General features: G+C 66.2%; 60 protein-coding genes and 2 pseudogenes (2 of these 62 only partly in view). 28 read left to right on the top strand and 34 right to left on the bottom strand.

Translation table 11 applies throughout. From position 1 onward, the window contains the following. The 3 genes in view from ACFWB0_RS04230 to ACFWB0_RS04240 are tightly spaced (at most 57 nt apart) and all read right to left on the bottom strand, a layout consistent with a single transcriptional unit that may run on beyond the window. Positions 1-425 carry the 5' portion of a DUF2771 domain-containing protein gene (locus ACFWB0_RS04230; protein ID WP_378489181.1) on the bottom strand. Its footprint begins 70 nt before the window's first position, so only the first 425 of its 495 coding nucleotides appear in the window; its start codon is at positions 423-425; its stop codon lies off the left edge, out of view. Next, complete coding sequence (locus tag ACFWB0_RS04235) at positions 422-2,158, bottom strand: MFS transporter (RefSeq protein WP_378489182.1); 1,737 nt, start codon at positions 2,156-2,158, stop codon at positions 422-424. Before ACFWB0_RS04235 ends, ACFWB0_RS04230 begins: the two co-directional genes overlap by 4 nt. 57 nt (positions 2,159-2,215) lie before the next feature. Next, complete coding sequence (locus tag ACFWB0_RS04240) at positions 2,216-3,007, bottom strand: glutaminyl-peptide cyclotransferase (RefSeq protein WP_378489183.1); 792 nt, start codon at positions 3,005-3,007, stop codon at positions 2,216-2,218. 95 nt (positions 3,008-3,102) lie between these two features. Between ACFWB0_RS04240 and ACFWB0_RS04245 the strand changes: the two genes are divergently transcribed. The 3 genes from ACFWB0_RS04245 to ACFWB0_RS04255 are packed head-to-tail and all read left to right on the top strand — an operon-like array spanning position 3,103 to position 7,263. Then, positions 3,103-3,954, top strand: a complete 852-nt coding sequence (locus tag ACFWB0_RS04245) for a DUF3027 domain-containing protein (RefSeq protein WP_378489184.1) — start codon at positions 3,103-3,105, stop codon at positions 3,952-3,954. A gap of 1 nt (position 3,955) precedes the next feature. After that, positions 3,956-6,718, top strand: a complete 2,763-nt coding sequence (locus ACFWB0_RS04250; RefSeq protein ID WP_378489185.1) for a sacsin N-terminal ATP-binding-like domain-containing protein — start codon at positions 3,956-3,958, stop codon at positions 6,716-6,718. Beyond that, the gene (locus ACFWB0_RS04255) at positions 6,715-7,263 is read left to right on the top strand and encodes a phosphatase PAP2 family protein (protein ID WP_378489186.1); all 549 of its coding nucleotides are present in this window, start codon (positions 6,715-6,717) and stop codon (positions 7,261-7,263) included. The genes ACFWB0_RS04250 and ACFWB0_RS04255 overlap by 4 nt, the downstream gene beginning before the upstream one ends. 27 nt (positions 7,264-7,290) lie before the next feature. On the opposite strand, the gene ACFWB0_RS04260 is transcribed toward ACFWB0_RS04255, so the two are convergent. Further along, positions 7,291-7,539 (bottom strand): DUF2530 domain-containing protein, encoded by a 249-nt coding sequence (locus tag ACFWB0_RS04260; RefSeq protein WP_378489187.1) that lies wholly within the window; start codon positions 7,537-7,539, stop codon positions 7,291-7,293. Positions 7,540-7,618: 79 nt separating this feature from the next. On the opposite strand from ACFWB0_RS04260, the gene ACFWB0_RS04265 reads away from it, so the two are divergent. The 4 genes from ACFWB0_RS04265 to ACFWB0_RS04280 are packed head-to-tail and all read left to right on the top strand — an operon-like array spanning position 7,619 to position 10,715. Then, the gene (locus tag ACFWB0_RS04265) at positions 7,619-9,088 is read left to right on the top strand and encodes an NCS2 family permease (protein ID WP_378489188.1); all 1,470 of its coding nucleotides are present in this window, start codon (positions 7,619-7,621) and stop codon (positions 9,086-9,088) included. Between the two features lie 46 nt (positions 9,089-9,134). Beyond that, positions 9,135-9,566 (top strand): MarR family winged helix-turn-helix transcriptional regulator, encoded by a 432-nt coding sequence (locus ACFWB0_RS04270; RefSeq protein ID WP_378489189.1) that lies wholly within the window; start codon positions 9,135-9,137, stop codon positions 9,564-9,566. Between the two features lie 46 nt (positions 9,567-9,612). Next, complete coding sequence (locus tag ACFWB0_RS04275) at positions 9,613-10,443, top strand: TrmH family RNA methyltransferase (RefSeq protein WP_378489305.1); 831 nt, start codon at positions 9,613-9,615, stop codon at positions 10,441-10,443. Beyond that, positions 10,440-10,715, top strand: coding sequence for a DUF2537 domain-containing protein (locus ACFWB0_RS04280; protein ID WP_378489190.1), 276 nt, complete (start codon positions 10,440-10,442; stop codon positions 10,713-10,715). The genes ACFWB0_RS04275 and ACFWB0_RS04280 overlap by 4 nt, the downstream gene beginning before the upstream one ends. Positions 10,716-10,727: 12 nt before the next feature. Here ACFWB0_RS04280 and ACFWB0_RS04285 read toward each other — a convergent pair whose 3' ends face one another. The 4 genes from ACFWB0_RS04285 to ACFWB0_RS04300 all read right to left on the bottom strand — a co-directional run bounded on the left by ACFWB0_RS04285 (position 10,728) and on the right by ACFWB0_RS04300 (position 14,915). Continuing rightward, a complete protein-coding gene (locus ACFWB0_RS04285; RefSeq protein WP_378489191.1) occupies positions 10,728-11,435 on the bottom strand; it encodes a DUF6928 family protein in 708 nt (235 codons plus the stop codon). 23 nt (positions 11,436-11,458) lie between these two features. Next, the gene (gene sepH, locus ACFWB0_RS04290; RefSeq protein WP_378489192.1) at positions 11,459-12,349 is read right to left on the bottom strand and encodes a septation protein SepH; all 891 of its coding nucleotides are present in this window, start codon (positions 12,347-12,349) and stop codon (positions 11,459-11,461) included. Between the two features lie 249 nt (positions 12,350-12,598). After that, a complete protein-coding gene (gene serC / locus ACFWB0_RS04295) occupies positions 12,599-13,720 on the bottom strand; it encodes a phosphoserine transaminase (protein WP_378489193.1) in 1,122 nt (373 codons plus the stop codon). A 67-nt stretch (positions 13,721-13,787) separates the two neighbouring features. Further along, positions 13,788-14,915, bottom strand: coding sequence for a citrate synthase 2 (locus ACFWB0_RS04300; RefSeq protein ID WP_378489194.1), 1,128 nt, complete (start codon positions 14,913-14,915; stop codon positions 13,788-13,790). 173 nt (positions 14,916-15,088) lie between these two features. Here ACFWB0_RS04300 and pdxH point away from each other — a divergent pair, with 173 nt between their 5' ends. The 5 genes and pseudogenes from pdxH (at position 15,089) to ACFWB0_RS04325 (ending at position 19,151) form a co-directional block, all read left to right on the top strand. Beyond that, positions 15,089-15,772, top strand: coding sequence for a pyridoxamine 5'-phosphate oxidase (pdxH, locus tag ACFWB0_RS04305; protein ID WP_378489195.1), 684 nt, complete (start codon positions 15,089-15,091; stop codon positions 15,770-15,772). 144 nt (positions 15,773-15,916) lie between these two features. Next, positions 15,917-16,855, top strand: coding sequence for an aldose 1-epimerase family protein (locus tag ACFWB0_RS04310; RefSeq protein ID WP_378489196.1), 939 nt, complete (start codon positions 15,917-15,919; stop codon positions 16,853-16,855). Positions 16,856-17,076: 221 nt separating this feature from the next. Further along, entirely contained in the window at positions 17,077-18,375 is a 1,299-nt protein-coding gene (locus ACFWB0_RS04315; protein ID WP_378489197.1) for a citrate synthase, read from the top strand. A 53-nt stretch (positions 18,376-18,428) separates the two neighbouring features. Next, positions 18,429-18,776, top strand: a pseudogene (locus ACFWB0_RS04320) (FKBP-type peptidyl-prolyl cis-trans isomerase); the annotation flags it as partial. A 9-nt stretch (positions 18,777-18,785) separates the two neighbouring features. Then, complete coding sequence (locus tag ACFWB0_RS04325) at positions 18,786-19,151, top strand: FKBP-type peptidyl-prolyl cis-trans isomerase (protein ID WP_378489306.1); 366 nt, start codon at positions 18,786-18,788, stop codon at positions 19,149-19,151. Between the two features lie 102 nt (positions 19,152-19,253). On the opposite strand, the gene ACFWB0_RS04330 is transcribed toward ACFWB0_RS04325, so the two are convergent. Next, positions 19,254-19,487: a hypothetical protein gene (locus ACFWB0_RS04330; protein ID WP_378489198.1), complete on the bottom strand. Its 234-nt coding sequence runs from the start codon at positions 19,485-19,487 to the stop codon at positions 19,254-19,256. A 114-nt stretch (positions 19,488-19,601) separates the two neighbouring features. On the opposite strand from ACFWB0_RS04330, the gene ACFWB0_RS04335 reads away from it, so the two are divergent. Continuing rightward, positions 19,602-20,225, top strand: coding sequence for a class I SAM-dependent methyltransferase (locus ACFWB0_RS04335; protein WP_378489199.1), 624 nt, complete (start codon positions 19,602-19,604; stop codon positions 20,223-20,225). 3 nt (positions 20,226-20,228) lie between these two features. Here ACFWB0_RS04335 and ACFWB0_RS04340 read toward each other — a convergent pair whose 3' ends face one another. Continuing rightward, complete coding sequence (locus ACFWB0_RS04340) at positions 20,229-20,714, bottom strand: hypothetical protein (RefSeq protein ID WP_378489200.1); 486 nt, start codon at positions 20,712-20,714, stop codon at positions 20,229-20,231. Between the two features lie 137 nt (positions 20,715-20,851). On the opposite strand from ACFWB0_RS04340, the gene ACFWB0_RS04345 reads away from it, so the two are divergent. After that, on the top strand, positions 20,852-22,651 hold the full coding sequence (locus ACFWB0_RS04345; protein WP_378489201.1) for an acyl-CoA dehydrogenase: 1,800 nt from the start codon (positions 20,852-20,854) through the stop codon (positions 22,649-22,651). Between the two features lie 7 nt (positions 22,652-22,658). On the opposite strand, the gene ACFWB0_RS04350 is transcribed toward ACFWB0_RS04345, so the two are convergent. The 6 genes from ACFWB0_RS04350 to ACFWB0_RS04375 all read right to left on the bottom strand — a co-directional run bounded on the left by ACFWB0_RS04350 (position 22,659) and on the right by ACFWB0_RS04375 (position 25,718). After that, positions 22,659-22,880 (bottom strand): hypothetical protein, encoded by a 222-nt coding sequence (locus ACFWB0_RS04350; RefSeq protein ID WP_378489202.1) that lies wholly within the window; start codon positions 22,878-22,880, stop codon positions 22,659-22,661. 60 nt (positions 22,881-22,940) lie between these two features. Further along, complete coding sequence (locus ACFWB0_RS04355) at positions 22,941-23,147, bottom strand: hypothetical protein (RefSeq protein ID WP_378489203.1); 207 nt, start codon at positions 23,145-23,147, stop codon at positions 22,941-22,943. A gap of 61 nt (positions 23,148-23,208) precedes the next feature. Further along, positions 23,209-23,703, bottom strand: coding sequence for a CinA family protein (locus ACFWB0_RS04360; RefSeq protein WP_378489307.1), 495 nt, complete (start codon positions 23,701-23,703; stop codon positions 23,209-23,211). 25 nt (positions 23,704-23,728) lie between these two features. Beyond that, on the bottom strand, positions 23,729-24,301 hold the full coding sequence (locus ACFWB0_RS04365) for a dihydrofolate reductase family protein (protein ID WP_378489204.1): 573 nt from the start codon (positions 24,299-24,301) through the stop codon (positions 23,729-23,731). Between the two features lie 115 nt (positions 24,302-24,416). Beyond that, positions 24,417-25,178, bottom strand: coding sequence for a pyrimidine reductase family protein (locus tag ACFWB0_RS04370; RefSeq protein ID WP_378489205.1), 762 nt, complete (start codon positions 25,176-25,178; stop codon positions 24,417-24,419). A gap of 33 nt (positions 25,179-25,211) precedes the next feature. Then, positions 25,212-25,718, bottom strand: coding sequence for a flavin reductase family protein (locus ACFWB0_RS04375; protein ID WP_378489206.1), 507 nt, complete (start codon positions 25,716-25,718; stop codon positions 25,212-25,214). 75 nt (positions 25,719-25,793) lie between these two features. Between ACFWB0_RS04375 and ACFWB0_RS04380 the strand changes: the two genes are divergently transcribed. From ACFWB0_RS04380 to ACFWB0_RS04390, 3 genes are read left to right on the top strand one after another with little or no spacing between them, the layout of a single operon-like run. Beyond that, on the top strand, positions 25,794-26,891 hold the full coding sequence (locus tag ACFWB0_RS04380; RefSeq protein ID WP_378489207.1) for a YihY/virulence factor BrkB family protein: 1,098 nt from the start codon (positions 25,794-25,796) through the stop codon (positions 26,889-26,891). After that, complete coding sequence (locus tag ACFWB0_RS04385) at positions 26,888-27,313, top strand: phage holin family protein (protein ID WP_378489208.1); 426 nt, start codon at positions 26,888-26,890, stop codon at positions 27,311-27,313. The genes ACFWB0_RS04380 and ACFWB0_RS04385 overlap by 4 nt, the downstream gene beginning before the upstream one ends. Then, complete coding sequence (locus ACFWB0_RS04390) at positions 27,310-27,582, top strand: DUF3618 domain-containing protein (RefSeq protein WP_378489209.1); 273 nt, start codon at positions 27,310-27,312, stop codon at positions 27,580-27,582. Before ACFWB0_RS04385 ends, ACFWB0_RS04390 begins: the two co-directional genes overlap by 4 nt. 28 nt (positions 27,583-27,610) lie before the next feature. On the opposite strand, the gene ACFWB0_RS04395 is transcribed toward ACFWB0_RS04390, so the two are convergent. Beyond that, positions 27,611-29,503 carry a propionyl-CoA synthetase gene (locus tag ACFWB0_RS04395; protein ID WP_378489210.1) on the bottom strand — a complete coding sequence of 631 codons (1,893 nt, stop codon included), beginning with the start codon at positions 29,501-29,503 and terminating at the stop codon, positions 27,611-27,613. 133 nt (positions 29,504-29,636) lie between these two features. On the opposite strand from ACFWB0_RS04395, the gene ACFWB0_RS04400 reads away from it, so the two are divergent. Then, the gene (locus ACFWB0_RS04400) at positions 29,637-30,305 is read left to right on the top strand and encodes a GPP34 family phosphoprotein (protein ID WP_378489211.1); all 669 of its coding nucleotides are present in this window, start codon (positions 29,637-29,639) and stop codon (positions 30,303-30,305) included. Between the two features lie 10 nt (positions 30,306-30,315). Here the strand turns inward: ACFWB0_RS04400 and ACFWB0_RS04405 are convergent, their stop codons facing one another. The 11 genes and pseudogenes from ACFWB0_RS04405 to ACFWB0_RS04455 all read right to left on the bottom strand — a co-directional run bounded on the left by ACFWB0_RS04405 (position 30,316) and on the right by ACFWB0_RS04455 (position 41,569). Then, positions 30,316-31,821, bottom strand: a complete 1,506-nt coding sequence (locus tag ACFWB0_RS04405; RefSeq protein ID WP_378489212.1) for a carboxyl transferase domain-containing protein — start codon at positions 31,819-31,821, stop codon at positions 30,316-30,318. Between the two features lie 35 nt (positions 31,822-31,856). Then, the gene (locus ACFWB0_RS04410) at positions 31,857-33,050 is read right to left on the bottom strand and encodes an ABC transporter permease (protein ID WP_378489213.1); all 1,194 of its coding nucleotides are present in this window, start codon (positions 33,048-33,050) and stop codon (positions 31,857-31,859) included. Further along, a complete protein-coding gene (locus tag ACFWB0_RS04415; RefSeq protein ID WP_378489214.1) occupies positions 33,047-33,937 on the bottom strand; it encodes an ABC transporter ATP-binding protein in 891 nt (296 codons plus the stop codon). Before ACFWB0_RS04415 ends, ACFWB0_RS04410 begins: the two co-directional genes overlap by 4 nt. Continuing rightward, positions 33,934-34,470, bottom strand: coding sequence for a hypothetical protein (locus ACFWB0_RS04420; protein WP_378489215.1), 537 nt, complete (start codon positions 34,468-34,470; stop codon positions 33,934-33,936). Before ACFWB0_RS04420 ends, ACFWB0_RS04415 begins: the two co-directional genes overlap by 4 nt. A gap of 1 nt (position 34,471) precedes the next feature. Then, the gene (locus ACFWB0_RS04425) at positions 34,472-34,744 is read right to left on the bottom strand and encodes a helix-turn-helix transcriptional regulator (RefSeq protein ID WP_054806144.1); all 273 of its coding nucleotides are present in this window, start codon (positions 34,742-34,744) and stop codon (positions 34,472-34,474) included. A gap of 71 nt (positions 34,745-34,815) precedes the next feature. Then, positions 34,816-35,610 carry an ABC transporter ATP-binding protein gene (locus ACFWB0_RS04430; RefSeq protein ID WP_378489308.1) on the bottom strand — a complete coding sequence of 265 codons (795 nt, stop codon included), beginning with the start codon at positions 35,608-35,610 and terminating at the stop codon, positions 34,816-34,818. Between the two features lie 11 nt (positions 35,611-35,621). Further along, a complete protein-coding gene (locus ACFWB0_RS04435) occupies positions 35,622-36,311 on the bottom strand; it encodes a FadR/GntR family transcriptional regulator (RefSeq protein WP_378489216.1) in 690 nt (229 codons plus the stop codon). An 84-nt stretch (positions 36,312-36,395) separates the two neighbouring features. Further along, positions 36,396-37,844: an Hsp70 family protein gene (locus ACFWB0_RS04440; protein ID WP_378489217.1), complete on the bottom strand. Its 1,449-nt coding sequence runs from the start codon at positions 37,842-37,844 to the stop codon at positions 36,396-36,398. 73 nt (positions 37,845-37,917) lie between these two features. Beyond that, positions 37,918-38,823, bottom strand: a complete 906-nt coding sequence (locus ACFWB0_RS04445; protein WP_378489218.1) for a dioxygenase — start codon at positions 38,821-38,823, stop codon at positions 37,918-37,920. A 32-nt stretch (positions 38,824-38,855) separates the two neighbouring features. Next, positions 38,856-39,920, bottom strand: a pseudogene (locus ACFWB0_RS04450) (maleylacetate reductase). A gap of 14 nt (positions 39,921-39,934) precedes the next feature. Next, positions 39,935-41,569, bottom strand: coding sequence for a bifunctional 3-(3-hydroxy-phenyl)propionate/3-hydroxycinnamic acid hydroxylase (locus ACFWB0_RS04455; protein ID WP_378489219.1), 1,635 nt, complete (start codon positions 41,567-41,569; stop codon positions 39,935-39,937). Positions 41,570-41,722: 153 nt separating this feature from the next. Between ACFWB0_RS04455 and ACFWB0_RS04460 the strand changes: the two genes are divergently transcribed. Further along, the gene (locus ACFWB0_RS04460; RefSeq protein ID WP_378489220.1) at positions 41,723-42,388 is read left to right on the top strand and encodes a TetR/AcrR family transcriptional regulator; all 666 of its coding nucleotides are present in this window, start codon (positions 41,723-41,725) and stop codon (positions 42,386-42,388) included. Between the two features lie 120 nt (positions 42,389-42,508). Here the strand turns inward: ACFWB0_RS04460 and ACFWB0_RS04465 are convergent, their stop codons facing one another. Both ACFWB0_RS04465 and ACFWB0_RS04470 read right to left on the bottom strand, forming a co-directional pair. Further along, positions 42,509-42,883 (bottom strand): RNA-binding S4 domain-containing protein, encoded by a 375-nt coding sequence (locus tag ACFWB0_RS04465; protein WP_378489221.1) that lies wholly within the window; start codon positions 42,881-42,883, stop codon positions 42,509-42,511. Then, positions 42,884-44,521 (bottom strand): ABC-F family ATP-binding cassette domain-containing protein, encoded by a 1,638-nt coding sequence (locus tag ACFWB0_RS04470; RefSeq protein ID WP_378489222.1) that lies wholly within the window; start codon positions 44,519-44,521, stop codon positions 42,884-42,886. A gap of 55 nt (positions 44,522-44,576) precedes the next feature. Between ACFWB0_RS04470 and ACFWB0_RS04475 the strand changes: the two genes are divergently transcribed. Then, on the top strand, positions 44,577-45,086 hold the full coding sequence (locus ACFWB0_RS04475; protein WP_378489223.1) for a pyridoxamine 5'-phosphate oxidase family protein: 510 nt from the start codon (positions 44,577-44,579) through the stop codon (positions 45,084-45,086). Positions 45,087-45,145: 59 nt separating this feature from the next. Here the strand turns inward: ACFWB0_RS04475 and ACFWB0_RS04480 are convergent, their stop codons facing one another. From ACFWB0_RS04480 to ACFWB0_RS04495, 4 genes are all read right to left on the bottom strand, one after another. Continuing rightward, a complete protein-coding gene (locus ACFWB0_RS04480; protein WP_378489224.1) occupies positions 45,146-45,790 on the bottom strand; it encodes an RES family NAD+ phosphorylase in 645 nt (214 codons plus the stop codon). Positions 45,791-45,794: 4 nt separating this feature from the next. Continuing rightward, positions 45,795-46,391 (bottom strand): hypothetical protein, encoded by a 597-nt coding sequence (locus tag ACFWB0_RS04485; RefSeq protein WP_378489225.1) that lies wholly within the window; start codon positions 46,389-46,391, stop codon positions 45,795-45,797. A gap of 143 nt (positions 46,392-46,534) precedes the next feature. Then, positions 46,535-47,629, bottom strand: coding sequence for a S1C family serine protease (locus ACFWB0_RS04490; RefSeq protein WP_378489226.1), 1,095 nt, complete (start codon positions 47,627-47,629; stop codon positions 46,535-46,537). After that, positions 47,626-48,735 (bottom strand): NAD(P)-binding domain-containing protein, encoded by a 1,110-nt coding sequence (locus ACFWB0_RS04495; protein ID WP_378489227.1) that lies wholly within the window; start codon positions 48,733-48,735, stop codon positions 47,626-47,628. The genes ACFWB0_RS04490 and ACFWB0_RS04495 overlap by 4 nt, the downstream gene beginning before the upstream one ends. A 173-nt stretch (positions 48,736-48,908) precedes the next feature. Here ACFWB0_RS04495 and ACFWB0_RS04500 point away from each other — a divergent pair, with 173 nt between their 5' ends. The 8 genes from ACFWB0_RS04500 to ACFWB0_RS04535 all read left to right on the top strand — a co-directional run. Further along, positions 48,909-49,796, top strand: a complete 888-nt coding sequence (locus ACFWB0_RS04500; protein ID WP_378489228.1) for an SPFH domain-containing protein — start codon at positions 48,909-48,911, stop codon at positions 49,794-49,796. Between the two features lie 11 nt (positions 49,797-49,807). Continuing rightward, positions 49,808-50,011: a hypothetical protein gene (locus tag ACFWB0_RS04505; RefSeq protein ID WP_378489229.1), complete on the top strand. Its 204-nt coding sequence runs from the start codon at positions 49,808-49,810 to the stop codon at positions 50,009-50,011. A 127-nt stretch (positions 50,012-50,138) separates the two neighbouring features. Beyond that, positions 50,139-50,780, top strand: a complete 642-nt coding sequence (locus ACFWB0_RS04510) for an ABC transporter permease (protein ID WP_378489230.1) — start codon at positions 50,139-50,141, stop codon at positions 50,778-50,780. After that, entirely contained in the window at positions 50,780-52,045 is a 1,266-nt protein-coding gene (locus ACFWB0_RS04515) for an ATP-binding cassette domain-containing protein (protein WP_378489231.1), read from the top strand. Before ACFWB0_RS04510 ends, ACFWB0_RS04515 begins: the two co-directional genes overlap by 1 nt. Further along, on the top strand, positions 52,042-52,779 hold the full coding sequence (locus ACFWB0_RS04520; RefSeq protein ID WP_378489232.1) for an ABC transporter permease: 738 nt from the start codon (positions 52,042-52,044) through the stop codon (positions 52,777-52,779). Before ACFWB0_RS04515 ends, ACFWB0_RS04520 begins: the two co-directional genes overlap by 4 nt. Next, positions 52,776-53,750: a glycine betaine ABC transporter substrate-binding protein gene (locus ACFWB0_RS04525; RefSeq protein WP_378489233.1), complete on the top strand. Its 975-nt coding sequence runs from the start codon at positions 52,776-52,778 to the stop codon at positions 53,748-53,750. Before ACFWB0_RS04520 ends, ACFWB0_RS04525 begins: the two co-directional genes overlap by 4 nt. Before the next feature lie 87 nt (positions 53,751-53,837). Next, a complete protein-coding gene (locus ACFWB0_RS04530) occupies positions 53,838-55,571 on the top strand; it encodes an ABC transporter ATP-binding protein (RefSeq protein ID WP_378489234.1) in 1,734 nt (577 codons plus the stop codon). Further along, positions 55,568-55,574, top strand: partial view of an ABC transporter ATP-binding protein gene (locus ACFWB0_RS04535; protein ID WP_378489235.1) — the beginning only. The gene runs 1,949 nt beyond the window's last position; 7 of the gene's 1,956 nt are visible here — the first part of the coding sequence; its start codon is at positions 55,568-55,570; its stop codon lies beyond the right edge, outside the window. Before ACFWB0_RS04530 ends, ACFWB0_RS04535 begins: the two co-directional genes overlap by 4 nt.

Genomic DNA, 55,574 nt, shown 5'->3' on the forward strand with positions numbered 1-55,574 from the left:
AGCTGAACCTCCACACCGAGCAACTGCAGCGACGGATCGCTCGGCACGGTGATCGCGCGCTGCTGCCCCGGATCGACCATGATGCCGTCGAGGAACGTCTGGCCCGTCTCGAGATCGCCGTACACCGCGATCAGACGCCACGGCGCATCGGAGATCGCCGACGGCAGCGACAACTGCAGGGGATATCCGGCGCGGACGGAGAGCTGGGTGATCGGATTCTCGACGCAGTCCTCGAGGTTGACGTTGCAGTGCTGCGTCGGAGGCACCGTGACCGAGGTGCCGTCGCCGAAGGCGGTGATCTCGGGCAGCCGCGGCTCGGCCGAGTCGACGAGCTTCCAGATCACCGCGCCGATACCCACAGCGACCACCACCAGGACTACCGCGATCAGCGCGATCGCCTTCTTCGTCCGGGCTTGCAGATTCATCGGCTCCCATTTCGTGTCGGCTGCCCGTCCGGGCGCGCTCCGCGCTCGTCGGCAGTTTCGGTGGAGGCATGCTCGGGCCTCCTGCCGCCCAGGCCGGGCAGCAACGTCTTTCCACGGTAAGTGAGCAGGGTCTGGGTGAACCCGAGTACCAGCACCACCGTCACGACCGAGAAACCGATCCACAGCTCGGTCGGAAGCAGAACTCCCATGGCGCCGCCCAGCACCCAACTCAGCTGAAGGACGGTTTCCGACCGGCCGAATCCCGATGCGATGGATTCCTCGGGGAGATCCTGCTGCAGCGATGCGTCGAGCGACACCTTCGCCAGGGCACTCGCGCAGGCAGCGATCAACGCGGCCAAGGCGGCGGCGACCACATTGTCCGTCGCCGCGACGATCGCGGCGACCACAACCACGGCGGCCGCACATCGCACGACGATCAGTGCGGGACGACCCAACGCCATCCGTGCGCCGGTCGCGTTGCCCGCGAAGTTTCCGATCGCCGCGGCAGCACCGACGAAACCGAGCATCGCGGCCTGCATGAGCGGGGACTGTTCGGTGGCGCTCTTCGCCACGAACGCGATGAACAAGGTGAGGAAGCCGGTGAGCACACGGATGGTGCCATTGCCCCACAGTCCGGTGACCACAGTGCGACCGAGTGGCTGCCGGCTCTTGCCGTTGGCGGAGATCACCTCGGTCCTGGTGTCGAGCACGTCGGTGCGCGCCTCGGGCCCGCGGTACGACAGCGTCGCGGGAACCTCACCTTCGGTGACCTCGACCCATGCCGGTATCCGCATGCTCAGGTACGCACCGAACACGGTGATCCCGGCACACAGCCACAGTGCCCCGGCAGAGTTGAACGCCCACGCCGCGGCACCGGCTATCGCGCCGAAGCCGAGTGTGCCTCCGACCAGGCCGAACACGGTGAGTCTGGAGTTGACCCGTACCAGGTCTATCTCGGGTGGCAGCACCCTCGGCGTGACCGCGGACTTGAGGACCGCGAACGATTTACTGAGCACCATCATCGCCAGCGCAGCGGGATACAACGCCCAGCTGTCGAAGTTGAAGATCAAGACGACGGCGAGGACGGTCCGCAACCCGAACGACGTCGCCAGCGCGAGCCGCCGCCCGTGCTGGAGCCGGTCCAGGAGCGGGCCGATCAACGGAGCGATGACGGCGAACGGCGCGATCGTGATGAGCAGATACAACGCGACCTTCGTCTTGTCCTCGCCGGTCGCTGCCGAGAAGAACAGGGTGTTCGCCAATGCCACCGCCATCGCGGCGTCGGCGGCGAAGTTCGCCATGGTCGCGTAGGTCAGCGCCGTCAGACCGGACTTGTCGGCGCCGTCGGCGGTCGCGGCGCGGCGGAAGGTCGCGATGCCCTTGTGGGTGAGCTCGCGGCTGCGGAACGCCGCGACCCGCGTCACGGTGAGTTTGCGGGGCATCCGCGGCGCGTGGGGCCCCCTGTTGTCACTGGACCGGCTGTTGCCACCCGACCGGTCGTCCTTCGCGTCGGAGGAATCCTTCGACGGCCCGGCGCCCTTGTTCGCAGCCGTGCGTTTGTCGGCGCCTTCAGGGCGTGGGTGCTGCGGCTCGTCTATCGGATGCAACGGTGGCAACGGTGTCCGGCGCGCAGAGACGCGGCGCGGCGGCGGATAGTTGCTGTACCCCGGATGCCGAGAGCCCGGGGCACGATCGTCCGCCCTATCGGCAGGTCGCTCTTCCGGTTCGGTCACGCTTCGATTCTTCACCACCGCGCACCCGTTGTGCAGTCGGGTCGCTCGCAGCGCGGGTCACGGTACGAAGCGAACTTCGAACAGCGTCGGCCACAACTTGCCGGTCACGAGGAAACGGTCCGTACCTGGGATGTGGGCGATCCCGTTCATGACGTCGATATTGTTCCGATCCGTCTCGGCGAGTCTGTCGAGCAGTGCCGACGCGTCGATCGTCGCGCCCACCCGGCCGGACTCGGGGTCGATCCGCACGATCTCCTCGGTCTTCCACACATTCGCGTACACGGCACCGTCGTCGGTGCATTCGAGCTCGTTCAGATTCGACACCGCACGACCGTCGCGATGCACCGTGACCCGCCCCAGTTCGGCGAAGGTGTCGCGGTCGCGGAACGTCAGCTCCGCGGAGCCGTCGCTCATCACCAGACGCTCGGGCTGGTCGCACAGGCCCCAGCCCTCACCGTCGAAGTCGACACGCCGCAGCTCTGCGAGACTGTCGCGGTCGCGGACGAACGCCACCCCGTCCTTCCATGTGAGCTGCCACACCACCCCATCGGCGACGGTGATGCCCTCGCCGAACATGTCGTCGGGAAGTGGCACCTGGGTGCGCTCGGTGAGTGTGTCGAGCGGGCGGGCCGACACCCACGACGACCCCTCGCGCCCGGTGCCCTCGAACAGGTCACCGCCGTCGAGTTCGAGACCCTGGGTGAACGCCCCCGGATCATGTGGATGCTCCGCGACGATCTCGACGCGGAGTTCGTCGGCCGGTGGCCCGGGTTCGGTGACGACGGTGTCGCTGCAGCCCGCGGTCAGGAGGGCGAGGGCGAGCGCGAAGGTGGCCGGTCGACGCTTCATGAGTCCATCTTCCCGGTGTCGACTTCTGTTTCTTCACGGTCGTCTCAGGTGTCTTCTCATGGCCGGGCGCCACGCCGGGGCATCTGTCCGGCACAATGGTGCTCGTGAGCGTTGCATCTTCTGCCGTTGCCCCCGGAACGGAACCTTCGGTGGATCCGGCTGTCCGATCGGTGCTCGCTGAGGCCGTGGAGGTCGCCCGGGCTGCCCTGAACGAGCTCGGAGAGGGCGTCGTCGGCGCCTATCTGGGCGTCACCGCCGACGACGAATGCGCGGCTACCCACCGCTTCGCAGCCGACCTGGCCGGGTATCACGGTTGGCAGTGGGCGGTCGTGGTGGCGGCCGCACCCGAATCCGATCACGTCACCGTGAGCGAACTGGTATTGCTGCCGGGCCCCGAATCGCTGGTCGCACCGGCATGGGTGCCGTGGAACGAGCGGATCCGCCCCGGCGACCTGGGGCCGGGCGATCTGCTGGCCTCCGCACCCGACGACGAGCGGCTCGTGCCGGGATACACCGCCTCGGGCGATCCCGACGTCGACGAGACAGCCGGTGAGATCGGGCTCGGTCGCAAGCAGGTGATGAGCCTCGAAGGCAGGCTCGACGCAACGCAGCGGTGGTTCGACGGTGAGTACGGTCCTCATTCCGAGATGGCCAAGGCTGCGCCGTCGACGTGCATGATGTGCGGCTTCTACCTGCCGCTCGCGGGGTCGTTGCGGGCTGCGTTCGGTGTGTGCGGAAACGAGTTCGCCGCCGACGGCCATGTTGTGCACGCCGAATTCGGTTGCGGTGCGCACTCCGATACCACCCTGCCCACCGGTGCGGGTTCGCCGCAGTTCGACGCGTACGACGACGGGGCGATCGAGATCGTCGAGCTTCCCGCCGTCGCTGCAGAGCCCAACCAGAACACCACCGATACCGAGAACGCGCAGTCGGAACAGACCGACTGACGTGCAGGTCTCCGACGCCGCGGATCCCTTCGGCACCGCGGCGCTCCGCGACGGTCTCGTTGCCGCGTGGCGGTCGTCGCCGACGCGTCTGCGGGAGGACATCGCCACCGAAACGGATCTCGTCCGCGCCGGATACCGCGACCGAGTTCTGACGGAGCTGGCACAGAACGCGGCCGACGCTGCGAGTCGTGCCGGAATTCCGGGCACCCTGCGGGTGTGGCAGGTCGGAACGTGCCTGCACATCGCCAACACCGGAGCGCCCCTCGACGAGACCGGCGTGCAGGCACTCACCGCGTTGCGTGCGTCGAGCAAGACCGGGGGTGTCGGGCGGTTCGGAGTCGGATTCACTGCGGTTCTCGCGATTTCCGATGAGGTCGAGGTGCGGTCGCGCACCGGGGCCGTCAGGTTCTCCGCCGCGCAGACCCGTGACGTCCTGGTCGAACACGGATTGATCGTTCCCGACGGCAACGTGCCGACGCTGCGTCTGGCGTGGCCGAGCGCGACCGAGCCGGTTGCGGGCAGCGACACCGAAGTGGTGCTCGACGTCCGTTCCGGGATCGATGCCGAGACGCTGCTCGATGATTTCCGCCGTGAGGCGATCGATCTGCTGCTCGAACTGCCAGCGCTGCAGACGATCGTCATCGACGACGACGAGTTCGTTCGAACCGACCGCATTCTCGAGTCGGGGCTGCGAGAACTACGTATCGGCGACCACTGCTGGTGGGAGCACCGCGGTGCGGTGGCCCGATGGCTCGTGCCGGTCGTCGACGGCGTGGTCCGGCCGGTCCACGACGACGTGCTCCGCGCACCCACCCGATCGGACGAGGAACTGTCGTTGCCCGCGCTCGTCGTCGCCGACGTCCCGATGCAGCCGGACCGCAGGCGGATGCTGCCGGGCGCGCCGGTCGACCATCTCGCTCAGGGATACGCCGACTTCGTCGCGGCCCTGCCCGGTGATCAGCGACTCCACCTGGTGCCGACACCGGGTTTCGCACGCAGCGAGGTCGACGGACGCATCCGTGAGGCGCTGTTCGAGGAGTTGCGGCGCACCAGGTGGCTCCCTGCCGCAGGTGGGGGAGACGACCTCGCACCCGACCGTGCGACGGCCCTGACCGGACTCGACGACGACTTGGCCGAAGCCCTCGACGAGGTGGTCCCCGGGCTGATCTCCCCGTCGCTGTGCTCGCCGCGACACGCGGCGGCGCTCGCAGCGGTCGATGTGCACCGCATCGGTCTCGCACGTGTCGCCGATCTGCTTGCCGGGCACTCCCGGGAGCCGGCCTGGTGGAATCGGTTGTACGAGGCACTGACACCGTTCGTCGTCGACGCGGTCACCGCGGAGGAACTCGCGGCGCTACCCGTGCCGCTGTCCGACGGACGGACCGTCACGGGCCCGCGGACCACGGTTCTGCACGATCTCGGCCCCCTCTCCTTGCCGTGGGTGCGGCTCGTGCATCCCGGTGCAGCGCACCCGCTGCTGTCCAGGCTCGGCGCAGGCACCGTGACCGCCGAAGACCTCCTCGGTGATCCGGCGCTCGCTGCGGCCATCGACGACGTCCACCACGATCCCGACGAAGAGACGGCCGAGGACCTCGCCGACGTCGTACTGACGCTCGTCGCGAAGGTCCCCGCCGGTGCCGTGCCCCGCGAACTCGGGGCGCTGTTGTTGCGCGACGCAGACGGTGAACTCGTCCCCGCCGACGAGCTGCTCCTCCCGAATGCGCCGCTCGAGGAGGTCCTCGTCGCGGATTCGCCGTTCGGCACGATCGATGCGGCTCTCGTCGAGAAGTACGGCGCCGAACCGCTGCGCGCAATCGGTGTCGGCTGGGGATTCACCGTGCTGCGAGCCGAGCTGCCGACCGGACCCGACCACGACCTGCCCGACGAGGACACGTGGTGGCAGACCGTCGATACCGACCCCGAGACGCTCGTCGCGGTGCGCGATCTCGATCTCGTCGACGAGACCCGCTGGGGCCGGGCCCTCGCGTTGCTGGCCGCGGAGCCCGGCACCGCCGCGACACTCACCGACCGCGACGGCTATACCGCGTGGTGGCTGCGCAACTACGCCGTGCTCGGCGACCAGCCGCTCGGACACCTCCGGTACGTCGACGACGCTGATTTCGAGGGTCTGCTCGACCCGTGTACACATCCCGATGCGGGATCGTTCCGCGCATGCCTGGCCGGAACCCGGATCGAGGATCCCGACCTCGCCGAGATCCTGCTCGATCGGCTCGCAGACCTCGGGCGTCGGCCAGGCCCGGCGGCCGTGGTCGCGGTGCACACCGCCCTCGCGCAGTGCTACGCCGCAGGCACCATCGACCTCGACGGCGTGATCCTGCCCGCCGGGGTCCGCAGCCTCGCGGGCACCGTCGTCGATGCCGCAGACGCCCTCGTGGCCGACCTACCGTGGTTCGCTGCGGTGATCCCGGCCGATCGGCTCGTCGCCGTCGGCCACGCGCACGCGGCCGCGCTTGCCGAGCTCCTCGACATCGCTGCAGCGTCGACTGTGGTGTCCGGCGAACCGGCCGGGCACGGCCGGTCCACGACGTGGAGTCGTGAACCGGAGGCTGTGCTCGCTGCGGTCACCGTGGGGCTGCCGCTGCCCACGCGGCCACTGGTGGTGCACGAGTCGCTCACGGTGCGCTGCACCGGTGCGATCACCGGCGACCGAGAGGTGCCGTGGTGGGTCGATGCATCCGGCGCCGTCCACTGCACGCGTAGCGGCCTTCCGGGCGCGATCGCCGGGCTGTCCCGCAGCTCGTGACACTCGACGAGGTGGTGCTCGACTGGGTCCTCGACATTCGGAGCCCGGAGCTCACCACGGTGTTCACCGTGATCACCCATACCGGTGGTGGGGTCGCGAACTTCGTGGTCGCCCTGATTGCCGTGATGCTCCTGCTGCGCGCATCCAGGCCGGCCGACGCGTTGCTCGTCGGGGGAGCGGTGGCCACGGGCTGGCCCGTGATGACAGCGATGAAGAATCTGATCGACCGGCCTCGGCCGGCGGAGCCGGACCGGTTGATGGACCTCGCCACGTGGTCGTTTCCGTCGGGGCACGCGATGATGAGCGCGGTGATCGCGACGACACTCGCTGTCGTCGCGATCCGGACCTGGCCTCGCGGCGATCGTCGTAGAACGGCCGCGATCGTCGGCCTCGGCGCCTACACGGTGCTGGTGGGCTCGAGCCGCGTGTACCTCGCGGCGCACTGGTCGACCGATGTCGTCGCCGGGTGGATTCTCGGTGTCGCCTGGGCGTTGTCGTGGGTGTGGTTGCTCACGTGGATCCAGGGCAGGCGTGGACGCCGATAGCGCGGGATACGTGGCCCGTTGCGATGTTCAGTCCAGGCCTGTCTGTGCACCCCTCCGACCGCGACGCGACGCCGACCGCTGAATCAGGAACAGAGAAGTTCCCAAGAGCCCCACGATGATTCCGGCGATACACACGGGCAGGGCATCCGACCATCGGTCGTCGGCGAACAGGACCACGAGCGAGGCGATCGCCCAGAACGCGGTTCCGATCGCCAGTGCGGGCCGGGGGTCGGCCAAGATCCGGATACGCGCGGCGATGTTTTCTGAGTTTCTCACGATTGCAGATTAGAACCTCACCGCTGCAATAATCTTCATCCGTTGCGACGCACGGTACTCGACGAGCGGAAAAGTGGACATGGCCGTAGGCACCGATTCCAAGAAATCATCATTTCTGGACACGTATTTCAAGATCACCGAGCGAGGTTCGACGGTCTCGCGGGAGGTGCGTGGCGGCCTCGTCACGTTCTTCGCGATGTCGTACATCGTGGTGCTCAACCCCCTGATTCTCGGCAGCTTCTCCGCTGAGGACGCGACCGCGAAGATCGACGTCCTGGGCAACATCCTGCCGGTCAACCAGGTCGCCGCGGTCACCGCGCTCGTGGCGGGTCTGATGAGCATCATCTTCGGTGTGGTCGCGAACTACCCGTTCGCGATCGCCGCCGGCCTGGGCATCAACAGCCTGCTCGCGGTGACGATCGCTCCCCAGGTGACGTGGCCGGAAGCGATGGGTCTGGTCGTCATCGATGGCATCATCATCGTCGCGCTCGCCCTCACCGGTTTCCGTACCGCCGTGTTCAACGCGATTCCGAAGGAACTCAAGGCAGGGATCGCGGCCGGTATCGGTGCATTCATCGCGTTCATCGGCATGGTCGACGCCGGATTCGTGCGGCGCATCCCCGACGCGGCCGGGACCACCGTCCCCGTCGGGCTGGGCATCGACGGTTCCATCGCCTCGTGGCCGACCTTCGTCTTCGTGTTCGGCGTGCTCCTCATGGGCGTGCTGGTGGTGAAGAAGGTCCCCGGCGGCCTGCTCATCGGCATCATCACCACGACGATCGTCGCGATGATCGTCGAGGCCATCGCCAAGGTGGGGCCGTCGCAGGGCACCAACCCGAAGGGCTGGAACCTCGGCCTTCCTGCTGCACCCGACTCCTTCTTCGGCATCCCGAACCTGTCGTTGGTGGGTGACGTCAACCTGTTCGGCGCATTCACTCGTATCGGCGTGATCGCCGCGTCGCTGCTCGTCTTCACCCTCGTGCTGGCCAACTTCTTCGACGCCATGGGCACCATGACGGGCCTCGGAAAGGAAGCTCGACTCACCGACAAGGACGGCAACCTGCCGGGTATCGGCAAGGCGCTCGTGGTCGAAGGCGCAGGCGCCATCGTCGGTGGTGGTGCGTCCGCATCGTCCAACACGGTGTTCGTCGAGTCCGCGTCGGGTATCGCGGAAGGCGCCCGTACCGGCCTCGCCAACGTCGTCACGGGTCTGCTGTTCCTGCTTGCGATGTTCCTGACCCCGCTCTACGAGGTCGTGCCGATCGAGGCGGCGGCGCCCGCGCTCGTCGTCGTCGGTGCGCTCATGATCGGACAGGTCCGCGACATCGACTTCACGAAGTTCGAAATCGCTCTCCCCGCGTTCATGACGATCATGGTCATGCCGTTCACCTACTCGATCGCCAACGGCATCGGCGTCGGCTTCATCACCTGGGTCGTCCTCCACGCGGTGAGCGGTAAGGCACGCACCGTCCATCCGTTGCTGTGGGTGGTAGCGGCGCTGTTCGCGCTGTACTTCTCCGTCGATCCACTCACGGAACTGCTCACCTGACACAGCGGCGGGTCGAAGGTCCGGTCTGTCCCGTATTGTCCTCGCCATGATCTCGGACACACGGGCACTCGCAGGCGACCTCGCGCTTGCTGTGGTGCGTTTGACGCGTCATCTACGGGGGCAGCGCAGCCATTCCCGAGTCACTCTGACCCAACTGTCGGCGATGCAGACATTGCGGACGGAGGGGGCGATGACCCCCGGGGTGCTCGCCTCCCGCGAACGGGTTCAGCCGCCGTCGATGACCCGTGTGATCGCGTCGCTGAACGAACTCGGTCTGGTGGAGCGCACTCCGCACCCCACCGACGGCAGGCAGATCATCGTCAAGCTGTCGCCTGTGGGAGACAGCCTGCTCATGGACGAGCACCAAGCGCGCGAGGAGTGGTTGACCGAACGGCTCGCCCGACTCGACGACGCGAGTGTCGCGACCCTGCGCGACGCCGTGGTCATCCTGACGGAGTTGGTGTCCGAGGACGGCTAGCCGACTCCGATGCGGCGATCACGTCTCCGGCTGGGAGAATGTGGTGGTGGTTCACGTCATCGACATCGACGATCCCGCCGACCCCCGGCTGGACGACTTCCGCGACCTCAATTCCTCGGACCGCCGTCCTGATCTGCCCGGCGGCAAGGGATTGGTGGTCGCCGAAGGCGGACTGGTCGTCCAGCGCATGCTCGACTCCCGCTTCCCGCTGCATGCCATGCTCGGCGTCGATCGCCGTCTCGGTGAACTGGCCGACGCTGTGTGCGATAACGGGGGATGGGCGGGATTGTCACCGGAGGTGCCGTTCTACCGGACCGACGCGGACACCATGGCCGAGGTGGTCGGCTTCCACCTCAATCGAGGCGTATTCGGGGTCGCGTATCGGCCCCGGCCGCTCGACGTCGTCGAGGTGATCGAGAAGGCCACTACTGTCGCGGTGCTCGAAGGCATCAACGATCACGAGAACATCGGGTCGATGTTCCGCAACGCGGCAGGATTCGGCGTCGACGCAGTGCTGTTCGGTAAGGGCTGCGCCGACCCGCTGTACCGTCGTGCGGTGCGCGTGTCGATGGGGCATGTCCTGCGCGTCCCGTTCGCACACCTCGACGACTGGCCGTACGACCTCGATACGCTGCGTGACCGGGGCTTCCAGCTGATTTCGCTGACCCCGAATCCTCAAGCGGTACCGCTGGCCGAGGCGATGACGGGGGAGAAGGTGGCGTTGCTGCTCGGCGCGGAAGGACCGGGGCTGACCGAGTCCGCGATGCGCGCGACCGATGTGCGTGCTCGCATCCCGATGGCGACGGGAACCGATTCCCTCAATGTGGCGACGGCCGCGGCGATGGCGTTCTACGAGCGGGTTCGGATCCCGCGGTGAGTGCGGCGTCCGTGCCCGCGCCGACCACCCCGTGGTCGACAGGGCTGACGCTGACCGCGTTCGTCTTCGCGATGACGGTGGTCACGTTCATCGCGATCGGAGAGGTACTCGTCGACATCCATCCCGCGGTGGCGGTGTTCGTCAATGTCGTTGCTGTCGCGGGGGCCACACCGACCCTCCTGGTCTGGCGCCGGCGACCGGTGTGGCGGTGGGTGTCGATGGGCATCGCTGCCGCAGTGCCCGTGGCGTGGGGCGTGTTGCTGTTCGGGTGAGCGCGGCGAGAACTACAAGCCCACCGCGCGACGCCACCAGGGTTGCCTGGTCTGTTGCGCAGCAGGCGGTGCTGCTTCTCCCGATGGACACAGGGTGAAACTCCACACCTGGATGTCGCCCGGATCGGGTTCGTCGTCGCCGCGACCGACATACCGGAAGCCGAGCCACGCGGCGTTGGCGGCTTCGACGAGGCGGCGGGGATGGAACGGCAGCGCTTCGGGATGCGGAACGGCCCCGGACGGCCATCGCATGGGGTGTTCGCCAGACCAGTACGGACGTTCCCACACGAACGGGATGCCTTCGTCCTCGTAGAACTCGATCGCTCCGGCGCCGAATGCGCGCCGGAGCGTGCCTCGCTCCCATGCGCCGAACGAACCCCACCCTCCGGCGGCGTCGGACACGATCAGGTAGATGTTCTCGGAGGCGAGTGTGTGCAGCCACTTGTCGCCCACCGCGGAGGGACGCCGGTGGGCGAGTTCGCGGCTGCACACCACGGTGACACCGGGAAAGCTGCCGACGAAGATCGTGTTGTCGTCGAAGTCGGCATCGTCGGCTCCCCTGCCCGCAGCCACCTGGGTGAGTGTCGCGCGACCGACCGCTGTGGCGTGCCGATCGGGATACAGTCGCGCGAGCACAGCGTGCGCGGTATCGCGGTCGGGAGTCGAATTACGCAGTACTGCAGCAGGATCCGGGGAGTCGACGTACCAGAGTGTCGACACGACCGCCGCCATCGGCTCGGCCCTCAGGCGCGTCCGTTGCTGCGGACGCCGAGCAGTACATCGTCCCACGACGGCAACGCGGGCTTGCCGCGCTTGTCCTTGTTCGCGCTCGCTGCCGGCTTGGCCGCCGCGGCCGCGTCGGGTTCGTGGTCGGCGACGACGGGAATCGTCCGTGCGGTCTCGGCCACGTCGGGTTCGTGGTCGGCGGGCTCCGGCTGCCGGTCGATGACGACCGCGTCGGCCGGCGCAGCGACGAACCGTTCGGGTTCGGTCTCCACCGTGTCGTCGGTGTCGCGCGAGGAGTACACCGGCGTCAGGTAGCGGAGAGGACGACCGCAATCCGGGTCGACGAGATCTGCAGCGATGTCGTCGAGTGCGGCGATGGTGCCGCCGTGCGCATCGGGCTGGTAGCGCCAGTGCGCAGCATTGCTGGAACGACCGGCCTGCCACTCGAGTTGAGCGACCCAGTGCCCGTCGTCGTCGCGCCATGCATCCCACGTCGCGTCGTCGAGGTTGTGGCCGCGTGAACGGAATGCCTGCGAGACGATCTCGAGGAGCGTCTGCACCGTGGGGCCGTCGGGGCGAACCGGATGACCCTTCTGTGCCATCTCGGCCGCGCGGGAACGCTCGAGCAGTACCGGATACGCGAAACGTTCGACCTTCGAGAGCGGGATCCCGGCCTCCTCGGCAACCTGCTCGACCGACGCGCCTGCCCGGATGCGGGCCTGGATCTCCCGCGGGCGGAGTGCGCTGGTGGTTTCGATCTGGATCTGCCCCAGTCGGGCAAGGTCGCCGCGCGAAGCGGCACGAAGTGTGTCGTCGACCGGAATGCGAAACTTGTCCCCCGTTGTGGGGTCCGCGAGCACCACATGCTTAGCATCCGGCTCGAGACCCACCACCTTCAGTTCTCGCACACTGACCTCCTCGCGCCGGCTCGCGATCGACTTGCCCGAGATTATCGGAGTTGTCCTCGATCCGGGCGGTCAACACGCCGCGCCACGCCGAGTCGGGTCACAAGAAATCCTCTCGGGGGCGTTATGGTCCTAAGTTTGCCGATTATGTCTCGATGTTCGGTTGAGAGTTTCGGGAATGGCGCGAGGGCCGGACCCGCGTACGGGTCCGGCCCTCGTGTGAGTAGCGCTGTGAAGTCAGGGCTGTGGAGATCAGAGCTGGGAGACGACCCAGTCGATGCTCTTGGTCAGCTGCGTGATGTCTTCGGGATCGATCGCCGGGAACATGCCGACGCGCAACTGGTTCCGGCCGAGCTTGCGGTACGGCTCGGTGTCGACAATGCCGTTGGCCCGCAGGATCTTTGCGACCTTTGCCGCATCGACCGACTCGGTGAAGTCGATGGTGCCGACCACCTGCGACCGCAGAGCCGAATCGGTGACGAACGGCGTAGCGAACTCGGAGGCCTCGGCCCACTCGTACAGACGCGACGACGAATCCTTCGTGCGCGCAACCGTCCAGTCCAGCCCGCCGTTGCTGTTCATCCACTCGATCTGGTCGGCGAACAACAGCAGCGTCGCGAGCGCCGGAGTGTTGTAGGTCTGATCCTTACTGCTGTTGTCGACAGCGATCGGCAGCGACAGGAACTCCGGCGTGAACCGGCCCGACGCCTTGATCTCGGCGACACGCTCGAGCGCAGCGGGGCTCATCAGCGCGATCCACAGGCCGCCGTCGGCCGCGAAGCACTTCTGCGGCGCGAAGTAGTAGACGTCGGTGTCGGCGATGTTCACGGGCAGACCACCCGCGCCCGACGTGGCGTCGATCGCGATCAGCGCGTTCTCGGAGCCCGCGGGACGCGACACCGGCACAGCAACACCGGTCGACGTCTCGTTGTGCGCCCAGCCGATCAGGTCGACGGACGAGTCGGCAACGATCTCGGGAGCCGAGCCCGGATCGGCGCTCACGACGATCGGGTCGCCGATGAAGGGGTTGTTCTTCGTGACGGTCGCGAACTTCGACGAGAACTCGCCGTACGTGAAGTGCTGCGAACGCTCGCGGACCAGGCCGAATGCTGCGGCATCCCAGAACGCGGTGGTGCCGCCGTTGCCGAGCACCACCTCGTAGCCCTCGGGCAGCGAGAAGAGGTCGCGCAGACCGGAGCGGACACGCGCCACGACGTCCTTCACGGGCTTCTGGCGGTGGCTGGTGCCGAACACCGAAGCGCCGACGTCTACCAGCGACTGCAGCTGCTCGGGGCGGACCTTGGAGGGGCCGCAGCCGAAGCGGCCGTCGGCGGGCTTGAGATCGGCGGGAATGATCGGTGAAGCGTCAGCCATCGGAAAGCGTGTCCTAAGCGTCGAGGGACAAGTGCAGGAAGTAGTCTAAACCGCCCTGCGCCGCCGATCACCGATGTGTGATCGAATCCCATCCCGCGACCGTCTCGGCGGAACGCGGATCGGGACCGGTGTAGATCGCTGCCGGACGCACCAGCTTGCCGAGCTTCTTCTGCTCGAGAATGTGCGCGCACCAGCCGCCGGTACGGCCGCACGTGAACATCGCGGGCATCATCGCGGCGGGAACCTCGGCGAAGTCCAGGATGACCGCAGCCCAGAATTCGACGTTCGTTTCGATTGCGCGGTCGGGGCGACGCTCACGCAGCTCGGCGAGTGCGGCCTGCTCGAGAGCGGCAGCGGCCTCGTAGCGGGGGGCGTCGAGTCGCTTGGCGGTCGCGCGCAGGACACGGGCGCGGGGATCTTCTGCGCGGTACACGCGGTGGCCGAAGCCCATGAGCTTCTCTTTGCGGTCGAGGATGCCCTTGACCATGGCGCGCGGGTCGCCGCTGCGCTCGGTTTCCTCGATCATCGGCAGTACGCGTGCCGGTGCGCCGCCGTGCAGGGGACCGGACATCGCACCCACGGCGCCCGACAGGGCGGCCGGGGCATCGGCACCGGTCGAGGCGATGACGCGGGCGGTGAAGGTGGAGGCGTTCATGCCGTGTTCGGCGGCGGAGACCCAGTAGGCGTCGATGGCCTCGACGTGCTTCGGGTCGGGCTCGCCCTTCCAGCGCACCATGAAGCGTTCGGTGACGGTCTGTGCCTCGTCGACGCGGGCCTGAGGCACGGCCGGCTGGTAGATGCCGCGTGCCGATTGCGCGACGTACGACAGGGCCATCACTGCGGAGCGTGCGAGGTTGTCGCGGGCAGTGGCGTCGTCGATGTCGAGCAGCGGGGAGAAGCCCCAGATGGGTGCGAGCATGGCGAGGCCGGCCTGCACGTCGACGCGTACGTCGCCGGTGTGGATGGGCAGCGGGAACGGCTCGGCGGGGTGTAGTCCGCGGCCGAATTCGCCGTCGACGAGCAGTGCCCACACGTCGCCGAAGGTCACGCCTCTGCCGACGAGTTCTTCGATGTCGACACCGCGGTATCGCAGCGAGCCACCGTCTTTGTCGGGTTCGGCGATGTCGCTGGTGAAAGCCACGACACCTTCGAGTCCGGCAACGAAGTCTTCGGGTACGGGCGCGTGTGATGCCATGACGGTCTGGCTTCTCCTCGTTCAGGTGCGGCCCGGTCCGGGCGGCACTGCCGGTGCAATGAGTTCGCAGTCTTGTGATCGGCAACTCAATCGGTCGTCGTGAAGAACTCTAGTCGCCCACGACCCTGTACGACCGGCCGGACCGGCACGAGTACTCGGAGTATCTTCACATCGTGCAGCAGGATCCGCAGAACCCGTTCGCGTCGATGCGTGTGAACTACACACCGTCCGCTCCGGTGGAGGAGTCGCCGGACATCGATCTCGGTCCCGGAGACCTCGATGACGGTTGGCTTCCGTGTGCACGACGCTGGCTGGCGGCCGCGGTATCCGCAGGTGTTCCCGAACCGAACGCCATCGTCCTCGGCACCGTCGACGAACTCGGCCACCCCGCGACCCGAACGGTGCTGTGCAAAGGAATCGACACCGACGGCGTCACCTTCTTCACCAACTACGGCTCCGACAAGGCACGCCACCTCGGCGCGGTGCCGTACGCATCGGCGACGTTCGTGTGGCTGCCGCTGCACCGGCAGATCAGTATCCGGGGCCCGGTCACCCGTGTCTCGGCCGAGGAGACGCAGACCTATTGGCGGACCAGGCCGCGCGGCTCACAACTGGGTGCGTGGGCGTCTGCGCAGTCGCAGCCCGTCGCGTCGCGCGCAGACCTCGATCACGCGCTCGTCGAGGCCGGTGATCGGTTCGGCATCGACGACGACATTCCCGTGCCCCCGTTCTGGGGTGGCTTCCGGATATCCCCGGACTTCGTCGAATTCTGGCAGGGCAGACCCAACCGGATGCACAACCGCGTGCGTACCAGGCTCGTCGACGGCCGGTGGCATACCCAGCGGCTGCAGCCGTGATTCGAGTGCGCAGTTGTTGTCGCGACACGCCGGGCGGATTCAGGACGACTGCACACTCGACATGTTCGGCGCACGATACAGAGACACTGAACGGGCAGGCCGAATCGGCCGTGGAGACCGTGCCCGGCAGGCACACTGAAGATCATGTCCGAGCCGCTCCACCACTCGATCCGAGGTGGCGGATACCGTGCCACGGTGTCCGGTACCGGTGCCGCACTGCTCGCACTCGACTACGACGACCCCTCGTACACGCAGGGATCGGTGCAGCCCTACCGGCTGGTCGAGACCCCCGGCGGCCACGAGCCCCCACTGAACTACGGCGGCGCGGTGCTCGCACCGTGGCCCGGCGGCATCCGCGACGGGCACTTCTACTTCGATGGAATCGAGCATCAACTCGCCCTCACCGACTCCGAGCGGGGCGCCGCGGTGAACGGTCTCGCCTGGTATCGGAGCTGGGAGGTCTCTGCACTCACCGATTCGAGGATTCAGCAGACGCTGGAAGTGGGGCTGCACAAGGGCTGGCCCTACCAACTGCGGTTGACGGTCGCGCATGAGCTGGGCCCGGATGGTCTCACCGTCACCCACACTGCGACGAACGTCGGCGGGTACCACTCGCCGTTCGGGGTAGGAGTGCACCCGTACCTGCGGGTCGGCGACATCCCGCTCGACGAGTGCACGCTGCAGGTGGCGGCCGGGACGAGAATGCCACTCGACCGCGCGCGGGCCCTGCCCGCTGCATACTCGCAGTCCGTCACGGACACCGAGTACGACTTCACCCGGCCGAGGTCTCTCGAGGGTGTGCACCTCGATGTTCCCTTCAGTGCTCTCGACGCGGATCTCGACGGCAACTCCCGGCACCGGCTGTGCGGACCGGACGGCCGAGGAGTCGAACTCTGGACCGGTCCGGGCTTCGGATGGCTCCAGGCGACGACGATCGAGGACGCCGAACCCCGTGCGCTCGTGCTCGCCCCGATGACGTGCCCACCCGACGCGTTCAACCTCGGCATCGACCTGCTGGTCCTGCAGTCGGGGGAACGGTGGAGCGGACGATGGGGACTGCGAGGATACGAAGCCGACAGATGAGTTCTGCCGCACGCCGCGTACGATCGGTGCTGGTGAGCGGTGTGCAGCGACCTCCCCCCTGGGATTCGGAGGAGGAAGTCGAGCTCCCGTCGACGGTGGGTGTGACGCACCGTTCCGGGACTTTCGACCGACCCTGCCTCCGCGCTGCGGCCACTGAACCGTTAGGTTCTACGTGAATGTTCGGAAGTTTCTGGTAGGTCTGAGCTTGAGAGGGATCCTTCGTGCCCGCTGAGAATGACACACAGCCCACCCTCAGCTACCCCGGTGGCGAGCACACAATGGCTATCGCCAAGGCGACGGAAGGCAATGACGGCATCGAGCTCGGCAAGCTCCTTGCGGACACGGGGTACACCACCCTTGATCCCGGTTTCGTCAACACCGCCTCCACCAAGTCGGCGATCACATACATCGATGGCGAGAAGGGAATCCTGCGGTACCGCGGATACCCCATCGAGCAGCTCGCGGAGAAGTCGACGTTCATCGAGGTCAGCTACCTGCTGATCTACGGTGAGCTGCCGACCACCGACCAGCTCGATGTCTTCACCGATCAGATCCGCCGGCACACGCTGCTGCACGAGGACCTCAAGCGCTTCTTCGACGGATTCCCGCGCAACGCGCACCCGATGCCGGTGGTCTCGAGTGCCGTGAACGCGTTGTCCGCGTACTACCCGGACTCGCTCGACCCGGACGACACCGAGCAGGTAGAGCTGTCGACGATCCGTCTGCTGGCCAAGCTTCCGACGATCGCTGCGTACGCGTACAAGAAGTCCGTCGGTCAGCCGTTCCTCTACCCCGACAACTCGTTGTCGCTGGTCGAGAACTTCATGCGCATGACGTTCGGGTTCCCGGCCGAGCCGTACGAGATCGACCCCGAGATCGCCAAGGCGCTCGACATGCTGCTGATCCTGCATGCCGACCACGAGCAGAACTGCTCGACCTCGACGGTGCGGCTGGTCGGCTCGTCCGACGCCAACCTGTTCACCTCCATCTCGGGCGGAATCAACGCGTTGTGGGGCCCCCTGCACGGTGGCGCCAATCAGGCCGTGCTCGAGATGCTCGATCAGATCAAGCTCTCCGGCGGTGACGTCAGCGAGTTCGTGCGCAAGGTCAAGAACAAGGAAGACGGCGTGAAGCTCATGGGCTTCGGGCACCGCGTCTACCGGAACTACGATCCGCGTGCTGCGATCGTGAAGAAGACCGCGGACAAGATTCTCAACAAGCTCGGCGCCGGCGACGAGCTGCTCGAGATCGCGATGAAGCTCGAAGAAGCCGCGCTGACCGATGAGTACTTCATCGAGCGCAAGCTGTACCCGAACGTGGACTTCTACACGGGCCTGATCTACCGGGCGATGGGCTTCCCGGACCGCATGTTCACCGTGCTGTTCGCGCTGGGTCGCCTGCCGGGCTGGATCGCGCACTGGCGTGAGATGCATTCGGATCCGACTCTGAAGATCGGCCGTCCGCGCCAGATCTACACCGGTTACACCGAGCGCGACTACCAGGGACTCGACGCACGCTGAGTGCCATCCACCATGAGTGAGACGATCGACCGTTCGACGAGGGAGTTAGACCTATGACCAAGCCGGAGATCGAATTCCAGGAGGGGCCTGCCCCCACCGAACTGGTGGTCAAGGACATCACCGTCGGCGACGGGGCAGAGGCCGTTCCGGGCGCAATCGTCGACGTCCACTACGTGGGTGTCGAGTACGACACGGGCGAGGAGTTCGACTCGTCGTGGAGCCGCGGTGAGTCGATTCGCTTCCCGCTCGCGGGTCTGATCGCCGGTTGGCAGGAAGGCATCCCCGGTATGAAGGCCGGCGGGCGACGCCAGCTGACGATTCCCCCGGAGCTCGCGTACGGTCCGGCAGGGTCGGGGCACCAGCTGTCCGGCAAGACCTTGGTGTTCATCATAGATCTGCTCGGCGTCCAGGTGCCGCCGGAGCCGCCGGTGATCGAGAAGCCCGAGGGTCCGGCCCCGACCGAGCTGGTCGTCGAAGACATCGAGATCGGCGACGGTGCCGAGGCTCAGCCCGGAGCCACCGTCGACGTGCACTACAAGGGCGTCGAGTTCGACACGGGCGAGGAGTTCGACTCGTCGTGGAGCCGCGGCCAGTCCGTCGCCTTCCCGCTCGCTCGCCTCATCCCGGGCTGGCAGCAGGGCATCCCCGGCATGAAGGTCGGCGGACGTCGCAAGCTGACGGTACCGCCGGAGCTCGCGTACGGTCCGGCCGGATCCGGTCATCAGCTCGGAGGCAAGACCCTGGTGTTCGTCATCGACCTCATGGGCACCAACTGATCCGCGCAGCGCGCTGATACACATCTGAACGCAGGCCCCGCATCCATGGTGATGCGGGGCCTGCGCGCATTTCCCGGTCGTTTCTGCCGTTGGAGGGGCCGGTCAGCGGTGCTCCCACTCGCCGTTGATGCGACACACGAAGTCGCCGCTACGGGTGCCGGTCCGGACGTACTCGACCTCGACGTCCCCGCGGTGGTTCTCGACGAAGATGGCGCAACCTCTCTTGTGATCATCGTCGTGATCGGACATCGAATCGGCGGCGGCGGTCGCGGTACCGCCGAGTAGCGCTGCGGCGATCATGAAGGTGGCGGCGAAAGCTTTGTGGTGCTTCGACATTCGGTTCTCCTGGGCCGGGGTGTGGTGACTGGAACAAGAATGCGTCGTAGGACGCGTCGGTCGAACCCACCCCAGGGGTGGGTTCGGCGCACCCGGTGGGCGATCATCGACCGCATGGAGAACGCGGACGCCTCACCGATCCACACCGTGCGAGACTCGTACTCGGCCAGATCCCGGGAGTATGTCGATCTCTTCGGCACCATCGGCTCGACACACCCGTGCGATCAGGCCCTGGTGCGCAGCTGGGCAGACACACTGACAGGCCGGGTGCTCGACGCCGGATGTGGTCCGGGGCAGTGGACAGACTTTCTGGCTCGGTGCGGATCTGCGGCGAGCGGGATCGATCTGGTGCCTGAATTCGTCGACCGCGCTCGCAGCGAGTATCCCCAACTCTCTTTCGAGCTCGGACGGTTCGAGAAATTGAACGCGGCGACAGGGTCGCTGGGCGGGGTGCTGTCGTGGTATTCGCTCATCCACCATGCTCCGGCGGACATCCGAATGCCGCTCGCCGAGTTCGCGCGCGTGATTCGGCCGGGCGGCGCATTGCTGGTGGGTTTCTTCGAAGGACCGGCCGTCGAGGCCTTCGACCATGCCGTGACCGCTGCGTATCGATGGCCGGTCGAAGAACTCGGCAGAGAACTCGCTGTGGCCGGCTTCGAGGTGACCGAAGCCCACACACGAACGGCAAGCGGTCACAGACCGCACGGCGCCATCACTGCACGTCGGCAGCCTGTGTAAGCGTCAGGACCTTTCGAAGAATTGCGCCAGCCGCCGATGCCTGTGCGCGAACAAAGTGGCAATCACGCGGCGCGCGACCGCCTGAGCACCCGGAACCCGCGACAAGGGAATGCGGAGTTCGAACGTGAGCCGGTCGTGCACCCGCGTGTTTTCCGGCGACACCGGCTCCAGTGTGCGTTCGTGCTCCCAGCGTCGCATGAGCATCATCGTCGACTTCTCGTGGAATCGGCGGCCGGGTTCGAAGTCGGCGATGGTCAGGTGGTCGTACTCCACCGGCAGTACGCCGAACAGCAACAGCGGGACCCGGGCGATCGGGCGCCCGATGGGAACGGTGTCCTCGGTGAGTGTGTGGGCCCAGCGGGGCATGCGCATCGCGAGTATCGGCGCAAGCTCGTCGTTGATGCCTTCTGCGCTCGTGACACGCGCCCACACAACGGTATTCGGCGCATCGACGATCGACTCGTGCTCGACCACGATCTCATCGCTCATCGGTTCTCCGTATCGAACGTCGACAGAACATTGCGTCTGCTGGACATCATGCACGCCCGTTGGTGTACTGGGATGGTTCTGAAGAACACGGTGTTCGACTCACGAAGTAACTGCAACTCCGAACATAAGGATCGTCCGTGCCCGCTCCCGTCCTGTCCCGTCGCGACCTCGACTTCCTGCTCTACGACTGGCTCGACGTCGGATCGCTGACGTCGCGGGAGCACTTCGCCGAGCATTCGCGCGACACGTTCGATGCCGTCCTCGACCTGAGTGCCGATCTTGCCACCAAACATTTCGCGACGCACAACAAAAAGGCCGACGCTCAGGAGCCTCGGATCGGTGAGGACGGCGTCGTAGAGATCATTCCCGAGGTGAAGGACGCCCTGGACCTGTTCGCCAAGGCCGGGCTCATCGCAGGCGGCTTCGACGAGTCGCTCGGCGGAATGCAGTTGCCGATGACATTGCTGCGGGCATCGATGGCATGGTTCCAGGCAGCGAATGCCGGAACCTCGTCGTACCCGTTCCTCACCGCGGCCAACGCGAGCCTGCTCGTCACACACGGCAGCGAGGATCAGATCGCGACGTTCGTCCCGCCCATGCTCGAAGGCCGATTCTTCGGCACGATGTGCCTGTCGGAGCCGCAGGCGGGGTCGTCGCTGGCCGACATCACGACCAGGGCCGTCCCGGCCGACGACGGCACGTACCGGATCACCGGAACGAAGATGTGGATCTCCGGTGGAGATCACGAGCTGACCGAGAACATCGTCCACCTGGTGCTCGCGAAGATTCCCGGCGGTCCCGCCGGGGTCAAGGGCATCTCGCTGTTCATCGTGCCGAAGTTCCTGGTGAACGACGACGGCACACTGGGCGACCGCAACGATGTCGCGCTGGTGGGCCTCAACCACAAGATGGGCAACCGCGGCACGACCAACGCGCTGCTCAACTTCGGCGAGGGTGCCGTCACGCCGGGGGGAGAAGCCGGGGCCGTCGGCTACCTCCTCGGTGAGCCCCACAAGGGCCTGCAGTACATGTTCCACATGATGAACGAGGCGCGGATCGGCGTCGGGTTCCTCGCGACCTCACTGGGCTACGCGGGTTACCTGCAGTCGCTCGACTACGCGCGCACCCGCACTCAGGGGAGGCCGCTCGGGGCGAAAGATCCGGCGTCCCCTCAGGTTCCGCTCATCGAGCACACCGACGTCCGACGCATGCTGCTCGCGCAGAAGTCGTATGTCGAGGGTGCGATGGCTCTTGGGCTGTACTGCTCGAAGCTCGTCGACGAACAGCGCACCGCGAGCGACGACGATGCACGAGCCAAGGCCGGTGTGCTGCTCGACGTGCTCACCCCGATCGCGAAGTCTTGGCCGTCGCAGTGGTGTCTCGAGGCCAACAGCCTCGCGATTCAGGTTCTCGGTGGTTACGGCTACACCCGTGAATTCGACGTCGAACAGTACTACCGCGACAACCGGCTCAACCCCATTCACGAGGGCACACACGGGATCCAGGGCATGGATCTACTGGGACGCAAGGTCGTCATGCAGGGCGGGGCCGGACTCGTACTTCTCGGTGAGACGATCGGCGCCACCGTCGAGAAGGCGCTCGCGTCCGGCGGCGACGTGGCCGAATACGCAGCGCAGCTGAGTACCGCGACCGAACGTGTCGCGGCGACGACTGCAACTTTGTGGTCGACCGGAGATCCGTCTGTAGCACTCGCGAATTCGTCGGTGTATCTCGAAGCGGTGGGCCACGTCGTGGTGGCCTGGATCTGGCTCGAGCAGCTGCTGGCGGTGGGGGAGCGTGAAGGCGACTTCTTCGACGGCAAGCGTGCAGCGGCGCGGTACTTCTATCGTTTCGAGCTGCCGAAGACCGGCCCGCAGTTCGATCTGCTCTCGAGCCTCGACCGTACGACGCTCGACGTCTCGCCGAGCGTGTTCTGACCCGGCGTCACCAGGTCACCGAGAGCGTGTCTCCCACACGCAGGGCGTACCAGCGGTCGGCGTAGTCGTCGAACCGGGCGACGATCCGCTCGACCAGCGGGGGAACTGCGTCGTCCGTCATCGACGGCGGCAGTTCCTCCGCGTGGCCGCGTCGGTACTCCCAGACGGGTAACGCCACCCCGACGAGCTCCTCGGATCGGGCCATGTCGGCCTTCTCCTGCGGAGACATATTGGGTGCCTTGATTTTTCGACGGCGCGCAGCCTTGGTGCGTTCTGCGGGGTCGGCGGGTCAGAACAGACCGTTGTCGCCGGAAGCGAGTTGCCCGAAGACGCCGAGCGGAATTCCTGCCTCGATTTCGGCGAGGAGGTGCAGCAGGTCGTGCGGGAGATAGGGGTGACCGCCGGGGCCGTTACGAGGAGCGAGTGCCGCGCCGGTCTCGCGGTGTACGGCGATCTCGTAACTCGTACCGGGCCCCTTGGTGAATTCGACGCGCATGCCGTGCAGAGTAGATGACGGCGCTGGGCGCGCGCACGCGACTTTCGGTGCTGCTCGGCCGTCAGTCGGTCATCCGCGCGATCAGCAATTTCAGGGCGTGACGCACCGTCTGTGCCAATACGTTTTCCGGGTCTCCGTCGAAATGCTGTTCTTCGGAGCGTGTTCCGGTGTGCCCGGTTGTTGCGAAACACACCGTGCCCGGCGGGCGTCCGTCCTGTGGTTCAGGACCGCCGGCGCCGGTGACCGCGACGACGATATCGGCGTCGAGCAGACGTGCTGTGGACTCGGCCATCACGCGGGCTGCCGACTCGCACACGACCGGGCCTTCGGGGACATCGAGCAATCCATGTTTGACGGATCGCGAGTACGCCACGATCGCGCCGCGGAACCACCCGGAACTGCCTTCGGCCGCTCCGAGTCGCGCCGCCAGGGTGCCTGCCGTCAAGGATTCCGCGCATCCGATCGTGACGCTGCGATCGGATGCGAGCGTTGTCAGTTCGTCGATCAGTGCATCGGAGAGATCGGTGCCTTCGACGACATCGTGATCGTGGTCCATCGGTGCCATTCCGTTCTCGTCGGCCTCAGCGCTTCGCTGCGAGCCGGTTGACGACGACACCGCTGTCGAACACGCGGCTTTCCGTCAGTTCGAAGTAGCGCGGCTCGAATCCGGTTCGGAACAGCGGGATCCCGTTTCCCGAGACGATCGGATTGACTTTCAGAATCAGCTCGTCGATCTCGGGGAGCAGTTCACCTGCGAGTGTCGCGCCACCGCACAGCCAGATTCCCCTGCCGTCCTGCTGCTTCAGATTGCGGACGTATTCGAGTGGGTCGGTCGAGACGAGGGTGACGGTGTCGTCCGGAGCCTCGGTCAGAGTCTTCGAGAAGACGTACTGCTGAAGATGCGGATAGGCGCTGGTGAGGCCGGCACTGAGCGACGGTTCCCATGTGCGTCGACCCATCACGACCGCGTCGAAGTGCTTGCCCGGCGCAGTGACCTCGAGCTGGTCGCGCACGTGCACGGGCAGAGTCTCGGGGTACTCCTCGATCAGGTGATACATGTGATCGCCCTCGACCGGGAAGAATTCGAAGCCGCCGGACGGATCGGCGATGAATCCGTCCAGTGTCGTCGCGACGTAATAGGTCAGTGTGCGCACGCAGTCCTCCTCGAAAGTGGGTACAGACCGAGACCTGATCGAACAGCCACGCTAGAACGAGAATGCCCCCGATGCCAGCACATTCGGCCTGTTTCGACGCAAAAGTTGCTACTGGCTACCCGGCTGGAGAATCGCGTACCCATCGGGTGAGGATCGTGCCGTCGTCGTCGCACACGAGATGAGCACGCCGCATGGCGGTGACGGCGGACGCGGGGGAGTGGGCGATACGGTCTGCCGATCCGGCCGCGAGCACCGGTGTGAAGGTCAGGCACAGGTCGTCGACGACGTTGTCTGCGATCATGCGACCGAAGAGCCGGGGACCGCCCTCGCAGAGAATCCGATTCCATCCGGCCTCGGTCGATGCGGCGACGAGTGCATCGCCGCTGATGTCGTCGGCGGCGATGACGCGGACGTCGGCGCCGGCATCCGCGAGGCTGCGGCGCTTTTTTTCGGATACCGCGCTGCTGGTGAACACGATCGGCGGCACGGTTGTGTCGGTGAACAGCCGCATTCCCGGGTCGAGGTTGCCCGATGCCGTGACCACCGCGATCGGCGGCACCGCCGACAATCCGGCTGCTGCACGGCGCTCGCGTAAGGCCTCGCTCGTACGTGCGCCCCCGTAGTTCTCGGTGCGCGCGGTGCCCGCACCGACGAGGATCACGTCGGCGAGTTCGCGGAGCATTCCGAAGACCAACTTGTCGGCAGGTGTCCCGAGCCCGCCCGAACGCCCGTCCACCGCGACCGCCCCGTCGAGTGAGGACACGAAGTTCACGCGCATCCACGGCTGCGTGAGGTCTCTCGGATACGCGTACAACTCGCGCAGGTCTGCGTCGTCGAGGAGCTGGGTCGGAGTGCTGGGATCGTCGAGTCGCTGCATACCGTCGATCAGACCACGACTATCGATGCGTGGTCACGCGCCGTGCCCGGGATCCAGGTCGCGAACATTCTGGAACGTCACGAGATCGTCCAGGTCGACGCGCACCTCACCGAGATCAGGCTCGAGAAGAAACCCGATGTGATCGCCCAGTTCGGCTCGTCCGATGATTGCTCCGGTGAACCACGCGGCCGCCTCGTCGAGGATCGGCAGCCCGTGTGGCCCCTCGCTCCACGCGCACTGCGCGAACTTGTCGACCTCGTCGCCTGTCTTCTCGCCGAACAGTGCAGCGAGCTCCAGGTTCGACCGATCGACGACATGCACCGCCAGGTGTTCGGCCGCCCCCGCCACACGGAAAGTGCGGTTCTTGTCGGACAGGCCGACGAGGAACCGCGGCGGATCGATCGCGGTCTGCGTCGCGAAACCGACCAGGCACCCACTGCGTTCGTTCATCGCTCGTGCCGTGACGACGAACATCGGGTAGTCGAGCTTCGACACGATCGCCGAGAAGCCTTCGGTGGAACCACTGATGCTGCCGGACATGAGCAAAGCGTACCGCTGGGATGCGCGTTCGAGTCCCGCGTTTGAGTCCGCTGTCGGCGCGGTACTCCAGTAGTCATGACGGACGAAGAGGGTTCGAAGGCTGCGTCGACACGAACTCCGTCACCCGACGATCCACGCAAACCCGACTCACCGACGGATCTGAGAACCCCGTCGTGGAAGTATGCGCTCCGCCGCACGGCTCGTGAGTTCAGCCGCGATCAATGTACGGACCTGGCGGCGGCACTCACCTACTACGCCGTGCTGTCGCTGTTTCCGGCGTTGCTGGTGGTGGTGTCGCTGCTGGGCGTGTTCGGGCAGGGGCAGGCCACGGTCGACACACTGCTGAAGATGGTCGAGGATCTCGGTCCGTCCTCGGCGGTGGACACGTTGCGCGGACCCATCGAACAGCTGGTCCAAGCACCGACCGCAGGTGTCGCTCTCCTCATCGGTGTGGTGGGCGCGCTGTGGACGGCGTCCGGCTACGTCGGCGCATTCGGTCGTGCGATGAACCGCATCTACGAGATCGAGGAGGGGCGGCCGATCTGGAAGCTTCGGCCCTTGATGCTCGTCGTGACGGCGCTGGCGTTGGTCGCTGCGGGCGCGACCGCACTGATGCTGGTGGTCAGCGGGCCGATCGCGCGTGCCATCGGCGACACGATCGGGCTCGGTGACACCGCGGTCACGGTGTGGAACATCGCGAAATGGCCGGTGATGCTGATCCTCGTGGTGCTGATCGTGGCAGTGCTGTACTACGCGACACCCAACGTGGCGCAACCGAAGTTCCGGTGGGTCAGCCTCGGCTCTCTCATCGCGATCCTGACCTGGATCTTCGCCTCGGTGCTCTTCGCCTTCTACGTGTCCACTTTCGGCAGCTACAACCAGACGTACGGATCCCTCGCCGGCGCGGTGATCTTCCTTCTGTGGTTGTGGATCACGAACCTTGCACTGCTGTTCGGCGCGGAGTTCGACGCGGAACTCGAGCGCGGACGCCAACTGCAGGCGGGAATCGAAGCAGAGAGCAGTCTGCAGCTGCCCGAACGTGACACACGTGTCATCGAGAAGAACGACGCGAAGCATCGGGAACTCATCGAAGAAGGCCGACGGCTGCGAGCCGAGCACGACACCTCCCACCGCGGCGAAGCCGACCGCAATACGGAAGGAAACCGAAGATGACCACGCACTCGAACGGACCCCGCCATGTCGCGGAGCAACCGGCCGGCCTGTCCACCGTGGAACTCACCGAGCGCCTCACCGAACAGGTGTCCACGCTGGTGCGTACCGAAGTCACCCACGCCCTCGACGAAGTGAAATCGAAGGGCACCCGTATCGGAATCGGAGCGGGAATTTCCGGCGCCGGAGCCCTCCTGCTGTATCTCGGTCTCGCCACTCTGATCGCAGCCGGTGTGCTGGGTCTGGCGACCGCGTTGGATCCGTGGCTGGCCGCCTTGATCGTGGCCGTCGCGGTGCTCGCGATCGGCGGGATCCTCGCTGCGGTCGGGGCGTCGAAGGCGAAGAATGCAGCGCCTCCGATCCCGGAGCGCACCGCCGACAGTGTTCGTGCCGATGTAGCCGCAGCGAAGGGAGCAGTCCGATGAGTGATGCTGTGTCGAACAACCAGGGAAACAACGACTCTCGCAATCCCGCATCCTCACTGCCCGCGGAGGAGGGGATCGAGCAGCAACGCGCGGAACTTGCCGCGACCGTGGGCGAACTTGCCGACAGACTCGACGTGCCCACCCGTGTGAAGCATGCGGCGGACGAGCGCATGGAGGCGGTGCGCGAGCGTCCCGATCTGCTCGTGCTCGCAGCCGGGGCGCTCGCCGCGGTCGTCGTCGTACTCGTATGGAGACGACGACGCCGCTGACGGCTGACGTTCGTGACAGCTGGGGCCGTCAGCCTCCGAGTTGCTTCTTCAGCGCTTCGAGCACCGCAGGGTCCTCGATCGTCGACGGCACTGTGTACTTCTCGTGATCAGCGATCTGACGCATCGTCTTTCGCAGGATCTTGCCCGAGCGGGTCTTCGGCAACGCCTCCACTACGGTCACGTCGCGGAACGTGGCAACGGCACCGATCTGGTCGCGGACCATCTTCACCAGTTCCTGGCGCAGCGTTTCGTGGTCGATGTCGACACCGGCCTTGAGCACGACGTAACCGGACGGGCGCTGCCCCTTGAGTTCGTCTCGGATACCGACGACGGCGCACTCGGCGACCGCGGAATGCCCCGCGACCACGGCCTCCATGCTGCCGGTGGAAAGGCGGTGCCCGGCAACGTTGATGACGTCGTCGGAGCGTCCGAGCACGAACACGTAACCGTCCTCGTCGATGAAACCGGAGTCACCTGTCAGGTAGTAGCCGGGGAAGGTGTCGAGGTACGAGCGGCGGTAGCGGTCGTCGTCGCGCCACAGCCCGGCCAGGGTGCCGGGCGGTAACGGCAGACGCACGACGATGTTGCCCTCCGTGTTCGCCTCGACCTGTTTGCCTTCCGCATCGACGATCTCGACGCGATATCCCGGGACAGGAACGGTGGGGGAGCCGGCCTTGAGCGGCATCGGGTCGAGTCCGCGCAGGTTCGCGGCGATGGCCCAGCCCGTCTCCGTCTGCCACCAGTGATCCACCACGGGACGCTCGAGCACCTTCGTCGCCCACTCGTACGTGTCCGGGTCGAGTCGCTCCCCGGCCGCGAACAGCGTCTGCATCGAGGAGATGTCGTACTTCTCGAGTTCCTCTGCGTTCGGGTCTGCCTTGCGCACGGCCCGGATCGCGGTCGGCGCGGTGAACAGCGCCTTGACCCCGTACTCGGAGATGACCCGCCAGAATGCGCCGGCGTCGGGGGTGCCGACGGGCTTGCCCTCGTACATCACCGTCGTCGCGCCCACCAGCAGCGGTCCGTACACGATGTACGAGTGGCCGACCACCCAGCCGACGTCGGAGGCCGTCCACCACACGTCGCCTGCAGCGATGTCGTAGATGTTGCGCATCGACCAGGTGAGCGCGACCGCGTGACCGCCGTTGTCGCGGACCACGCCCTTCGGCTTCCCGGTCGTGCCCGAGGTGTACAGGATGTACAACGGGTCGGTGGCCGCCACGCTGACCGGGTCGGCCGGGGATGCGTCGGCGGCCAATTCGTCCCAGTCGAACCACGCCGCTGCGGAAGCCTTGTAGTCGGCTGCCGAACCGGGAATCTGCTCGCGGTCTTTCACGATCACGGTGTGCGGGGGAGTCTGCGACAACTGCACTGCCTGCTCGACCATCGGCAGATACTCGATGGTGCGCCCGGGCTCGAGTCCACCGGAGGCGGTCACCAGCAGGACCGGTTGCGCGTCGTCGATGCGGGTGGCGAGTTCTTTCGCAGCGAAACCGCCGAAGACCACCGAGTGGACCGCGCCGATGCGCGCGCAGGCGAGCATCGAGATGGCAGCCTCGGGGATCATCGGCATATAGATGATCACGCGGTCGCCGGGGGCGACGCCTTGATCGCGCAGGACGCCGGCAAACGTGGCCACCTCGTCGAGTAATTCCGCATAGGTGTACGTGCGCTTCGCGGGTACCATCGCCGAATCCCAGATCAGCGCAGGGCGGTCGCCGTGACCGGCCTGGACGTGCCGGTCGAGAGCATTGACGCTCGTATTGAGGGTGCCGTCCGGGAACCACTTGTACGACGGCGCCTGCGCGTCGTCGAGGGCGCGTGTCGGAGCGGTGTCCCACTCGACTCCCTGCGCGGCGGCGAGCCAGAACGCCTCCGGATCGTCCACACTTTGCCGGAACGCGTCCTCGTACGAGCTCATCGGTTCGTGTCCTTCCTCGACATCGACGTGATCGCGACCACCCTATTCGACCCGGTGCGCGGGCAGTGGCCGGATGGCGCGCATCTGCGCCCGGTGGTACCGATCGGTCGATGAACGGACGTACCGTGTGACCATGTCTTTGCTTGCGGAAGATCTGCTGCTTCTCGCGCTCGACGACGAATCCGGCAAGTCGATCGTCGACAGCATCACCTTGCCCCGTGTGCTCGCGGGCGCGGTGCTCCTCGAGCTGGTGCTCGACAAGGTCGTTCTCCTCGATGAAGAGGGGATGCAGGGCAAGAAGGGCAGGGTCGTCGTCGGTGGTGCCGCTCCCGCCGACCCGGTGCTGGCCGACGCGGTGGCGCTCCTCGGAGCGCGCAAGCCGATGAAGCCGGCCGCGGCCATCGAGAAGCTGAGCAAGAACCTGCGTGACGTCGTGCTCGAGCGTGTCGTGGCGAACGGGTGGGTGCGCGAGGAACGCGGCAAGGTCCTCGGTCTGTTCCCGACGCGGCGGTGGCCTGCCGTCGACGAGAGTCATGAACGGCAGGTGCGCAGCGAGCTGTATTCCGTACTGGTCGACGGGGTGACGCCGTCGCCGCATACGGCATCGCTGATCTCGTTGCTGTCGGCCACGAAGCTGGCACCGAAGATCTTCCCGGATGTGGACAAGAAGCGGATTACGGAGCGCGCCAAGGAAATATCAGAAGGAGAGTGGGCGGGTAAGGCGGTTTGTCAGGCGGTCGATGCGGTGAACACCGCGATCATCGTGGCCGTCACCGTACCCGCGGTGGTGGCGAGCAGCTGAGTGACCGCGGTCAGGTGGGTAGTCCCAGATTGCGGAAGCGGGCGATCCGTCGGCGGTAGCGATCGTCGGCGGACTCATCCGTGAGGGAGGACAATTCGCGCGCGACCGCAGCGCCCACGCGTTTGAGGAACCCGATCGGATCGTCTGCGGCATCGTGGTATTCGGGTATGACCCCGTCGACGATTCCGTCGCGCAGCAGATCCCGGGACCGGATTCCCTGCGCCGCAGCCATCTGCGGGGCATGAGTGGTGTCGCGGTGCACGATCGCGCTGGCGCCCTCCGGGGGCAGTGGCGCGAGCCAGCCGTGTTGCGCACACAGCACCCGGTCGGCGGGCAACAGCGCGAGCGCGCCGCCGCCCGTGCCCTGGCCGAGCAACACCGACACCGTCGGCGTCGGAAGCGTCACCAAATCGGCAAGGCAGCGGGCGATCTCGGGTGCGAGACCACGTTCTTCGGCCTCCTTCGACAGGGCAGCACCGAGTGTGTCGATGACGAGGACGAGCGGAAGTTGCAGTTCGTCGGCGAGCCGCATCGCGCGCCGCGCCTCCCTCAACGCTCCCGGGCCCATGGGTTCCGCCGCCGACTGACCACTGCGATCCTGACCGAACAGCACACACGACACACCGCGGAATCGTGCGAGCGACAACATTACGGCGGAGTCGGTTTCGCCCTCGCCGGTGCCGGAGAGCGGTACCTGCGCCGACGCCGCGTGTCGCAGGAGCTGACGGATCCCGGGGCGCTCGGATCGACGGGTGAGCATCACCGACTGCCAGGCCGGAATGTCGGGTACCTCGTCGACCTCGGTGAGTGCGGTCTCTGCGGACGTGTCAGGGCGATCCGGTTCGACGAGAACCCTCAACAGCCGGTGCACCACCTGCCGCATGCCCCCGAGTGGGATCACTCCGTCGATCACGCCCCGGCGATGGAGGTTCTCGGCCGTCTGCACTCCCTCGGGGAAATCCTCCTGGTACAGGGCCTTGTAGACCCGCGGCCCGAGGAATCCGACCAGTGCACCCGGTTCCGCTGCGGTCACGTGCCCGAGCGACCCCCACGACGCGAACACCCCGCCCGTCGTGGGATTGCGCAGATACACGAGATAGCCCAGGTGCGCCGCCTTGTGTGCTGCAACGGCCGCGGCGATCTTCACCATCTGCACGAAGGCGAGCGTGCCTTCCTGCATTCTCGTGCCGCCCGACGTGGGGGACGCGAGTAGGGGGAGTCCTTCCGCGGTGGCGCGCTCGATCGCCGAGACGATGCGTTCGGATGCCGCGACACCGATCGATCCGGCGAGGAAGGCGAATTCGCAGGCGATCAGCGCGACCGGGCGTCCGTGGACGGTGCCGACGCCGGTGAGTACCGACTCGTCGACCCCGGACTTCTCAGCGGCACGTTCGAGCTCGGCGCGGTACGAGTCGTCGGGGTGGACGTCGATCGGTGTTTCGTCCCACGAGACGAAACTGCCCTCATCGAGCACCGCATCGATGAACTGCTGTGCCGAGATTCTGGTGCGAGTCACGTGGCCTCCTTGTCCGTCGGGTCACTCGATGGTGCTTACCGGCCGAGCGCTTCCTTCCAGGTCACAGTACGACCGATGCGCAGGATCGAGCGCTGGTAGATCTTCGCGGCCACCATGGCGAGGGCAGCGGTGACGAGGATCATCAGCACGATCGTTCCCACGATCTGGAACGGCGACGCGACACCCGCTGCGATCCGCAGCGGCATGAGGATCGCCGAGAACGGCGGGATCCAGCTGAGCACCGTGCTCCACGTGGCCTCGGGGTTGTCGATCGACGAGAACGCCGCGAAGAACATCGCGAGAATGATGAACATCAGCGGTCCGGAGGTGGCGTTGACGTCTTCCTGACGCGACACCATCGATCCGGCCGCGGCGTAGAGCACCGCGAAGAACGCGAATCCGAGGACGAACCAGCCGAGCGTGCTGGCGAACACGCTGATCGCGGTCCCGGTGATGGTGAGGGTGTCGGTGGCCAAGGCGGCGCCGACGCCGACGGCTCCGTAGGCCGTGAGCTGGAGCAGGCCGACAGCGCCGATGCCGAAGATCTTGCCCCACAGCAGCTGCAGTGGGCGCAGCGTCGACAGCAGCAGCTCGACCACGCGCGACGACTTCTCCTCGACGACGCCCATCGCGACGTACATGCCGAACATCAGGATCTGCATGTAGAGCAGGATGACGGCGATGATCGCCAGGATCATGCGTTCGCCCTGTTCGGCGTCGGGTGGATCGATGGCTTCGACCGTGACGGTCGCTGCAGCGGTTGCGGCCGCGATGTCGGCCGGATCGATACCCTGGTCGGTCAGTGCGGCAGCCTGCGCCTCCTGCGCGACCGCGGTATCGATCAGCGTCTTCAGGGTGGTGTCGATGTCGGATTCGGTGAGGACGACGACACTGCCGTTGTCGCCGGGAACCAGGGCGACCTCGAGTTCGCCCTCGGTGACCTGTGCTCGGCCCGTGTCGGCGTCGGGAAGTTCGGAGATATCCAGGGGGCTCCCCGTCGCCTCGCCGAGGGCGCCGAGGGTAGCACTCAGACTCGACCCTCCGACGACGCCCACGGTAGTGCGATCCTCGTCGCCGCCGCCGAATATCGACATCGCGACGATGCCGACGACGATCGCGACCAGGATGATCCCGTTGCTGATCAGGAAACTCTTCTTCTGGACCTGGGTCTGGAATTCACGGCCGGCGACGAGCGCGATGGCACGCGGCGTGGTCAATGGGGCGCTCATGCGGCAACCACCTCTCGGAACAGGTCGGTCAGGGACGGCTGGTGCAGTGAGAACTCATGAACGGGACCGGTTTCCAGCGCGGTCTTCAGGATCTGCTGGTCGTCGACACCGGGCAGGACCGCCAGGACGGTTCGCTCGCCGGTGTGCTCGACGGTCGTGACACCCGGGAGCCCGTCGGCCCATCCGGTCGGAGCTTGGGGGGCGTGCACCACGAGCCGGGATTCTCCGCCGGAGCGCAGTTCGTCGACGGTTCCCACGGCGCGCATCCGACCCTTGGAAATGATGCCCACACGATGGCACAGACGTTGCACCAGATCGAGCTGGTGGCTCGAGAAGATCACGGGTACACCCTCGTTCGCCTTCTCGACCAGAACCTCACTCATGACATCCACGGCGACGGGGTCGAGCCCGGAGAACGGCTCGTCGAGGACGAGAACCTTCGGGTCGTGTACGAGCGCGGCGGCGAGCTGGACGCGTTGCTGATTGCCGAGCGAGAGTGAATCGACCGTGTCGCCGAGTCGTTCGGAGATTCCCAGGCGCTCGGTCCACCGCTGCACCGCGTCGGATGCCTCCGACTTCGACAGTCCGTGAAGTTGCGCCAAGTAGGAAAGTTGCTTCCCCACCTTCATTTTCGGGTACAAACCGCGTTCTTCCGGCATGTAGCCGATGGTGCGGCGCACGTCGAGGTCGACGGGGTTGCCGTCGAGCCGGACCTCGCCGGAGTCGGCGGCGAGGACACCGAGGATGATGCGCATCGTGGTGGTCTTGCCTGCGCCGTTGCTGCCGACGAAACCGAACAGTTCGCCCGGGCGGACGTCGAAACTTGCCCCGTCGAGAGCGACTGTGCTGCCGTAGCGTTTCGAAAGATTGTCGATTGTCAGGGTCATGGCTGGTCCTCCGGGTCGTCGTCGGGGCGGTTCCAGGCGAGCAGGACGGCGGGTAGGCATCCGCTGAGCAGTATCGATGCGAGCGCGAATCCGCCCGCCGAGTACGCAAGTGATTGGTGGTCGAGAGAATCGATCGTCGAACCGAATATGAGGGCGAAAATCGGTATCAGTAGCAGAGTCTGGGCGACGGACAGGCCGATGGACCGGGCGCTGTTGCGTTCGGCGATCTCGCGTTCGTCGAGGGCGTGGCGTGGCGCGTCGGACTGGCGTCCGGACACGACCTGCAAGCACGTCCAGGTCGGTAGGAACGTCAAGGTGACCGGAAGCCAGGCGATCGCGGCAAACATCGTGAAGTACGACGTGATCGCAACGACGAACATGACGGCGATCAATGCGGTGACGGTGGCCGCGAGGATGCGGCGACGGTGTTGCGTGCGCCAGCCGGGCAGCCAATGGGCAGTCAGTTCCTCGTTCTTGAGGAACCGTCGGGTGCGGCGGGCCTCGTAGCGATCGAGCATGGACTGCGTGGGCATGTCAGGCCTCCTTCCGGGGCTTGTAGAGCTCGGTCGACAAGGGGGTGAACTCGGTGCGGGAGAAGACGGCCTCCACGGGCAGCGAAAATACGTCGCAGATACGGAATGCGAGGTCGAGGCTCGGGTAGTGGTTGCCGCGTTCGAGCGCGCCCACGGTTTGCGGGTTCACGTCGATGAGCTCGGCCAGTTGCGCGCGGCTCATGCCACGTTCCGCGCGCAGGACGCGGATGCGGTTGTAGATGGGGAGCGTTTCCCCACGGCGTACCGGACTCATGGAACAAAGTGTTGTGAAAACACAACGATTTGTCAATAGAAGCATGCAGTCTGGTTGGCTGGTGCGTTCGATCAGCTTACGGTTTCGGGCATCCGAGTCTGCGCCACCCAGCGTCCGTGGCTCTTCGAGATGGTGATGGAGTGATCGAAGCAGTGACTGATGTTGGAGGTGGTGAGGACATCGGATACCGGCCCCTGCGCAACGATCAGACCTTCCCTCACGAGAACAGCATGAGTGGTCGTAGTGGGAATTTCCTCGAGGTGATGAGTCACGAGGATGCTGGAGCGGTGCGGGTCCCGGGCGCGAAGCTCGTCGAGCGAGGTCAGAAGTTGTTCGCGTGCAGCCAGATCGAGGCCTGTGGCCGGTTCGTCGAGCAGTAGCAGCTCGGGCTCGGGCATGAGGGCACGGGCGATAAGCGCTCGGCCCCGCTCTCCCTGGGACAGGTTCGGCCACAGCAGATTCAAGCGAGATCCCATCCCTAGCGCGTGGACGAGCTCCTCGGCGCGCGCGATGTGCGCGCCTGTCGGTGCCCACCGGGGGAGGAACTCGGGCGTGTTGGTCAGGCCGGTGAGAACGACATCCCTGACGGTCAAAGGGGCTCGGACCAGGTGTCGCGGGTTGACGTGACCGATGTGTGTGCGCAGTTCCCGCATGTCGACCCGTCCCAGCCGGTGCCCGAGGACGTGGACGGTGCCTGCCGTGGGATGCGCCATCGCTCCCAGCAGCGAGAGCAATGTGCTCTTACCGGCACCGTTGGCGCCCAGTAACACCCAGTGTTCGCCGCGCCGAACCTGCAGCGTGACATCTCGGAGGAGGAACCTGCCGTCACGAACCAGGTCGACCGACTCGACACTCACGACGGGAATGGACTTCTCCACTAGCTGTCACCTTTCCGGAGTATGCGCAGGACGGGATCGAGATTTGCTGCCGTTGCTGCGACGGCAGCATCCGCATCTCCGGATTCGAGTGCACGGACGAGGTCGTCGTGGGCGCAGTGGGTGTCGGGTCGGCCGGGCACGTTGTCGACGAGATCGGTGAGCGCGTCGAGTAGTTGGGGCCGGATCGATTCGAACAGCGCGGACAGAATCGTGTTGCCTGCGATGTCGAGGATTGCGGCGTGGAAATCGAGATCCGTGGCGACGAACACGGAGCTGGGTTCTGCACGGCTTTCATGTCTGCGCACCAGATGTGCGCGCAGGCGGTCGAGGTCCTGTGGTCGGGCCCGTTCGGCGGCGAGTCGTGCCGCCTCGATCTCGAGGGCGCGTCGGACTTCATACACTTCGAGCAGTCGAGCACGACTCAGGAGTCGGTCGAGTCCCGTGTTGCTCGCGACAGTCCGGGCGACGAATGTTCCGACTCCGTGCCGGACATCGAGGAGACCGTCGCGGGCCAGCAACCGTACGGCTTCGCGCACCGACGACCGCCCGACGCCCAGCTCGGCGGCCAGTTCCGCTTCGCTCGGGATGCGGGTTCCGACTGTCCACCTCTCGGCCCGGATGAACTCGGTGAGGAGTGTCTCGAGCTGCGGAACGAGTGGTCCGTTTCGCAGCGTGTGTCGTGCAGTCACGCCGACGAGTGTAACGAAGACATCAGAGGTCTGAGGACTTGCGGTCCGACGCGTCGTTGCTCGAGCTTTCGACGGTAGGTGAGCTCAGAGCCCGGGGATCCGGGGCAACTCGGGCAGGGGGAGCGGCGGGGGCGGAGGAAGCGTGGGCAGCTGGATCTGTGGCAGACCGGGAATGAGCGGGGCAGGTTCCGGCGACGGCGGCGGCGGTGCCGACGAGTCGGCCGGCGTAACACTCTGCGGCTGGGGGACGACAGGCGCCTGTGCCGGACTCTGTGTCTGCGGCGGATACGTGGTGGCCGCCTCGGTCTGCGCGGGGATCGTCGGCACTTCGTCGACCGGCAGCGGGGCGACTGCCGGAGGTGAGACCACTTCTGTGGTGAGGGTGGGCTGCGGCGGCGCTATTTCCCGCGCCGCCGGTGCCTGCGTGTTCTGCTGCGTGACGACGGGCGGTGCGTCGCCTTCCGAGCCCTGCAGTAGGACGACGCCGAGTCCGACCGCAGCGACCACCGCGATGGCACCGCCGGCCAGTACGAAGGTCTTTTGTTTCCGCTGCCCGTCGGCCGCGGCGTTGTGTGTCGGTGCGGACGTCCCGGGGCCGTCGAGGGTGTCGGTGGACTCGCGCGTGTTGTCCGTTGACGGTATCTCCGCCGGCGATACCACCGCGGCAGCGACCTCGCCGGTTCCCGGACCAGCGAGCAGCGCCGCACCCTCCGCGGCAACCAGCTCGGGATGTGCGGGCACGATCACCGGAACGTCGAGCCACGATTCCATCACGGACGCGACCAGCGGAATGTGTGCACCGCCGCCGATCAGGACCGCGGCGTCGGGGCTGCGTCCCGAGCTTCGGATGACCTCACGAGCGAGGCGGGCCGACGTCTCCACGGGGTCGTCGATGAGCGAATCGAAACTGTCCTGTGAGAGCAGCAGCAGACCGCCCTCGCCTGGCAGACATACCGCGCCGTTGGTGGACAGCTGCTCCTTCGCATCGCGGCACCTCGCGGCGAGAGCGCGCTGCGCTGCCGCGTCGGCGGGCTGCGTGAAGCGGTGCAGTTCGAGTTGGTGGTCGAAGATCAGCCGGTCGACGAGGTCGCCACTGATCTGGTCCGAACGAGCAGTACTGAGCACTATCGAGGTGGTTCGATCGACGACCGTCACGGTGAGGCCGGAGCTGCCGAGGTCGTAGAACACGAGCGTCTCGGTGTCACCGAGCTCTCCGGACGTCTCCAGCATCTGCAGGGCCGCCGTCACTTCGGGAACCAGTTGGACGTTACTGATCTCCAGCCGTGCCATCGCGGCGTGGACGACGTCGGCCTGCGTCTCGTTCCGATATGCGACGCCGATGGCCTGCACCTCGCCGATTTCGCGGGTATCGGCGAGTAACGTTTCGATGGAGTCGGCGACCAGTTCTTCCGGCCGTTCCAGGGTCGTGGTCACCGAGCGTGATCGGAATACCGGGCTGTCGAGGCTCTCGGCTTCACGGCACGCGAAGCGCACAGCGCTGGCACCGACGGATACGCCGAGAACTGAAGTCATGACGACAACTGTAACGGTCCGGTTACGGTCGCGCGCATGAAGCGGGGACGGCTATCGGGCGCCGTGCGCTTCGTCAGACTCCGGCGGGTGCGAGCACGATGTCGAAACGCGCCCGTGCCCAGCTGCGGTCGCTGAGGCTGCGGCCGTCCGGAGTGGGGGTGCCGGGCGACTGCGCGTCGAACTGCTTGATCAGTGAGTCCTTGACGCCGAAGACGCTGTCGCCGATCTCGATCTGTGGATCACCGTCGACGAAGATGTGGGTGACCAGGGTGCGCAGATCGTCGGCGGTGACCATGAAGTGGAGGTGTGCCGCGCGGACAGGGGAGCGTCCTACGGCCGCGAGCATCTTGCCGACCGGTCCGTCGTGCGGGATGGGGTAGGGCACCGGTGTCAGGCCCCAGAATCGGTATTGCCCCTTGTCGTCGGTGAACAGGTGCGCGCGGCCGGCAATTCGTTCGTCGGTGTATTGCACGTCGTAGTACCCGTCTTCGTCGCACTCCCATACTTCGATGCGGGCGTCGGCCACGGGGTTGCCGTCGGTATCGGTGACGGTGCCTTCGATCCAGCACGGCTGTCCCGTTGCGCCGCCGGCAATGTCGCCGCCGAGCGGGATCTCGGGGGCGTCGTCGACGAAGAACGGGCCGAAGACCGTCGCGTCGGTGGCGCCCTTGTGGGCCTGGTTGTTGACGGCGATGGTCTGCATGGATGCGCCGAGCACGTCGGAGAGCAGGACGAATTCTTGGCGTTTGTCGTCGGTGATCTCCCCGACGGCGGTGAGGAACTCGATTGCCTTGCTCCATTCTTCTTCCGTCAGGCGCACGTCGCGGATGAACGCGTGCAGGTGCCGGGTCAGCGATTGCATGACGTGTTTCAGACGCGGATTGTCGGCGGCGTCGAACGAGGAGACTACGGTGGCGACGAGTTCGTCCTCGAGGGCTTGCTGTTCTGGGCTGATCGGTGTTTCGGTGTGGGTGGTCATTTTCGGTGTTCCTTTCACAGCACGGTGTTCCTTTACAGCACAGGGGTTTCGCCTGCGTGGGCCGCGCGCAGGAGCGCTTCGAGATCGGCGGCGGTCACCGGACGAGGGTTCGAGTCGGGAACGAAGGGCAGAATCAGCTCCACGGCCTCAGGAATCCAGGCCTCGTCGAGTCCGTAGTTCTTCAAGGCTCGGGGGGCGTCGAGCGCGACCCGCAGAGCGTCCAGTCCCGCGACGGCGGTGTCGGTACCGAATGCGCCGGCGATCCTGTGTTCCGCCTCGGGCGCGGCGGGGGCGTTGAACGCGAGCACGTAGGGCAGGACCGTGGCATGGGTTTGGGCGTGGGGCAGGTCGTAGGCGCCGCCGAGGACGTGGCAGATCTTGTGATGCAGACCGGATCCGGCCGAAGCGAAAGCGACCGCGGACAGGTATGCGCCGTACAGAGTCTGTTCGCGTCCTCTCAGGTTCTGCGGATCGTTCTTGATCGCGGGCAGCCCCTCGGCGAGCGCCCGGATGCCCTCGGCGGCCAAAGCACGGTTGATCGGGTCGGTGCGCGGCGCCCACATCGAGTCGATGCAGTGGGCCATACCGTTGAGGCCGGACGCGACCGACAGTTCCACCGGCAGTGACAGCGTCAGGTGCGCGTCGTAGATCACCGTGACGGGCAGCACCCGGTCGTCGACGCCGGTCGTCTTGCGGGCAGCCTCGGTCAGGCCCCACACATTGGTGGCCTCGGAGCCGGCGTATGTGGTGGGTACCGCGACGATCGGCAACCCCGTTGTCAGCGCAACGGCTTTGGCCAGCCCGGTGGTCGAGCCTCCGCCGACACACACCAGCAGGTCGATCGAGTGCTCCGCCGCCGCCGCGCGGGCCGATTCGGCCTTGGCGATCGGCACGTGCGGGGCGACGTCGTCGTGGAAGAGGGTCCCATCGATGTGTTTCGTGACTTCTTGGGCCACAGGGACTTCGGACGGTGAGGCGATGACCATGATGCGTCACGCGCCGAGCCGGGTCACCTCCGCTGCGAGGTTGTCGGCGGCGCGCCCCGATCCGAACAGAACACGTTGGCCGAGGGTGACGTGATCGAAAGTCGGACTCACGGGAGTGGCTCCTTTCATCGGGCTGCGACCGGCGTGCGGTCGAGGGTGGTCAGGTGCAGCCCGTCGACAATGGTGTCGAGCGAGGCCCGCAGTGTTGCCGCATCGCAGGCGGTGGCCGCGACGTAGAAATCTGGGCGCACGATCACGAAGTCGGCGCCGATCTCGTCGAGCCACTTCTCGTAGGTGCCGTCCACGTCGACCACATCGCAGTTCGTACCCGCTGACCCGATCCGGACACAGCGTCCGTCCAGGTCCTCCCACGCTCGGCTTTGTTCGTCGGTGAGCACCTCGGCCGGGAATGCACCGCGGCCGATCACGGTCCAGCCTCGGCCCGCGACCTCGTCGAAGCGGCCCCGTCGTCCGTTCGCCTCCACGATGCCCTGGACGGAGAGTTCCCCGGCGTGTGCGTTGCCGGCGAGCCACAGTCCCGGGCCCAGCGAGGCCATGTCGGTGTCGACCGGGGTGCCGTCGGAGGCGGCCAGTTCGGTGATCATCTGCTGGTCCCGGGCGGTCGCCTCGTCGGCGTCGGCGATGCAGATGATTTTGCCCAGGCGCATGGAGAAGTCGATGTAGTGCTGGACGTGTCCCTTGCGTTCGGTGCCGTAAGAATCGAGTACGTCGTCGCCGGACTTGCCCGACAGCACGAGATCCAGACGCCATGCCAGGGCCACCGAATCCCGAAGGCCGGCGCACATGCCCTCGCCGGCGAACGGCGGCATCAGATGTGCGGCATCGCCTGCGATCAGTCCGCGGCCGTTGCGCCAGTTCTCCGCCCACCGTGCCTGGAATCGGTAGACCGCTGAACGTTCGAGTTCGGCGTTGTCGGGAGTGACGCCCCACGGCTCGAGCAGGTGCCACGCGGACTGCTCGGAGGCAAGTTCGACGGGGTCCTCCCCGGGCAGCACCATGTACTCCCAGCGGCGGCGGCCGGGGCCGCCCGGGACGATCGTCGTCGGCCGGGCCGGGTCGCACAGCTGCCAGTGCGTCGGGCCGAGATCGAGACCGGAAGTGTCCGGCATGATCATGTCGAGGATCAGCCAGTCGAAGAAGAACCCGTGGTCGGCGAACTCGAGGCCGAGCGCCGTGCGGACGAAGCTGTTGGCGCCGTCCGCCCCGACGACGTATCGAGCTCTGATCACCTCGGAAACCTGAGTGCCGTCTGTGCCGGTGAGCTGCCCGGTCAGCGTGATCCCCTCGTCGTCCTGCTCGAGATCGGTAGCGAACCAGCTGCGTCGCATCGTCACGCTGGGCAAGGTCGCGGCGACGTCGCGCAGTCGCTTCTCGAGTTCGGGCTGGGAGAACCAGTACCGCGTGCGCCAGCCGGATGGTGCGATCGACTTCCAGTCGACTTCGAGGAGGGTTTCTCCCTCGGCGTTGCGCCAGTGATAGAGGTCGTCGTGGTACTCGACCGCCGGGTCGTTGTCCGAGTCGATGCCCAGAATCGAGAGGATGCGGGCGATTTCGTGGTCGTAGGTGACCGCGCGGGGCTGTTCGTACGGTGCGGGCCATTTGTCGACGATCGTCACGCGGTGACCGCGTTGGCCGAGCAGCACTGCCAGCAGCGTGCCGACGGGGCCGCAGCCGACCACTGCTACGTCGGCGTCGTACGCGAGGTCTGCCCCGGGGTGGGACGTCCGTGTGTCCGTCATCGCGAGCTTCCTTCTGTGGGTGATCTGGGTCATAGTGACGATCCGATAATGACACAGGACTCAATATTGAGCAATGCCTCAGTTATGAAAGATGCGTCATGCGCCACTTCCGTGCGAGCTCGGCAGTCGGCGCGATCACGTAACGTTTGCGACGTGCCCGCAACGACGAACAGCTCCGCGACGCCCGCATCGACGTCGCGTCACCAGCGTCGGCGCGAGAAGACTCGAGCACGTCTGATCGATGCGGCCCGGACCCTCGTCGCAGAACGCGGCGTGGATGCTGTGGGTCTGTCGGACATCACCGAAGCCGCCGACCTCGGGGTGGGTACGTTCTACAACTACTTCCAGTCCCGAGACGAGATCGTCGAGGCTGTGGCCGAGGCGTCGATCGAATCACTCGGTGCCAGAATGGATTTGATGACAGCCGGGATGGACGATGCTGCCGAGATCTTTTCCTCGTCGTTGCGTCACCTCGTGCGTCATGCGATCAGCGACCCCTTATGGGGATGGTTCGTGGTGCGACTCGGTGTCGCTCACCCCAAGCTCATCGACATCCTCGGACCCCGGGCTGCGCGTGACCTGCGTCAAGGTGTGGACGCCGGACGCTTCACCATTGCCGATGTGGATATGACCACGGCGTGCGTCTTCGGTGCCTTGCTGTCGACCCTGCACTACGTGATCTCCGCGCCGGTACAAGATGGCATCGACGAGGTATTCGCTCAGGCGATGCTCTGTATGGTCGGCGTCACCCCCGGTGAGGCGCGGGACATCGCCGCACGGCCATTACCTGAGCTCTCGGACGTGCCGAGCACTCGATAACGTGGGTCCCGACCATGCAGTCGAGCAACGCCTCCGCATCGAGGTCCTTGCGAATGCCACCGGCGCCGATGCGCTCACCCAGCACGCGCGCCGCGCTGACCATAGGTCACACAAAAAGTTCTAGTCCTCGTTGAAGCCGTGGAGACGGTCCAGCTCGCGCCGCTCCTTCTTGGTCGGCCGCCCCGCACCACGATCGCGGCGCGGAATGGAAGCCAAGACCTCCTTCGGAGGCGGGGGAGGGCTGTGATCGATGTACGTCGTCGCCGCGACCGGTGCGCCCACCCGCTTGTTCACGAGCTGCGCGACCTCGACGATCTTCTCCACTCCGTGTACGCGGACCCGCACTTCGGCGCCGATCGTGACCGGCGTCGACGGCTTCGCGGTGACCCCGTCGACCCGCACGTGCCCGCCCCGGCATGCACTCGCCGCAGCCGAACGGGTCTTGAACAAGCGCACCGACCACGTCCAGCTGTCCACCCGGACACTTCCGCTCATCTACAGCAACTCCTCGCTCAGTCGTCCGTCATCGAGCATCCACCTGCGCGTGCTGCGCGTGGTCTCCAGCATGCGACGGTCGTGCGTCACCAACAGCAGAGTTCCGTCGAAACTCTCGATGGCCTGCTCGAGCTGTTCGATCGCAGGCAGGTCGAGGTGGTTGGTGGGCTCGTCGAGCACCAGTAGGTTCACCCCGCGCGCCTGCAGCAGCGCGAGACCCGCGCGGGTGCGTTCCCCCGGCGACAGCGATGCCGCCGGCCGGAGGACGTGGTGCCCCTTGAGAGCGAACTTGGCGAGCAGCGTCCGTACCTCGGCGTCGGGCCAGTCGGGAATTTGCTGTCCGAACGCCTCGACGAGCGGCTCGTCTCCCTCGAAAAGTGCTCGCGCCTGGTCGATTTCGCCGATGAGCACTCCGGAACCGAGGGTGGCACGCCCCGAATCCGGTGTGAGAGTGCCGAGGAGCATGCGGAGCAGAGTCGTCTTCCCGGCACCGTTCGGTCCGGTGAGGATGATCCGGTCTCCCCACTCGACCTGTGTGGTGACGGGGCCGAGTGTGAAATCGCCGCGAGTGACGACCGCGCCGTCGAGCGACGCGACCATCGTGCCGCTGCGCGGTGCCGCAGCGATCGACATGCGCAGTTCCCACTCCTTGCGTGGCTCCTCGACCACGTCGAGGCGTTCGATCCGCCGTTGGGTCTGTCGCGCCTTCGCGGCCTGCTTCTCGGTGGATTCGGCGCGGACCTTGCGTCCGGCCTTGTCGTTGTCCTTGGATTTGCGTCGCGCATTGCGGACGCCGTGTTCGAGCCAGTTGCGTTGCATCTGCGCGCGATCCTCGAGCGTCGATTTCGTATCGGAGTACTCCTCGTACTGTTCGCGGGCGTGACGTCGCGCGACGTCACGCTCGACGAGGTACGCCTCGTAACCCCCGTCGTACACCGAGATCTGTTGCTGTACAGGGTCGAGTTCGACGATTCCCGTCACCGTTCGCGCCAGGAACTCTCGGTCGTGACTGATGACCATCAGTGCGATGCGGGTCTCGGAGACGAACTGTTCGAGCTGTTCGAGCCCGGCCAGATCCAGATCGTTCGTCGGTTCGTCGAGCAGCAGCACGTCGTAGCGCGACAGCAACAGGGCCGCGAGGCCGGCGCGGGCGGCCTGCCCGCCCGACAGACCGTCCATCGGCGCGTCGAGACCCACGTCGAGGCCGAGATCGGCGACAACCTTCTCTGCCCGTTCGGCGAGATCGGCGCCGCCGAGCGCAAGCCACCGTTCGAGTGCGGGGGTGTAGTCGTCGACCTCGGAGACACCCAGAGCTTCGGCTGCCGCGTTCATGGTGTGTTCGGCGTCGGCGACGCCGGTGCGGCGCCCCAGGAAGCCGAGGATCGTTTCGCCGGGCACACGCTCGGGTTCCTGCGCGAGATAGCCGATCGTCGCGTCGGGAGGGCTCAATGTGACGGTGCCGGTGACATCGGCGCTTCCTGTACCTGCGAGGGTCGTGAGCAGGGTCGACTTTCCGGCGCCGTTGGCGCCCACCAGGCCGATCACGTCGCCGGGTGCGACCGTGAGGTCCAGCCCGTCGAACAGGGTGCGTTCGCCGCGGGAGGCCGACAGGTCGCTGATACGTAGGGTTGCGCTCACCCCATGATTATCGCCGTCGCGATGAGTTCGCCGTCCGGCGCGGGTCGGTACCGGTATGACCACACCCACTGTCACCACCACCATCGACTCTCGATACGGCGAACCGGGCGCCGAACCCACGCCGTGGCCCGAGACCGAGGAACTGTTCGCATCTGCACCGTTGTACTGGGTGAGCACCACCCACACCTCCGGCCGACCGCATGTTGCACCCCTTGTGGGCGTCTGGCACGACTGCGCCTTCCACCTGGCGGTCGGCCCGGGCGAGCAGAAGGCGCTCAACCTCGTACGAGACCCCAGGATCGCCGTCACCACCGGACGCAACGAGTGGGATTCCGGCGTCGACGTGGTCCTCGAAGGTGAAGCCGCCCGCGTCACCGACCACGACACGCTCACCGCGATCGCTGCCGCCTACTTCGACAAGTACGGCGAGGCGTGGCGCTTCGAGGTCGGCGACGAGGGCTTCGGCATTGCCGACGAGTTCGCGTGGGTGTTCCGTGTCGAGCCACGCAAAGTGCTCGCGTTCGCGAAGAAACTGCACGGGCAGACCGCCCACAGGTTCCGCTAGATGGATCAGGCTCCTGGCCTGCCCCATGTGTGGTGGTGCTGTTACTGGGCGGGAGTTGATCAGGCCGTAGAGGCCAGCGCCGCGTTGTAGTGCGCGAGCATTCGTTCGACGAGCACCAGGCCGGCCGGGCTGTGGAGCGGGACTGAGTCGTTGCTGTCGAGGGTCGGGTGGCGGGGGTAGGCGGGGTCGGTGGTGAGCATCCAGGCGAAGCGGTCTTCGTTGTGACGGCATCGATACGTCAGTCCAGCGGCCGAGGGCGCCGCGGTCAGCAGTGCGCGTGCCCAGGATCGGGTCTGCACGTAGTCGGAGGGATCACATTTGGTGAGCCAGGTGTCCTGCCCGACGGCGGACAGGTGCGGGCCGTGCAGGGCGATCACGGTGATGTCGGTGGTGACGGTGAGTCGGCTCAGTACGCGGCCTGAGACCTGGGCGCGAGGAATCAACCGAGGCCGTGCGGTTACCGCCAGGTTCCGGCACAGGGTTTCTGCGACGGCCGCCTCGGGCGAATCGCCGAGGTAGGTGTAGGCGTAGTCGCCGGTAAGGCTGTCGAATCGGGCGCCGCCGGGAATTGCGGGCTGCGGAGTCGGATTCATCGCATTGGCAGCGTATTTTTCGTGGTGGATCCGCCACAGTTCGGTGCCTGCCCGGAGGGGCACCAGGACGGGCTTTCCGGTCAGGCCGGGTGGCGGTGGTGCTGCGGGCACCGGGTCAGTCCGCCAGCAGGTCGTGGGCGATGGCGCGGATCCGATCTTCGTGACCGCCGGCCGTAGCGAGATCAGCAGGCGATTGCCCGTCCTCGAGCCATCCTGATGGGCTGAGCCACCAGGAGCTCACCCCCCATGGGTCGTGCTTGGCGTCGAGAAGCTGATTGACTTCGGAGACGATGGGCCGGACCTTCGCCGTGGCGGCGTCGAACTGGAAACTCGGGTGGAGGAAGCGTCCGCCGATCTCGTATCCGACGATGTCGCCGCGTTCGCGTAGCCGGCTGGCCGGGCTGCGCCGGTTTTTGTCACGGGACTGCAGGACCTCGGCGATATCGTTCGCCTCGAGATGGGGGTGCTCGAAGATCTGTTGCCGGGCAGACGTTTCGATCCGGGCCCGCGTGACGGCCTCTGTCACTGTGTGCGTGGGGACAGCCGAAGCGATGGAGGCGCTGAGGGTGGGCCCTGAGGCGACAAGTGAGAGCAGGGCGTCGCGGACCGAGCTCATCGACTCGCGACGGTCGACTTCGCGGGCAAGAAGGGTGAAAAACGCGCCATCGGGCAGGGCGCGCAGTTCTGCGTCGAGATCGTGATCGATGCTCATGTCGGCCTCCTGTGGTGCGACAGTAACAACATCGTACCTCTTGTCGTTTCTGTCGCAGGGTGGCAGATAGTTCCGCATCGAGTGCGCAGTTGTCGTCGCTCCTTCTCGAAGAATGCGACGACAACTGCGCACTCGATCGAGGGTCAGCGGACGGGGCCGGTCTCGAGCGTCAGGTCGGTGGAGTGCGATGCCCCTGTCTCGTCGATCCACTCGACACGTACTTGATCGCCCGGGCGAAGCCGGCCGAGTGCGTCCTCGAGGTCGGCGGTCGAGGAGACCGGCGTACCGTTGAAATCGACGATCACAGAGCCTGTTTCGATCCCCGCATGGTAGGCGGGGGAGTCGTACGACACCCACAGGATCTCGGCGCCCCGGTCGCCGCCGTCGGAGCGGGCGGTGGTGACGCTGACACCGAGGTGCGGGGTGGGGCCCACGTGGACGGTGTCGGAACCGACCCCGCTGCGCACTTGTTCGAGCACGTCGAGTGCTTCGCTGATGGGTACGGCGTACGCCTCGGGTGAATCGCCGGTTTCGATCCCGATGATTTCTGTTTCGTCGCGGTAGACCGAACCCGCGGTATTGACTCCGACCACCACACCGAATGCGTCGACGAGGGGTCCACCCGAATCGCCGGGCCGGATCGCCGCGTCGGTCTGGAGCATGCCGGTGAGCCGGTGGCGCGAACCGTCGGTCGAGTCGCGCACCACGACGTTACGGTCGTGCGCGACGACCGTGCCCGGTGCCGCGACGACCACACCGCCGCCGTCGGCATTGCCGAATGCGGTGACGGGGGATCCGACCTCCGGTGGCGCCTCGGCCAGGGCGGCGACCGGCAGATCGTGTGCCGCGCCGAGTTGCAGGACCGCGATGTCGCGGGTGCGGTCGTAGCCGGTGACGGCGACGTCGTAGATCAGTCCGGTTGCTGGACTGACTGCGGTGATCTCGGTGGCGCCGCTCACGACGTGATGATTCGTCAGTGTCACGCCGTCGGGGGTGAGGACGATTCCTGTGCCGGCAACCCCGCTCCACCCGCGGTGCGCGTCGATGTTGACCACCACCGACTCGGTGCGGGAGACGAGTTCGTCGAACGACAGGGACGGCAGGGGTAGCGGTGGTGCGGGCGCCGCGACGGGTGCAGGCGGGGGTGTCTCGACCTCGACGACGGCGGGTGCGCTCACCAGGAGACTCGCGGTGGCAGCGAGCGCCACCAGCAGCACCGACCCGCCGCGTCCGGTCACGTCGCGTGGGCCTCCGCCTCCAGATGGTCGACGAGTTCGCGTGCCGCCGCGCGCCCTGCGCGGTTGGCGCCGATGGTGGACGCCGACGGACCGTACCCCACCAGATGGATTCGAGGATCACCTTCGACCCGGGTTGCGAGCCGGCCGGTCAGTGTGATCCCGCCGCCCGCGTTGCGCAGGTTCAATGGTGCGAGGTGGTCGAGGGAACTGCGGAAGCCCGTGCACCACAGGATGACATCGACGTCGAGTTGTGATCCGTCGGGCCATTGCACGCCGGTCTCGGTGATCTCGGAGAATATCGGCTGCCGCTCGAGAACGCCGCGCTCGCGGGCGGCTCGGATCGCCGGGGTGACGGGTAGTCCGGTGACGGAGACGACGGAGCCGGGCGGTAGGCCGCGTCGTACTCTGTTCTCGACGAATGCCACTGCAGCCCTGCCGATCTCGGGAGTAAAGTCCTCGTCGCGCCACGCGGGTTCGCGTCGCGTGGTCCAGGAGGTTCTCGTGACACGGGAGATCTCGTCGAGCAGTTGCACCGCCGAGATGCCGCCGCCGACGACCAGTACGTGTCTGCCGACGAACTCGTCGGCGGAGCGGTAGTCCTTGGTATGCAACTGCCTCCCGCGGAAGCGAGTCGCTCCGGGATACCAGGGGACGAAGGGGTGTTCCCAGGTTCCGGTGGCGTTGATGATGCCTCTGGCGGTGAATATCCCGGAGTCGGTTTCGACGCGCAGGTGGTCGCCGCGGTCGCAGACCACCGTGGCCTGGACCGGGCGGTGGATCGGGAGTTCGAACCGCTTCTCGTAGTCCGCGTAGTACTCGGGCACCGCTGTGGACGCGGGGGCGAGACCCGACCCGGATCCGGCGATGTCCTCGAATGCGGACCCGGGAAGATCGTGGATGCCGTTGACGGTGCTCAACGTCAGTGACGGCCATCGGTGCTGCCATGCTCCGCCGGGTCCGTAGGAGCGGTCCAGGACGACGAAACCGGTTTCCGGGGGAACACCGAATCGGCGCAGGTAGTACGCGGAGGAGAGCCCCGCCTGCCCGGCGCCGATCACGACGACGTCGACGGCCTTCGTATCGGCCGCGGTGCCCTCGGGCCTCATCGAACCCCTCCCCGTCGACTCTCGTGTATTCAATGATGCCTCGCAAAGCGGGGGCGTGTGCGGCAACGGTGCAGGGAGCCGGGTCGACGTCCGGTACGCCGGATTCGTGATGGTGCTCCGGCCCAGTAATGTGATATCACTTTAATATCTTAAAGGTATCGAGAGGGAGCTTCATGGACACACCGGACACATTCACAGTCGAGCGACCGGGTCGCTCGTTCAACGGCTGGGTCGTGCTCGTCGCAGGCCTCGTCGTGGGGCTCGCCGCGATCGGACTGATCGTGTGGGGCGCGATCGAGGTCGACGTGCCGCTGATCGTCATCGGTGCGGTGGTCTTCGTCGTCGCCACCGTGCTCCTCACCGGGTTGATATTGGTGGAGCCCAACGAAGCTCGCGTTCTGCAGCTGCTCGGTGGGTCGTACTCGGGCACGTTGCGCGAACCCGGTCTGCTGTGGATGAACCCGCTCAACTCGCGCCACAAGATCACCACCCGCATCCGCAACCATGAAACGGGAAGGGCGAAGGTCAACGACGCCGACGGCAACCCCATCGAGATCTCCGCGATCATCGTCTGGCAGGTCGAGGACACCGCCCGCGCAGTGTTCGACGTCGATGACTTCGAAGAATTCGTCGCGGTCCAGACCGAAGCCGCCGTCCGCCACGTGGCAGGCAGCTACCCGTACGACGGCCCCACCGAGGTGATGTCGCTGCGTCAGAACGCCGACGAGATCACCACCAGGTTGTCGGAGGAGGTCCACGAGCGGGTGCAGTCCGCGGGGGTTCGCATCATCGAAACCCGCATCAACCAGCTCGCCTACGCACCGGAAATCGCACAGGCCATGCTGCGCCGCCAGCAGGCCGGCGCGGTGATCGCAGCGCGCGAGCAGATCGTCCATGGCGCCGTCACCATCGTCGGCAGCGCGCTCGACCGGCTCGTGGCCGAGAACACCGTCGAACTCGACGAAGAACGTAAGGCCGCGATGGTCTCCAACCTCCTCGTCGTCCTCTGCGGCGACCACGGTGCGCAACCCGTCGTCAACGCGGGCTCGCTCTACCAGTAGGACGATGGGGCATGGCCGAACGTAAGAAGGTGCTGCTGCGGCTCGACCCCGCGGTCCACGACGCGCTCGCGCGATGGGCGTCGGACGAGTTGCGCAGCACCAACGCGCAGATCGAGTTCGTCCTCCGTCGTGCCTTGACCGACGAGGGACGGATGCCTCGGGATGCCGGGCAGATCCGCAGGCCTGGTCGTCCCCGCGCCGACGAGGAGGAATGACCGGGATTCCCGATGTGGGGGAGAACAGTTCGAACCGCCCACATCCGCGTTCCATTGCGGATAGCTTGTCCGGAGGCGCCTCGCCGATAAGACGGGGCGTCTCGGTCACGAGGTCAAGAGGTACGCCGTGAGTTTGTGGGGCTACATCCAGGGACGTGAGGAGACCTTGCTGTTCCTGACCTACCAACACGCCTCCCTCGCGTTCCAGACCGTGCTGGTGGGCAGCCTCGTCGCGTTGGCGATCGGCATTGCGGTCTACCGCCTTCCGGTGCTGTCCTCGCTCACACTCACCGGCAGCCGCGTGGCGTTGACGATCCCGTCGCTTGCACTGCTTGCGCTGCTGATCATTCCCTTCGGACTCGGTGTCACGCCGTCGTTCGTGATGCTCGCCTTCTTCGCGGCGATGCCGGTGATCGGCAGTGCCGTTGTGGGCCTGCGGTCGGTGTCGCCTGCGGTCGTCGAATCAGCGCGGGGAATAGGACTCGCGCGGTGGCGGATACTCGCGTTCGTCGAATTGCCGATCGCGTGGCCGGTCATCCTCAGCGGAATTCGCGTCTCGACCCAGATGGTCGTCGGTGTCGCGGCCATCGTCGCCTACGTCCTGGGTCCGGGCCTCGGATCCTTGATCTTCAACGGTCTGTCCCGACTCGGCGGTACCAACGCCGTCGAGATGGCCTTGACCGGAACCATTCTCGTCGTCGTCGTGGCGTTGGTCTTCGATGCCCTCCTCGTCCTGCTCGGACGCCTTACCATTTCGAAGGGGCTGTGATGACGAGCGACCGCACCACCCCCGAGGTCGTCGCAGGTGACGGGTCGGATCGGCGTATCACCGGAGAATCGATCCGACTCGACGGCGTGGTCAAACGCTATCGGGGCCAGACGAAGCCTGCGGTCGAGCGGCTGGACCTCGAGATCGCCGCGGGCGAGATCGTGGCCTTCGTCGGACCCTCGGGATGCGGCAAGACCACGACGCTCAAGATGATCAACAGAATGATCGAACCGACCGAAGGTCGCATTCTCATCGGCGACCGGGACGTCACCGGAGAGAACCCGGACCGGCTCAGGCAGTCGATCGGATACGTGATCCAATCGGGAGGACTCTTCCCGCACTGGTCGGTCGCGAAGAACATCGGCGCAGTTCCCCGGGTCCTGGGGTGGAGCCGTAAGCAGATCGCGGAACGCACCGACTATCTTCTCGAACTCGTCGGACTCGAGCCGCAGACGTACGCCGACCGGCTACCCAAGGACATGTCCGGTGGCCAGCAGCAGCGGGTGGGCGTCGCGCGGGCACTCGCCGCCGATCCGCCGGTGTTGCTGATGGACGAACCGTTCGGCGCGGTGGATCCGCTCACCCGAGTACGTCTGCAGGACAGCCTTCTCGCCATCCAGCAAGAACTGGGAAAGACGATCGTCCTGGTCACACACGATTTTCAGGAGGCGACGAAACTCGGCGACAGGGTGTTGATCCTGTCGGAGGGTGGCCACATCGAACAGTACGCGCCCCCCTCCGAAATTCTCGCCGACCCCGCGACTCCGTTCGTCGAGGAATTCGTCGGGTCGGGCGCCACCCTCGCACAGTTGACGCTGGCGCGAGTCCGGGATGTCGACTACGAGCCCGTCGTCACGGCCACCGTCGGGGAGGCGGCCCAGCAGGTGATCGATCGGGCTCGCGCTGCCGGCCACGATTGGATCGCGGTGGTGGACTCACGTGGACGGCCGCGTGCCTGGCCGACTCTCGCCGAAGTCGCCACGAAGCCGCAGATATCCGACTTCGTCGACGTGCGGCTTCCAGTGGTGAGTGCGTCGTCCACACTGAACGACGCGCTCGACATGATGCTCGCCGCGAGTCAGGGCGGTGTTCTCGTCACGGACGGTCGCGGCGTGGTGCAGGGCGCACTGAGAATCGGCACCGTCATGGCGGTGATCCGCGCATACACGGCCGAGGTGCGTTCGGGCGACGAGGCGTCGTACACCTCGCACGAGGAAGGTGCCGACCGCGAACCCGGCGGTGGTCCGGTGCGGGGGGCGCGATGAACCGCACCCGGCGTGTGCCGGTGGACGTCTGGGTCGAGCCACTGATCATTGTCGTCATCGGTGCCGGCTACGCGTATTGGTACCTGACGTCGTCGTTCACGGACACCGAGCAGGCCGCCCTCGGGTGGGGCAACTTACGCGCGACCATCATGGACCACATCGTGCTGACGGTGGTGGCAGCGGTGATCGTGATCGTGATCGCCGTGCCGCTCGGGATCCTCCTGAGCCGCGACTCGATGCGCTGGCTCAATCCGGTGGTCGTCAACGCGGCGAACGTCGGGCAGGCTGCCCCGGCAGTGGGATTGCTCGTCCTGTTCACGATGTGGCTCGGCACCGGATTCCGGACCGCGGTGATCGGACTCGTCGTATACGCGATCCTTCCGATTCTCCAGAACACGATCGTCGGCCTGCGGCAGGTGGATCGGCGGGTGGTCGAGGCGGCGCGAGGTATCGGCTTCTCCAGCACACGAACCCTGGTCCGTGTCGAGCTTCCGCTCGCAGTACCCATCATTCTCAACGGTATTCGGACCGCGCTGGTGATCCTCGTCGGAACCGCCACCCTCAGCACGTTCATCGGTGCACCGAGTCTGGGAACGCTCATCACCACGGGCGTGACGTTGTTCCTTCCCGCTCTGCTCATTTCGGGTGCAGTCCTGGTCGCGCTCCTCGCGATGATCATCGATTGGCTCGGCCGGCTGGTCGAGCTCGCCGCGACCCCCCGAGGCCTCGCATGAAACCGCACGCTGTTCGCCTTCTTCTCCTGGTCGTCAGCGTGGTCGTTCTCGGTGCGTGCGGCCTGGTCAGCTCCTCGGGAACGTATCGGAGCGCTGCTCTCCCGGATGGGAGCGAACCCCTGGCCGGTGCGTCGGTGACGGTTTCGTCCAAGAGCTTCACCGAGGGCGTCGTTCTCGGCAAGATCACCGCCACCTACCTCGCGGCGGCCGGTGCGGACGTCGCCGATCTCACGGGTGCGCCCGGGTCGGCGTCGTCGCGCCAGGCGCTGCTCAACGGTGACGTCGACATCGTCTGGGAATACACGGGCACCGGATGGGTGACCTATCACGGACAGACCGAGACGATCGCCGATCCGCGTGAACTCTGGGAGCGGGTGCGTGAGCTCGAGGAACAGCAATACGACCTCGTGTGGCTACCGCCGGCGAATTTCGACAACACCTACGCGTTCGCCGCGTCGTCGCCGACGGCCGAGCGTCTCGGCGTGCAGAGTCTCGAGGACATCGCAGGCCTGCCTGTCGCGGAACGCACGTTCTGTGTGGACGACGAGTTCTTCAGTCGTCCGGATGGTTTCGTTCCGATGCTCGATGCCTACGGGATCCCGTTGAACGACCCGAACGGAGTTCCCGCAGACAACGTGACCAGGATGGATGCGGGCGTGATCTACACCTCCACCGCGGCGGGCGAACCCTGCAACTTCGGCATGGTCTACACCACCGACGGACGGATCAAGAACCTCGACCTCGTCGTCCTCGAAGACACTCGGGAGTTCTTCCTGCCCTACAGCGGGACCGCGGTCATCCGCGGTGAGGTCCTGGCCGAATACCCGGAGATCGCGGAGCTCATGGGCACGTTGTCTGCACGGCTGACCGACGATGTGATGCGGGACCTCAACGGCAAGGTCGACATCGAGGGGCAGGAGCCCTCCGAGGTCGCGTACGAGTGGTTGATCGCCGAGGGCCTGATCTCCTAGAACGAACGACGCGAACGCAACCGGACAGGTGAGAATTCGCTGGTCGATCATGATCATGCCTACTACTGTCGTTGGGGTGATGGCGTCATGCTGATTCGTCTGATCGCCGCGTACCTGCCGCGATATCGCGTCAACGTCGCGGCGGTGGTGATCCTGCAGTTCGTGGCAACGGCCGCGATGCTCTACCTGCCGACTCTCAACGCCGACATCATCGACAACGGTGTCGCCAAAGGCGACACCGGATACATCCTGCGTATCGGTGGCTGGATGTTCGTGGTGACGTTCGTGCAACTGGTCTGCATGATGTGGGGTCAGTACTTCGGTGCCCGCGGTGCACTTGCCGTGGGACGCGACCTCCGCCACGATCTGCTGCACCGGGTGAACACCTTCTCGGCACGTGAAGTCGGCACGTTCGGTGCGCCGTCGTTGATCACCCGCACGACCAACGACGTGCAACAGGTCCAGCTCCTGCTGGTGATGAGCTCGTTCATCCTGGTTACGGCGCCGATCATGTGTATCGGCGGGATTGCCATGGGGATTCATGTCGCGGCGCCCATGGCGTGGGTGCTCGCGGTGGCAGTGCCCGTTCTCGGTGTCACCATGGCCCTGATCATCCGGGTGATGGTCCCCGGTTTCCGAGTGATGCAAGCCCGACTCGACAGCGTCAATCGGATCCTGCGGGAGCAGATCACGGGAATCCGCGTGGTGCGCGCATTCGTCCGGGAACGACACGAGGCCGACAGGTTCGAGGTCGCCAACGACGAACTCGCAGACGCGAGCCTGCGGGTCGGGCGGATGATGGCGTTGATGTTCCCCGTGGTCATGGGAATCACGAACGTGACCATCGTTGCGATCATCTGGGTCGGCGGGCACGAAATCTCCGACGGCAGCGTGGAGATCGGTGCCCTGAGTGCAATGATCAGCTACGTCATGCAGATCATGATGTCGGTCATGATGGCGTCGTTCCTCGCGATGATGGCTCCCAGAGCGACCGTGTGCGCCGAACGGATCGGTGAGGTCCTCGCCACCGAGACGTCGGTGGTGCGTCCGGCAAAGCCGGTCGGGTTCGCCCTGGATCCGGCCACCGTCGAGTTCCGCGGCGCGCAGTTCCGCTATCCCGGTGCCGACAGCCCGGTGGTGGACGGCATGTCGTTCCGTGTCGCACCCGGCACCACCACAGCGGTCATCGGATCGACGGGGTCGGGCAAGACGACCCTGATCGGATTGGTGCCGCGCCTGATCGACGTCACCGACGGGTCGGTTCTGGTGGGCGGCATCGACGTCCGGAATCTCGACCCCGACGCATTGCGGGCGGCGATCGGGCTGGTCCCACAACGCGCGTACCTGTTCTCCGGCACCGTCGCCTCCACTGTGCGCTACGGGAAACCGGATGCCACCGACGACGAGGTCTGGGAGGCGCTACGTATCGCGCAGGCCGAAGACTTCGTTCGCGCGATGCCGCAGGGCCTCGACACGCCGATAGCCCAGGGCGGCACGACGGTCTCGGGTGGTCAGCGGCAGCGCCTGGCGATCGCGCGGGCAGTCGTCCGCAGGCCGTCCATCTACCTGTTCGACGACGCATTCTCTGCGCTGGACCTGTCGACAGACGCGCGCCTGAGATCCGCGCTACGCCCCGCGACCACCGCCTCTGCGGTGATCATCGTCGCGCAGCGGGTGTCGACGATCATGGATGCCGACCAGATCGTGGTACTCGACCGCGGACGAATCGTCGGGTTGGGGCGGCACGACGAACTACTCGACTCGTGCGAGACCTACTCCGAGATCGTCCGATCGCAGCTCGCCGTCGAGGAGCGGTCGTGACCG

The sequence above is a fragment of the Rhodococcus sp. NPDC060086 genome (assembly GCF_042730275.1).
Taxonomy (GTDB): Bacteria; Actinomycetota; Actinomycetes; order Mycobacteriales; family Mycobacteriaceae; genus Rhodococcus.

Bases quoted from the DNA above. Each gene is read 5' to 3' on its own strand.
- ACFWB0_RS04445 (WP_378489218.1), bottom strand. From the start codon at position 38,823: ATGACCACCCACACCGAAACACCGATCAGCCCAGAACAGCAAGCCCTC.
- ACFWB0_RS04515 (WP_378489231.1), top strand. From the start codon at position 50,780: ATGACGAGCGACCGCACCACCCCCGAGGTCGTCGCAGGTGACGGGTCG.
- ACFWB0_RS04335 (WP_378489199.1), top strand. From the start codon at position 19,602: ATGGAGAACGCGGACGCCTCACCGATCCACACCGTGCGAGACTCGTAC.
- ACFWB0_RS04375 (WP_378489206.1), bottom strand. From the start codon at position 25,718: ATGTCCGGCAGCATCAGTGGTTCCACCGAAGGCTTCTCGGCGATCGTG.
- ACFWB0_RS04310 (WP_378489196.1), top strand. From the start codon at position 15,917: ATGTCCGAGCCGCTCCACCACTCGATCCGAGGTGGCGGATACCGTGCC.
- ACFWB0_RS04530 (WP_378489234.1), top strand. From the start codon at position 53,838: ATGCTGATTCGTCTGATCGCCGCGTACCTGCCGCGATATCGCGTCAAC.
- ACFWB0_RS04420 (WP_378489215.1), bottom strand. From the start codon at position 34,470: ATGCCCACGCAGTCCATGCTCGATCGCTACGAGGCCCGCCGCACCCGA.
- ACFWB0_RS04520 (WP_378489232.1), top strand. From the start codon at position 52,042: ATGAACCGCACCCGGCGTGTGCCGGTGGACGTCTGGGTCGAGCCACTG.
- ACFWB0_RS04245 (WP_378489184.1), top strand. From the start codon at position 3,103: ATGGTGCTCGTGAGCGTTGCATCTTCTGCCGTTGCCCCCGGAACGGAA.
- ACFWB0_RS04350 (WP_378489202.1), bottom strand. From the start codon at position 22,880: ATGTCTCCGCAGGAGAAGGCCGACATGGCCCGATCCGAGGAGCTCGTC.
- ACFWB0_RS04455 (WP_378489219.1), bottom strand. From the start codon at position 41,569: ATGACGGACACACGGACGTCCCACCCCGGGGCAGACCTCGCGTACGAC.
- ACFWB0_RS04355 (WP_378489203.1), bottom strand. From the start codon at position 23,147: ATGCGCGTCGAATTCACCAAGGGGCCCGGTACGAGTTACGAGATCGCC.
- ACFWB0_RS04525 (WP_378489233.1), top strand. From the start codon at position 52,776: ATGAAACCGCACGCTGTTCGCCTTCTTCTCCTGGTCGTCAGCGTGGTC.
- ACFWB0_RS04415 (WP_378489214.1), bottom strand. From the start codon at position 33,937: ATGACCCTGACAATCGACAATCTTTCGAAACGCTACGGCAGCACAGTC.
- ACFWB0_RS04410 (WP_378489213.1), bottom strand. From the start codon at position 33,050: ATGAGCGCCCCATTGACCACGCCGCGTGCCATCGCGCTCGTCGCCGGC.
- ACFWB0_RS04440 (WP_378489217.1), bottom strand. From the start codon at position 37,844: ATGACTTCAGTTCTCGGCGTATCCGTCGGTGCCAGCGCTGTGCGCTTC.
- ACFWB0_RS04495 (WP_378489227.1), bottom strand. From the start codon at position 48,735: ATGAGGCCCGAGGGCACCGCGGCCGATACGAAGGCCGTCGACGTCGTC.
- ACFWB0_RS04475 (WP_378489223.1), top strand. From the start codon at position 44,577: ATGACCACACCCACTGTCACCACCACCATCGACTCTCGATACGGCGAA.
- ACFWB0_RS04485 (WP_378489225.1), bottom strand. From the start codon at position 46,391: ATGAGCATCGATCACGATCTCGACGCAGAACTGCGCGCCCTGCCCGAT.
- ACFWB0_RS04400 (WP_378489211.1), top strand. From the start codon at position 29,637: ATGTCTTTGCTTGCGGAAGATCTGCTGCTTCTCGCGCTCGACGACGAA.
- ACFWB0_RS04500 (WP_378489228.1), top strand. From the start codon at position 48,909: ATGGACACACCGGACACATTCACAGTCGAGCGACCGGGTCGCTCGTTC.
- ACFWB0_RS04270 (WP_378489189.1), top strand. From the start codon at position 9,135: ATGATCTCGGACACACGGGCACTCGCAGGCGACCTCGCGCTTGCTGTG.
- ACFWB0_RS04390 (WP_378489209.1), top strand. From the start codon at position 27,310: ATGAGTGATGCTGTGTCGAACAACCAGGGAAACAACGACTCTCGCAAT.
- ACFWB0_RS04240 (WP_378489183.1), bottom strand. From the start codon at position 3,007: ATGAAGCGTCGACCGGCCACCTTCGCGCTCGCCCTCGCCCTCCTGACC.
- ACFWB0_RS04385 (WP_378489208.1), top strand. From the start codon at position 26,888: ATGACCACGCACTCGAACGGACCCCGCCATGTCGCGGAGCAACCGGCC.
- ACFWB0_RS04340 (WP_378489200.1), bottom strand. From the start codon at position 20,714: ATGAGCGATGAGATCGTGGTCGAGCACGAGTCGATCGTCGATGCGCCG.
- ACFWB0_RS04265 (WP_378489188.1), top strand. From the start codon at position 7,619: ATGGCCGTAGGCACCGATTCCAAGAAATCATCATTTCTGGACACGTAT.
- ACFWB0_RS04425 (WP_054806144.1), bottom strand. From the start codon at position 34,744: ATGAGTCCGGTACGCCGTGGGGAAACGCTCCCCATCTACAACCGCATC.
- serC (WP_378489193.1), bottom strand. From the start codon at position 13,720: ATGGCTGACGCTTCACCGATCATTCCCGCCGATCTCAAGCCCGCCGAC.
- ACFWB0_RS04300 (WP_378489194.1), bottom strand. From the start codon at position 14,915: ATGGCATCACACGCGCCCGTACCCGAAGACTTCGTTGCCGGACTCGAA.
- ACFWB0_RS04380 (WP_378489207.1), top strand. From the start codon at position 25,794: ATGACGGACGAAGAGGGTTCGAAGGCTGCGTCGACACGAACTCCGTCA.
- ACFWB0_RS04330 (WP_378489198.1), bottom strand. From the start codon at position 19,487: ATGTCGAAGCACCACAAAGCTTTCGCCGCCACCTTCATGATCGCCGCA.
- ACFWB0_RS04370 (WP_378489205.1), bottom strand. From the start codon at position 25,178: ATGCAGCGACTCGACGATCCCAGCACTCCGACCCAGCTCCTCGACGAC.
- ACFWB0_RS04465 (WP_378489221.1), bottom strand. From the start codon at position 42,883: ATGAGCGGAAGTGTCCGGGTGGACAGCTGGACGTGGTCGGTGCGCTTG.
- ACFWB0_RS04395 (WP_378489210.1), bottom strand. From the start codon at position 29,503: ATGAGCTCGTACGAGGACGCGTTCCGGCAAAGTGTGGACGATCCGGAG.
- ACFWB0_RS04360 (WP_378489307.1), bottom strand. From the start codon at position 23,703: ATGGACCACGATCACGATGTCGTCGAAGGCACCGATCTCTCCGATGCA.
- ACFWB0_RS04505 (WP_378489229.1), top strand. From the start codon at position 49,808: ATGGCCGAACGTAAGAAGGTGCTGCTGCGGCTCGACCCCGCGGTCCAC.